Genomic DNA, 54507 nt, shown 5'->3' on the forward strand with positions numbered 1-54507 from the left:
TGTAACAACCAGGCCCAGGAGTACTTCGGCAACCTCTTCCAGGGCCTGACGATGAAGGACCTGCACCTGCCGACGATCATCCCCGCCTTCCAGCTCGACAACCAGGCCCAGTTGGAAGCCAACCGGGCCTGGCGTCCGGTGCTGCTGCACAACCTGGAGTCCATCCCGTCCGCGACGCCGGATCTGCTGGTGGTGGATGCCTACCTGCGGACCACGGCGGTGCCCATCATGATGCCGCCCTACCAGGGCTTCATCGACGGCGGCTACTTCGCGGACAACCCCGCCATGGCGGCGCTGGCCCTGGTCGTCGAACAGGCGAGGCGCGCCACCGGCAGGTCCCGGCGCAACGCCATGGGGGACGTGATGATCCTCTCGGTGGGAACGGGGCGAAACCCCCTCTACCTGGAGACGACGAAGGAGAGCGAGCCCTGGGGCTACCTCAAGTGGCTCCTGGATCCCGCCAACCCGTTCGCCGCGCTGACGGCGGTCTTCGACGGCTCGCAGGAGTTCGTCGACTACCTGTGTGAGTCCCTCCTCGAACCCGAGGCCTACTTCCGGCTCGACCCCCCGCTGTCCATCCAGATCCCGAGCCGTGACGCCCTGGCCCTGGAGAACCACCAGCACCGCTCGCTGCTCGACAAGCTGGAGGACATCGCCATGGCGGTCCCGCTCGGGCCGGTGCTCGCGTGGCTGGACCAGGCCCAATGGTGCCGCACTTAAGCGACCTGTAGCGCGTGCCAGGGCCCCGCACAGGGGCCCGGGCCCGGCCCCCACGGCCGGAGGGCAGGTGCGCCGCACCGCGTGGAGCAGGTGGTCCCTGGCGCCCCCGGACGGCCCGAAACGGGTCGGGGCGGGTGGGGAAGTCCCTCGATTCCTCCACTGCTGGACGGCCGGGGCCTCCGTGGGCGTCGCATCCGGCGGGGCCCTGTTATAAAGCGCCCCCCATGCTTGAGACCGTCACCAAGGGCTTCCGGGCCGCCAAGAACCGCCTCGCCGGCAAGAGCGAACTCACCCCCGACCTGGTGGACGAGTCGCTGCGAGACATCCGCGTTTCCCTGTTGGAGGCCGACGTCGCCTTCGACGTGGTGAAGAAGTTCGTCGCCCGCGTTCGTGAGAAGGCCGTGGGCGAGGTGGTGCAGACCACCGTCACGGACGCCGGGGGCCATAAGCGCCGCGTGAGCGCGATGGACCACTTCATCAAGATCTGCCACGACGAACTGGAAGCCTTGATGGGGCCGGTGGACACGAGCCTCCACCTGAAGCCCAAGGGCCAGTTGTCGGGCATCATGATGGTGGGCCTCCAGGGCTCCGGTAAGACGACGACGACGGGCAAGCTCGCCAGCCGGCTCCTCCAGGAAGGGCGCAAGCCGCTGCTGGTCGCGGCGGACATCTACCGGCCGGCCGCCGTGGATCAGCTCAAGGTGCTGGGCGAGCGGCTGAAGGTCCCCGTCTACCACGAGCCCGGCTTGCAGCCGCCGGAGCTGGCGAAGCGGGGCTACGCGGCCGCGCGCGAGCAGAAGTGCGACGTGGTGCTCATCGACACGGCGGGTCGGCTCGCCATCGACGAGACGCTGATGGCGGAGCTGGAGGCCATCAAGTCCAACGTGCAGCCGGACACCATCCTGCTGGTGTGCGACGCGATGATTGGCCAGGACTCGGTGCGCACGGCGACCGAGTTCGACCGGCGCCTCACGCTGGACGGCTTCATCCTGACGAAGCTGGACGGTGACGCGCGTGGTGGCGCGGCGTTGTCCATCAAGGAGGTGACGGGCAAGCCCATCAAGTTCCTCGGCATGGGCGAGGGGATGGACAAGCTGGAGGAGTTCCGTCCGGAGGGCCTCGCGGGCCGCATCCTGGGCTTCGGCGACATCGTCGGCCTGATGAAGGACTTCGAGAAGGTCGTCGACGAGAAGAAGGCCGAGGACGACGCGCGCAAGCTGTTGTCCGGCCAGTTCTCGATGAAGGACTTCGTCGAGCAGATCCGCATGGTCCGCAAGATGGGGCCGCTCAAGGACCTGCTGGAGAAGTTCCCGCTCTTCGGCGACCTCACGGAGCACCTGAACCCGGACGAGAAGGAGCTCACGAAGATCGAGGCGATGTACGACTCGATGACGCAGAAGGAGCGCCTGCGTCCGGACCTCATCAACACCAGCCGCATCAACCGCATCTCGAAGGGCAGCGGGCGCAAGCCGGAAGAGGTGAAGGAGCTGCTGCAGAAGTTCGGGATGATGCAGCAGGTGATGGGCACCATCGGCCAGAACCCGGGCCTGCTGGGCCGCATCCCCGGCTTCAAGCAGTTGGGGCAGTTGGGCCAGATGAAGAACATGGACCTGGGCAGCATGTTCGGGAAGGACCCGAAGGCGCTGGAGAAGGCCATGGCGGGGCTGGGTGGGATGGGTGGGATGGGCGGAATGGGCGGAATGCCCATGCAGTTGCCCCAGATTGCCCCGGGCTACACGCCCCCCATGGGCCAGGCCGCGATGGCCAAGGCCCGCCTGATGGGCTACGCGCCGCCTGCGGTGGGCAAGACGGAGGATCGCGACGCGCTCAAGGAGCGCCGCAAGAAGGAGAAGGAGAACAAGAAGAAGAACCGCAAGAAGAAGTAGTCCGCTTCAGCGGTGTCCGATGTTCCCCTGCCCGCCCGTCCCCACCGAATCCCGGGGGCCGGCGGGCAGACGCATTTCCAGGGACGGAGCGACCGGCCATCTCGCCGGTTGGATGGATATCCCCCGCCCCGGATGCCCATGGCAATGTGCCGGGCTGGGACCGACCGGAACATCCCTTGCACAAAGCGCCCCCCATGCCCCGTCTGAAACTCCTGATGTTGTTGAGCTGCGTAGGGTTCGCCCCTGCCTGCATCGAAATTCCGCCCATTGAAGAGCCGGTGGGCGACTCCCAGCCGGATCCCAACGCCGACTTCACGCTCTCCGTGGTTTCCGCCCAGGAACAGGTCCTTCCAGGGGGAACGTTGGGCTGTGAGGTCCAGTTGCTCTGGACTGGGGAGAAGGGAGGAGACGTCACGTTGAGCCTCCCCAACCCTCCCGCCGGAATCCAGCTCCAGCCGGCCACCCTGTCCTCGGGGGAGACGCGCGCGCAGCTGAGCATTGGCATCGGGACGTCCACGGCGGCGGGGACCTATTCGCTGACGATCCAGGGCAGGAGCGGTGCGGTCACGAAGCAGGCCACGCTCGGTGTGACGGTCGGGAAGGCTGGCGATCTGGTCGTGAACTGGGTCGTACCGACGCCCGGCAAGGCCTACACCCGTGGGCCGCTGCTGCTCCAGTTCGCGGTGGAGGGAGGCTCGGCGGAGGCCGTGGAAATCCTGAAGGACTCCAGTGTGCTGGCGAAGCCGACTGGAGCGCCCTTCTCCTTCACCTGGGACACGACCCAGGAGGCGGAGGGCACCTACCAGCTGTCAGTCCGCGCGACCCGTGGCGGTGCCACGTTCATCAGTGCTCCGCGCACGGTGGTGGTCGACCGGACGGCTCCGACGGTGAGTTCCTTCCTGCCCGCCAGGAATGCGGCAGCGGTGGGGGTGAACGAGTCCATCCAGGTCACGTTCAGCGAGCCCATGAATCCGCGCACGCTGACGGAGGAGTCGGTGCAGCTCACGGCGAGCGACAGTGCCCCCATCTCCAAGTCCATCAGCCTCTCCGCAGACGGCAAGACGGTGAGCGTCACGCCCCTCGAGCCACTGGTGGCCCCCAACACCATCCACGTGGAGTTCACGAACCTCGTGGGCACCGTCATCACGGACCTCGCAGGCAACGAAGTGGTCGAAATGCCGGCTTGGTCGTTCTCGGTGCCGACGTGGGTTCCCCTGGGAGGGGCCGTCAGTGCGGTCCCGGGCAAGACTTCGGCGGAAGGCGTTGTCTTGAAAATGGACCTTAACGGCCAGCCTGTCATTGCCTGGGCCGAGTCGGATGGAACGGTGAAGAACATCTACGTCGCGCGTTGGACGGGTTCCAACTGGCTCATGCTGGGAGCGCCCTTGAGCGGTCTGGTCGCGGCGGGAACTGACGCGGCGAACCCGAGTCTGGCCATCGACTCCGCGAACCAACCGATTGTCGTGTGGGACGAAGCCACGGGTGAGGGGATGGGACGCCGCTTGTTCGTCAGGAAGTGGGCGGGAAACACATGGAACGCGCTTCCATCCATTCCCATCGTAAGCAGTTCAGAGCAGCTCGCGAAGTCAGCCCAGCTGCTCATCGACGCCAATGACAACCTGATTGTCCATGCGATCGAACAGAATCCGAACAACGGAATTGTCATGGGCTTCAAGCTCCCCACTGGAGGCATCGACTGGATCGATCTGCATCCAGCACAGCCGGCCAATCACTTCCAGGCAGGGAGTCTCTCCGTAGCGGCAGCAGGCTCAAATGTCTTCACGGCCTACACAGCCTATGACGATGCGACCTCACGCAGAGCAGTCGTTGTCCTCCCAAACGATGCGCCCCCCCTGGGTGGGATTGCCATTGGACAGTCCACCTACACACCCACCATCGCCGTCGACATGAATGCGCGCCCATGGCTCGCGTGGGTCCAATCGAACTCTTCGGATGCCTTGTCGGACGGGTCGATCTCCTGGGCCCTCTGGGAAGGCACCCAGTGGAGCACCCCTGCCGTCGTCAGCTCCGCATCCACGGGCAACGCTCACCCCAGCATCGCACTCGGGGTGGGGAGTCCCCACGTCCTTGCATGGAGCGGAGTCCTGGGATCCGAACGGAGCATCCTCGTCCGCCAATGGGTGGACGACACCTGGAAACCTCTCGGTGGGCCCTTGAGCGCGCTGACGACCGCGGGAACGCCCGCCTTCGCGCCGTCCGTGGCGATGGACAGGAGCGCTCGGCCCGTCATCGCCTGGACTGAATCCGACGCCACCGCCGCGAGTGTCTACGTCTATCAAACCAATCATTGAGCCCGGCTCCGCGCGGGGCTGAATGACAGCGTACTCAGCCCTGACGCTTCGGTACGACCAGGCCTCTGCTCAAGCGGTTGAGGACGCGCCGCTTCTGTCGGCGCTTGTAACTTTCGTGGGCATTGTCCCCGACCTCATTGCGACGGGCCGTTTCCTCATCCGCGATCTGGAACTCGACCAAGGCAAAAGTGACGCGACCTTTGCGAGGGCGGGTATCCTCGTCAGGGAGAGGAAGATACGGGTCCATTCGCAGGGGGAGATCCACGACGAAGTTGAGGACCTGATAGGAACTGCCCGAGAAAGCATTCCCAGTACGGTCTTCGCGATCCTCGAAGTCCCGATCGAGATGCATCTGAGGGATGAACTGCTCGAAATGGGGATTCTCTGCGAGGAGCCCCTTGAACGGCAGAAGCGTATTCTCCGTCTGCCCAGGGACGACGAAGTTGAATGGGAACAAGCGCTGCGTGAGGAAGTAAAGCACCGGCAGGACGTCCGCACGTGTGCGAGTGATGACTCGAAACCGCGTGCGGTCATAGACCTGCGCCGCCACGGTCTCCTTCTTCGCAATCAGCTTGGTGACCAGTGACTCGCGCGTCTTGATGGAGTGGGCGAACTCCACGATAGGGAGCCCCCGTTCCATCATCTCACGTGCGACGCCCAGCACCTTCTCCGTGACCATCTCCGCCAGTTCGGCCTCTGAAGCAGCCAAGCGAAAGAGCAGGTCTCGTCCCTCAATGTGCTGGATGACGTGCATCACCTTCAGGACAATGCAGGCGATCCGCCGATATCGCGCGAGTCCCTTTGCCCCCGAGGCAAAGAGGAAAAGATCGTGGAGTTCCTGGGGCTGGGCAACTGCGTCCGCCACCCTGTAGTCGAAGGTCTTACGAAGGTACTCCACTGCATCCGCAAGCACCGTGCGGGCCCACGCGTCGTCAAAGGGGCGCGAAACGTCGAGCTGGCAGAGACGGAGGAAGCGATCCACTTCATCACGTGACTGGAAGTGCATGCGTCGCCAGTCGATGACGGATCCACCTCGCAAGATGAGGCGGATGCGCTCAAGCTCGCGCAATCCCATCTGCGACACCGTGCAGATAGGAATAGAGGACAGAACTGGAGCAAGCGAAGGGGCCTTCACACCTACGTTCCTACCCGGACCGAAGGCCGAGGGAAAGCCCTTCGACGGCTTCCTCTGGAGAGCAGGAAGCCGTCTTCACCAGGGAGCTACTTCGCCGAAACGGGCTGTCCGTTCTCGAAACGCTGAGCGCTCACAAGCTGGCCATTCCGGTATTCGGACTCGGCAACCTTCTGCCCATCCTCAGCGAAGGCAACTGCGACACCATTCTGCATGCCCTTGGCCCAGCGATCCTCGGACTGCTTCTTGCCGGTGGCGAAGAAGTGCGTCCGGCGCCCATCGTAGTTCCCGTTGGAGAATTCAATCTCTTCCGTCTTCACTCCATTCGCATCGAAGAAGGTCCAGAGGCCCGACTGACCGCCGTCCGAGTGCTGTCCAACGGCCTTCTTCTGCCCATTCGGATGGTAGCTGACGTAGGGGCCGTGCGCGATAGGCAGGCTCGCCTCGGTCTTGTTCTTCACGCAGAACACACCGCGGTCAGTCATGGTCGCACGACCACCAAACTGCTTCGTCCCCGCCGGGCAGGCCAGCTTGACATCGTCAGTCTTGTCGGCAGCCATCGCAGGGCCACCCACAGCCAGGCACAGGGCAAGAACGCGGAACGTGACTTTGGACATGGTCTCTTTCTTTCCAGAAGTTGGGAAATGTCTCGAACTTCCACTCAAGAAAACGCGGGACACCCGAATAAATTCAAGTCGCTCCCGAGCCTCTGGATGAAGCCCTCAATGAACGAGGCCCTGCTCCCGCGAGAACCGGGAACAGGGCCTGCTGGACCCGCTCAGAGGCCCAGTTGCTCGCTGGACATGCCTACTTCGTCAGCGTCGCGCAGTAGCCGTTACCGCCGGTGAAGTAGAAGCCGAGGACAACCTGATTGAAGTCCTTGTCGACGCAAAGGTTCACCGACAGGGAGGCGCTTCGAGAATCAGTCGACCGCTGGTAGCCATTGCTGAGCGGCACGCCGTTCTGCTCACCACCAGTAGTCCGAACGTAGAAGAAGCCATTCAGCCCTTCCTTGGTCGCAGGGAGGTCAGCGTTCTTGGAGTAGAAGGACACACGGGCCTTCACGGTCTGAGCCGTCGTATCCGTACCGCAAGCCGTGCCGAAGATTTCCTTCGTCACACTGTAGATGATGTTGCCAGTGCCCGTGGCCGGATCAAAGCTGGCGGCCGGCTTGCCCTGAAGATTGGAGCAGGTCGGAGCAGGAACCGCCGCGCAGGTGGTTCCGCCGCAGGAGCTGCCGTACGCGCAGGTCGACTGGCCCTCGCCGGAGCAGGCCGTCGGCCCGACGGGGGGGATGCACGCGCCGGTGCTCGTGTTGCAGGTCTCGCCCGTGGCGCACTCGCTGTCCTTGGTGCAGCCGGTGCTGGTGCCGGGCTCTTCGCAGCGCTTGGACACGGTGCCACAGACCTGGCCCGTGGTGCCGTTCTGCGAGTTGCAGAGTTCAGAGGTCGCGCACTGGCAGACCTTCGCCGTGTTGGTCGAACCAGAGAGAGGGGCGCAGTTCTTCTCGGCGTCCGGGCAGTCCGAGCCGCTCTCGCAGGTGTCCATGCACACGCGGGCAGCCGTGTTGCAGAAGCCGGAGGCGCAGTCGGTGTCGGACGAACACGACTCGGTCGCCGTCGTCTCATCACCACAGGCGGTCAGCGCAAAGCTCATCGTGCTCACCGCGGCGAGCATCACCATCATCTTGCGAAGCTGCATTCGGAACTTCCTCCTGGATTGGTACGTCGCCCGGTGCCTCCGGCCACAACTGCAGGCACCGGGTATTGAAGTCGAGCGGGCTTTAGTCCCCTCGCTCCAGACGTGTCAACGAGTGTCGACCGACCTTCCAACGACACCGCCCAGTGGAAATTCACTGTTCACGAAAGCGCACAATCCCGCCGCACGTCACAGCGACATCGCCGTCAGATATGACGGCGATGTCGGTGTTTCGTTTCAGAACGTGAACGGGAAGTCGATGGGGTCGCCCTGCTTCTGGTGCTTCGGGAAGGACCACCCCTTGATGAGGCCGGTGATGCAGGTCGCCATGTAGCTCTTGCTGAACTCATCCGTGCGGCACGACACGCTGCTCGTCTTGCCACTCGTCTGCACCGTCCAGCGCATCACCAGCTTGCCGCTGAGGGACGGATCCTTCGCCTTCTGCTCGTTCACGCACTTCACGATGGAAGGCTTGTTGTTCAGCACGACCTGCATGATGTCCGACTGCTGGAGGCGCTCCAGCGTGCCGCCGCCAGGCTCAGGCGGGATGTAGGCCGTGGCCGTCGTCTTGCCCGTGGGCTTCGTGGTGGCCGGCGTCTTCTTCGTGCCGAACAGCTCATCGAAGTCGTCGTCCCCACCCCCGGAATTCGACGAGGACGCCGCCGAGGGCTTCGACACGGTGATGGCCTCCTCGTCATCCTCACGCTGGTTGTTGCGGCTGCCACTGTTGCTGGAGCCCGTACGACGCGTGTTGCGCGGCTCCACCTTCGCCACCGCCGTCGCCATGTTGGGCGCCGTCGCCGGAGGAGGCGTCACCACGGCGGGAGGCGGCGTCACCGCCGCCACGGCGGGCGGGGTCCCCGCGGGAGTTCCCGCCGCCACGGGAGCGACTGCGGCAGGGGTCCCCGCAGGAGCACTGTCCGTCGGTGGGGTGGCGGGCGCGGTCGCCGCGACAGCCGCAGGCGCAGGCTGCACCACCGCGGGAGGCGGCGGCATGGGCGGAAGCTCCGCCGGGCGCGTCTGGGCCACCGCGACCTGGGCCGGTGGGTCCACGGGGCGGTCGGACGAATTGCCACGCGCGACGTAGACGACCGCGGCGCCCGCGATCACGAGCACCCCCGCCGTCACCGCGACCATCATCCCCGTGCGGCCCTTGCCGCTCGTGGGCGGCGCCGCGGGCGGCGGATAGGCCGCGGGATAGCCCGGAGGCGGATAGCCCTGCGGCTGCTGCCCGTAGGGCATCTGCGCCTGCTGCTGCGGATAGGCCTGGGGCTGCGGTGCGTACTGCTGCACCGGCTGCTGCGGCGCATAGCCCTGCTGCGGATAGGCCTGGGGCGCGGCCATCCCCGGAGCGGCGCCCATCATGGCCACGGGCATCGCGGGAGACGACTTCGGCTCCGGCGGCGGCATGGGAACATCCAGGAGCCGTGACTGCGACAGCGGCTCGCGATCCAGCGAGGGCGCCGGACGCGGAGGCGGCTTGGTGAGGGCGTCGTTCTCCTCCTTCACCAGCGAGGCCAGCACGCTCGCGGCCGAGGGCTTCCAGCCCACCGGCTCATCCGGCGCGCTGGAGCCACCGCCCACACCCGGACGGTTGCTGCCCGCGCTGAAGGCGGACTCCACCGGCCCCGCGGCGATCGTCGGCGACGACGTGGACACCGGCGCGGGAGCGACGATGACCGGCTTGGCCGGACGCGGCGCCAGCACGGAGGCCAGCTCCGCCGTCTCCGACAGGGGAATCCAGTCGCTGAAGCCCGAACGCCAGCAGAGGTTGTCGGGGCCCACCTCGCCCCGGTCCCAGGCGTCCTTCACCTTCTCCACCGACCAGGGACCCACCTGCTTCTCGTCGATGGCGACGTACCACTCGTGCAACGTCGCGGCCTTCGCGTCGTCTGGCGAGGGCTCGGCGGCCTCGGCCTCGGCGAGCTTGCGCACCGTCTCGGCCTTCGCGGCCTTCACGGCTTCGGCTTCCGCGTCGCGGGCCTGCGCCTTCTGCGAACCGGTGCTCAGCACCTGGTCGAAGACGGCGCCAATCTCATCCTCTTCGACGTCGGTGAAGAGGCCGCCTTCGGGCGGCGTGCCCAGCGTGGCGGGCAGCCCCGTGCCGGACTGCTCCACGATGCGTGGCGCATTGGAGTCCGCGGCGCCGCTCTTGGCTTCCGTGGATGCGGGGGTGTCCGCCCCTCCCTCCTTCCCCGCCGATGCTCCGGCGGGCCTCACCAGGATGGTGTGACCACACTTCTTGCAACGAAGCTTGACCCCCTTCGGGCCAATCTTGTCGTCGCTGATCATGTACTGCGCGCGGCAGCTGTCGCAGACGAAACGCATCGTTCCCGTAAGCCTCAGAAATGACGGGCGAAATCCCGTCGGAATCGTAGAAGTGGCCACCGGGTGAGATCAAGGACACCCGCCTTGAACGCCCGCCTGCTTTCAACGCGTGAACCCTCGCGCCGGTCTGAGGCCACTATTTTCGAGCCTGCACTTCCACGTGTGTGCCAACAGCCACACGCAGCTCCTGCAGGTCCTCGGACGTCGCAAACACCAGCAACTCCCGCAGTTTGGTGCGGGGCGGGACACGGAACGACGACCCCGTCTCCCCCTGTACCATGCGGCGAACGGGCTCCAACTCGCCCGCGGCGAAGAGGCCCGCGCGCGACGCGGTGAGCTCCGCCCCCTCCAACCATGTGCGCACATCCTGCGGCGTCGCCGTGGGCAGGTAGGCCCGCGCGACCTTCGCCAGGGCGGCCCGGTCCGGCTCGCTCATGCTCTTGTGGAGCAGCTGCCGCTCCACGTCCACCAGTCGCGGATCCACCGTGAAGCGCACGTTGCCCACCACCAGGCTGAGCGCGGCCTGCACCACCGCCTCCAGTCGCTCGGGCGCGACGCGCTGGCTGAACGCCAGCTCCGGACGGGCCAGGGCCAGCGTCCTGCCCAGGAGGTAGTACACCTCCTTCTGACCCTGCTCCGCGAAGTACTTGCCGCCCACACGCACGCACGCGGGATGCGTCTGGAGCAGATCCACGTTCACGAGCGGCTCGGGGGCCGGTTCGTTGGAGCGCTTCGCCAGGCGCTCGCGCGTGGCCACGAGGAACGGTGAGTACAGCTCCACCGCCTCCATGTTGAAGAGCCGCGCGACGTAGCGGTAGTGGTTGACGTGGTACTCCTGCGCCGTCGCCACGTCGATGCGGTGGCGCTTCGGAACGAGCTGGTACTGCGGGAAGGGCACCGCGTACAGGTGTCCCGCCTTCTCGAAGAGCAGTCCCAGGAGCTCCGACAGCGGCCCGCGCACCTTCGGGTGGAAGAGCGCCGTCTGCCACAGCCGATCCGTCAGCGGACGCTGCGCCAGCTCCTTCTTCTTCGCGTAGGGCCCCAGCTTGGTGAGGATCTCCTGCTCGTCCTCCCCGGCTTCTCCCAGGAGCCCCGACACGGCCTGCGCCGCGAGCCACGCGGCGTCGTAGTCCTTGCGCACCGCGGACAGCCGCACCAGGTGGCCCACCACCTTGCGCGGGTTCTCCGTGTTCGGCAGCGCGCGGCGCAGCGCCACGATGGCCTCTTCCTCGCGGCCCGGCATCTGACCGGCGACCTCCGCGAACGCCTCCTGCATGGCAGCGTCGTCCGGCAGACCCTTCGCCGCGACGCCGTAGGCGGCCACCGCGCCCTCGGGGTGCTTGAGCACCTGGAGGTACAGGTCGCCCAGCGCGCGCCACAGCGTCATGCGCGCCGGGTGCGTGTCCGGCGTCTTGGGCAGACGCGAGAGCATGCGCGTGTAGTTCTCCTCCAGGACCTTCCACTGGCGCGCGCTACCGAGCAGCGCCTCCAGCGCGCTGAAGGCCTCCACGAAGCGGTGGTCCAGGTCGAGCGCGGCGTTGAAGGCCTGCGTCGCGCCCTCCACGTCCTTCAGCTCGTCGCGGCGGATCTCTCCGAGCGCGAACCACACGCGCTTGGCCTTGTGCGGCTCGGACGCGAGTTCGGGCAGCGACAGCATGCGCCCCAGCACGTCCGCGGCCTTCTGGCCCTGACGCGTCTCGCGCAGCAGGCGGTAGAGCGCGTCCATCACCTCCGGCGCTTCCGGATGTGTCTTGAGGGCGCCGCTGAACGCGTCGATGGCCATGTACGGGTCGTGCAGCTCGTCGCGCGCGATGCGGCCCAGCTCCAGGTAGACCTTGACCTTCGCCTCGCCCTCCAGGCTGTTGACGAGGTCCTGGCGCAGCTCCGCGGACTTCTCGTAGCGGCCCGCCTTGTCCATCAACGTCACCAGCGCACGCAGCGTCGGCTCGTGCTGCGGGTCGATGGCGAGCGCCTTCTCGAAGTGGTTCTGCGCGCGGTCCGCCTGGCCCAGCGCGGCGTGCACGTCACCCAACTGCCAGTAGACCTCCACCACCTCCAGGTCCGTCAGCTCCTCGCGATGGTGGATGAGGATGGTCTGGAAGACCTTGAGCGCGTCCTCGTACCGCTTCGCCTGCACCAGCAGGTTGCCGTAGCCCTCCAGCGCGGGCAGGTACGTGGCGTCCAGGCCGTAGGCCTTCTCGTACGAGCTGAGCGCCTTGTCGCGCCGGCCCAGCTTCTCCGTCACGTAGCCCAGCCGGTACAACTGACGGCAGAGATCCTGCGCGACGGCGGCGTCCTTTTCCGCCATGGCCTTCTCCGCCATCTTGCGCGTGACGATGTCGAGCATCCGCTCCGCCGACGACCAGTCCTCACGCGCGATGTAGACGTCCGCCAGCGGGCGCGCCGCCTCCAGGCTGTCCGGGATGTTCTTGAGGGCCTCTTCCCAGTAGTGGGTGGCCGTCTCGCGGTCCTCGCGCGTCTCCGCGTGGTAGCGCGCGACATCCAGCAGGGCGCGGCCCTTGGCGGCCGGATCATCCGTCTGCTGCGCTTCCTGCAGCAGCGTCTGCTCGTAGCCGCCCCAGTCCTTCTCCTGCTCCTGGATGCCCTTGAGGGCGCGGATGGTGGGCAGGTGGCCCGGGTCGATGGCGAGCGCCTGCTGGTACGCGTTCCGGGCGCTGGACATGTCCGACAGCATGTCCTCGTTGATCTTCCCCAGGCGGTGCCACAGCTCCACCGCCACCGGGTTGTTACCCACGACCTGCGCTTCCTTCTGCAACATCTCCAGCGCGAAGGGCCAGTTGCCGCTGCGCTCGTAGAGGTTGCCCAGCGCGTGCAGGGCCTGACGGGACTCGGGGTCCGTGGCGAGCGCCGCGTGGTAGCTGTTCACCGCGCGGTTCACCACCTTGAGCTGCTGGTACTGGACGTTGCCGATCTCCACGTACAGCTCCGCCTGCTCCTGCGGACTGGTGGCGAGCGCGAGCTGACGCTCGTACGCGGCGATGAGGTCCTCCCACCGGGCCTGCGCGCGGCGCAGCCGGATGAGGGACTTGATGGCCGGCACGTTCTGCGGGTCGATGGAGAGCACGCCCTCCACGCACGCATCGGCGTTCGCCGGGTTCTGGTACGTGTCCTCCCAGATGGTCGCGCTGCGGAAGAGGACGCGGACCTTCTCGCGGTAGTCCTGGCTCAGCTCCAACATCCGCTCGTAGATGGCGAGCAGGTCCGCCGGCTGATCCAACCGGATGTGCAGCCGCTCCAGCGACTCCAGCGCCTCGCGGTTGACGGGGTCGAACTCCAACGCCATCCGGAACGCGGAGACCGCGGACTCGTCGTCCTTCAGGTCGCGCTCGTAGACGATCGCCACCTCCACCTGGATGCGCGCACGCTCTTCAGCGGACGACGCGAGGTCGCGCGCCCGCAGCAGCGTGGTGGCCACGTCGCGGTGGGCCCCTCCGCGCCGGTAGAGCTTCGTGAGGACGCCGAGCGTCTCCTGATCCGGCTCCAGCTCCAGCGCGCGCAACAGGGCGCTGGCCGCTTCGATGGGGTCCTCCAGCGTCTCATCCCAGACGCGCGCGATCTCCTTGAGGATGCCCTTGCGCGCCTCGATGGAGCCCGCCGCCTCCAGCTTCTGCTCCAGCGCGACGACGTACTCGCGGTCGCGGCCTCGCCGCTGGAACACCGCCGCCAGCCCGTCCAGCGCGGTGGCGTTGGTCGGGTCGAACTCGAGGATCTTCCGGAACGCCGCTTCGGCGGCCTGCGGATCATCCAGGCGCGTGTCGTGGATGCGCGCCAACGTGGCGTACAGCCGCTCCGCGAGCGGGCCGCGGGGCAGCTCGTCCGCGACCTCTTCGTAGACGGCCGCCAGTTCCTCGTGGCTGCCCGTCTCGTCCGCGAGGCGTTCGACCTCCTCGCGCAGGCCGTCCTCCGTCGCGTCCAGTTGCAGCGCGCGGCACAGCGCCAGGAAGGCCACGTCCTTCTGGCCCAGGCGCTCTTCCTGCACGCGGGCGATTTCCCGCAGGGCCGCCAGCTTCTCCTCGTCGGTGACGAGGTGGGGCATGTAGCGGTCCATCACCGTCGCGTACGCACGCCAGTCGTTGTGCGTGCGGTACAGCGTGCACACGCGCTCGTAGGCGGTGCGGTTGGCCGGATCCAGCTCCAGCACCTTCTCCAGCGCGCCCGCGGAGAGCTCGGGCTTGCCGCCCTGCCCTTCCCACAGCTCCGCGACGGTGAAGTACGCGGCGATGGCCGGGTCACGCTCCTCGGTCTGCAGGTGCACCTGGACCTTGAGCTCCAGGGCGCGCACCGCGTCGTTCCACGCGCGCAGCGACACGGACAGCGCGTACACGCGCTCCAGGTCGGGGACCACGTGCGGTTCGACCTCCAACGCGCGCCGGGCCGCGTCCAGCGATTCCTCACGCCGGCCCATCCCGGCGAGCACTTCCGCCAGGCGCAGGCGCAGCGCCTTCACGCCCTCGCTGTTCTCCTGCAGCGGGACAAGGCGGCGCAGCACGCCCACCAGTTCGTCGCGCTGGCCCGTCTCGTCGTACAGCTCGCGCAGCGTGTCCAGCACGCCCCGGTGACGCGCGTCGCGGTCCAGCGCCGCCTTGAAGTACGGCACAGCGGCTTCCGGCTGCTTGAGCAGGCGGTACACCACGCGGCCCAGCCGCTCGTTGAGGCGCACCACCTCACGCGGATCCAACGTGATGGCCAGGCGGCTTTCGAGCAGCTCGCGCAGCTCCTGCGGACGGTCCGCGCGCTCGTACAGCGACTCCAGCGCGGAGAAGACCTGCTCGTTGCGCGGGTTCTTCGACAGGAGTTCGCGGTACAGCTCGATGGAGCGGCCCAGGTCCGACAGCCCCTCGGCCGACACCTGCGCCATCTTGCCGAGCACGCGGTCGCGCTCGCTGCCGACGACCTTGTCCGCCTGGAGCTTCAGGATGCCGTAGAGCTTCTCGGACGCCCCCGCGCCCTCGTAGATGCCTTCCAGCAGCCGCGCCGAGGCGAGGTGTCCCGGTTCCAGCGCGAGGATGGCCTCGTAGGCGCTCGCCGCGCGGTCCGGGCTGTCCAGCCGCTCCTGGTAGAGCTGCCCCAGTCGGAAGAGGAAGCCCAGTTTGTCCGCCGGGGTGGTCGCGCCGGTCGCCAGCGCTTCCAGCACGCCGGCCAGCTCCGGCCACGCCTCCAGGTGGAGATAGAGGCGGTCCAACGCGACGAGCGACCGCTCCTGCACCGAAGCATGCAACGTGCGCGCGCGCTCGAAGTAGGACACCGCGCGGTCCGGATCGCGCAGGCGCGTCTCCAGTACCTGGCCCAGCTTGAGGCACACCTGGGCCGCGTCGGCGGCCTCGGCGATGCGCGGCAGGGCCTCCTCGTAGAGCACCACCAGCTCGTCATAGCTGCCCGCGACGTCGGTGGCGTTCTCCAGCCGGCGGCGCACCTCGCCGTCGTTCGGGTCCTCCTTGAAGCCACGGTAGAGCGCGAGGAAAGCCAGCTCGCTCTCGCCCTGCGTCTCGCGCAGCGTGGCCAGTTCGCCAAGAAGCTGCTTGCGCTCGACCGCATCCGGGGACACGCCAACGCGCGTTTCAATCAACTGCGCCAGCCGCGCGACGTCGCCGCTCGCGCGGAAGGCGCGCAGCAGCGTCTCCACCGCCAGCAGGTTCTGGGGCTCGCGCGCCACCAGCGCTTCCATCCGGCCCACCGCGCCCGGATGGTTGGGCTGCACCGACAGCACCTCGCCGTACAGCGCCAGTGCGCCCACCTTGTCGAGCAGCTTGGACTCGCGCACCGTCGCGAGGCGGAACTTCAGCTCCAGTCCCTCCTCCGTCGGCATCAGTGCGATGCGCCGCGCGAGGACGTCCGCGAGCTCCGGCCAACGCTCCTGCTTCTGGCAGAGTTCTTCCATCCGCGCGAGCGCGGCGGCGTCATCCGGCTTGAGCTCCAGCAGGCGCCGGAACGTGGCCAGCGCGCCCAGCGTGTCCTTGAGTTGCTCCTCCTGCAACGCGCCAATCTGGAAGAGCACCGTGGCGCGACGCGCCGGCTCCTCCGACAGCGCGAGCTGACGGCGCAGCACTTCCAGCAGCTCCGACGGACGGCCCTGCGACGCCACCAGCCGCGCGGTGCCATCCAGCGCTTCGTTGTCCGTGGGCTTGAGCTCCAGCACGCGCTTCCACGACGCCAGCGCTTCGGCCGGCTCGCCCAGGTCAACCTGGAGCCTCGCCAGCGCGCGGTACAGCTCCGCTCGGGCGGCGTCGCCCGCCTTGGGCGCGACCTCCATCAGCACCGCGCACAGCTCCTCCGGCGCCTCCGCCTTGTCCACCAGCGAGACGCACAGCTCCAGCGAGCGCGGATCCTCCGGCAGCTCACGCAGCGCGCGCGTGGCCGACAGGAACGCCATCTCCGCGTTCTCCAGCGCGGTGGAGTAGATCTCCGAGATGCGGCGCAGCAGCGCGGCCCGCTCCTGCGGCACGGCCTCAGCGGAGGCACGCGACTCCAGCATCTCCACCTGCTTCAGGTGGTTGCCCACCGACGCGAAGACAGGCTCCAGGGCACTGGCCGCCGCGCCTCGCAGCGGGCTCTCCGAGCGCGCCAGCTCCTCCAGCGCGCCCACCGCACCCGGGTGGCCCGCGCGTCGCGCGAGGACGGCCTGGTACAGCTCCAGGGCGCCTCGCGGATCATCCAGGCGCGAGACCTTCAGACGGCCCAGGCGCACCCGCAGGTCGGACGCCTCTTCCTGCGCATCGCGCGCATCCGCCATCTGGATTTCACGCTCGACGTGCTGTGCGAGCTCCGCCCAGCGCTCCATGTCCGCGAGCACGCGGCCCAACAGCTTCAGCGCGTTGGCGTTCTCCGGCCGGCGCTCCAGCACCTCGCGGTACGTCTGCGCCGCGAGCGACTTGTCCGCCAGCGTCTCCTCGGCCAGATGCGCCAGCTCGAAGAGCAGGTTCACCTGCGAGGCGGGGTTGCCCTCGGCGGCCACCTGCCGGCGCATGACGAGCGCCAGCTCCCGGTGCGCGGCCGTGCGCCGGTGCACGCGGGCGATGGCCTCCAGCACCGTCTTGTTCATCGGGTCGCGCCGGCTCACCTGCTCCCACGCGCGCACCGCCAGGTCGTAGCGCTTCAGGCGGTTGTCGTAGATGGCCGCCAGCCGCCGCCACAGGTCGCCCGCGAGGGGCTCCGCGGGGTCGCGCTCCAGCTGATCCTCGTAGGCCGCCGCCACCTCCTCGAAGGAACCCGAGTCCGCCGCGAGCCGCTCCAGTTCGTCGCGCACGGTGGCTTCCGTCGGCTGCTCGTTGAACGCACGCAGTCGCGCGACGAACGCGAGCGACGTCTGGCCCAGGCCCTCGCGCAGGATGGCGATCTCCTGCAGGCGCTCCAGCCGCTTCTCTGGCGGCACTCCGGGCAGGAGCACCTCCAGCACGTCCACCAGCTTCCGCGTGTCGTTGAGGCCCCGGTAGACGGGCTCCAGGAGACGCGCCGCTTCCAGCCTGGGGGCGTCGTGCGCGAGCAGTCGCTCCAGGCCGGCCACCACCTGACCGTCGCCCGGCGACAGCTCCAGCAGGCGCCGGTACACGGGGAGCGCCTCGGAGGGGCCGACCTCCTTCTCCAGCAACTGCGCACGGCGCAGCAGGTACGCGCGCCGTCCCGGTTCGTCCGCCGCGAGTTCGGCGAGCTGATCCAACACGTCCGCCTGCTCCACGAAGCGGCGCGTCTTGGCGTACAGCTTGTCGAGCGCGAGCAGTCCTTCCGGCACCTTGCTCAGAGCCAGCGCGGAGCGGAGGACCTCGATGGCCTTCGCGTCCTCGCCCGAGCTCGCGTAGGCCTCGCCGGCCTTGAGCAGCAGGCCCAGCCGCGTCTCCGGATCCGTGGCGAGCTGCGCCTGACGGGCGTAGACCTCCGACAGGCTCTTGGCGTTCTGGCCCTTCTCGTACAGCCGGGACAACGCCTCCAGCGCCTGCCGGTCCTGCGGCGCATCCGACAGCAGGTTCTTCCAGAGGCGCGTGGCCTCCTCGGGCTGATCCAGGCTCTCGCGCAGCTCCGCCGCCCGGCGCAGCATGTCCAGGGCCACCGGGTCGCCGGAGGTCAGGTCCACCGCGGCGCTCTCGTAGATCTCCGCCAGCACCTCGTGGCTGCCCGTCTCGCGCGCCAGCCGCTCCAGGTCCGGCCGCACGCCGTCGCGGTCGAGCCCGTTGGCGAACGCCTTCACCGACGCCATGAACGCGAGCGACGGCTGCTGCATGTCGCGCTCGTAGATGCGGCGGATCTCCCCCGCGAGGATGATCTTCTCCACCGTGAGCGCGGATTCCATCCGCGTCTCGCGCAGCGCCACCCGGCGGGCATGGTCACCCACCTGCAGGAGCACCTTGTCCAACACCTCCAGCGCCGCCCCGCTCGTGGGCACCGCCGCCTTCACCCAGGCCTCCAGCGCGGCGCGCGCGCCCGGGTGGCCGGGGTCCTCGGTCAGGATGCGCTTGTAGAGGCCCAGCGCCGCGTTGGCGTCGTCCAGCTCCGTGCGCAGCAGTTCCGCCAGGCGGAACGACACCTCACGGCCCTGCGGGCTCTGCCCCTCCTGGTTGCGCCGCAGCGCGAGCGTCCACGCCAGGTCCTTGGAGCGGTTGAGGTCCGTGTAGAGGCGGTCCAACGCGGTGGCGGCCTCGCGCTGCGCGGGGTCACGCTCCGCGATGGCGCGCCACGCGGCGGCGGCGCTCTCCTTGTCGGTGAGCTTCGTCTCATGCAGCAGCGCGGCCTCGCGCAGGCACACGAGCTGATCCGCGGGCTCCTGCGTGGCCACCGCCAGCTTCTCCAGCACCTCCGCCAGCGCCGCCCACTCCTCGCCCGCGCGGTGCAACCGCTGCAGGGAGCGCAGGCTGTCGAGGTTGCCCGGCTCCAGCACCAGCAGCGCGCGCAGGGCCTTCACCGCCCCGGGCCGGTCGTCGAGCTTCTTCTCCTGCACTTCCGCCAGCTCGCGCAGCAGCGCCGCGCGGGCAGGACCGACATCGCCCTCTTCCGTCAGCTCGCTGATGATCTCCGCGAAGCTGTCGAGCGAGTCCGCGTCCTCCGCGGCCTGACGCGCGGCGGCCCGCAGGCCCGCGTCCGCCGGGGCCATGCGCAGCGCCCGAGCCAGCGACGCGAAGGCCAGCTCCGGCTGCCGCAGGTGCGCCAGGTGCACCTGGGCCGCGGAGCGCAGTGCCTGCACGCGGCCCGCGTCGTCACGCGCCACTTCGGCGAGCACGTCCAGCGTCGCCACCAGCTTGCGGTGCTCCTTGGTGCGCTCGTACGCGGGGATCAGCGCGCGCGCCGCCGCCTCGCGCGACGGGCCGGAGGCCAGCATCGCCTCCAGCGCCGCGAGCGCGTCCGGATCCGACGGGCGCTGCCGCAGCAGGTCCCCGTAGCTCTGCACCGCCTCCGCGCTGCCGTCCTGCGAACCCTGCAGCAGCTGCGCGCGACGCAGCTTGAGCCGCGACACGTGGTCCGCGTCACCGGCCGTCTCCGCGAGGCCAATCATCCGCGCCAGGGTGTCCCCCAGCTCGCGGTCCATGCCCGCCTTCTCATAGAGCTCGGCGAGGCGCGGCAGGTGCCGGCCCTCCTCCGCGCCATGGGTGATGGCGGACTGGAGCGCCTCCGCGGCCTGCAGCGGACGGCCCAGCTCCACGTTGAGGTCCACGAGGCGCAGCAACAACTCCAAACGCTCCGGCCCGCGCGTGGCGTGGATGCGCTTGCGCAGCAGCGTCTCCGCGTCCGCCGAGCGGCCCGCGCGTCCGTACAACCTGACAAGGCGCTGAAGCACCTGCGGGGCCTCGGGCGCACGCGACAGCGCGGCCTCCAGCGCGGTGATGGCCTCCGCCGCCATCCCGCCCTCCTCCGCCAGCACCGACGCCTCGGAGAGCAACTGCACGGCCAGGGTCGGCTCCTCGGCCTCGGTGGCGAGCGTGCGCAGCACGCGCCCCAGCTCCGCGTGGGCGGACAGGTCGCGCGCCAGTCGCGCCGTCTCCGCGCGCCCTGCTTCGTCCTTCGGCTCCTCGCGCACCATGCGCAGCCGCGTGTCGAAGGCTGCCCGGCTGTCCGCGAGCTGCTTCTCGTGGATGCTGGCCAGCACCGTCAGCAGCCGCTTGCGCGTCGCCGCGTCCGTCGTGGAGTCCAGTTGCTGCTGGAGCGCCGCCACCTGACGCTGATGGTCGCCCGTGCGCCCGTAGTGGTTCGCCAGCGCCTCGGTCAGCGCGACCGTGCGCACGCCACCGGCCGCCAGTCGCTCCAGGCCGCCCACCACCACGCCGGTGGAGACGTTCTCCGCGAGCAGCGACAGGAACAGGTCCGCCGCGTCCTCCTGACGATTCAGCCGCTCCGCGTACAACTTCGCCTGCCGCGCGGTCCACTCGTTGCGCTCGAGCTGCGACTCGGCCAGCGTCGCGAGCTTCGCCGCCAGGGACGCGGCCTCCTCGAACTTCGACAGCGCCACGCACAGGGCCTGGAGCCGCTGCACCGCCTGGACATCCTCGGGCGCAAGCTGCACCCACTGACGCACCAGCGCTTCCAGTTCCTCCGGGGGCGCGCCCGCCGCCTCGCGCCGCGCGATGTCCGTCTCCAGCCGCGTCTTCGGATCATCCGCCAGCGCCGCGACCGCCTGCAGCGACTTCACGGCCTCGCTCGCCGCCGAATCCCCCGGCACGCGCGAGAGCACCTCGCGCCACGCGGCCTCCGCGCGCACGGGCTCCGCCAACGGCCCCTGGAGCAGCTGCGCCAGGTGCCGCCACAGCGCCACCGCGACCGCCGGAGGCGCCGCCGCCTGCGCGGCCCGCAGGAGCGCGTGCGCCAGCGCCGGCTGCGCGTTGGCCTTCTCCGCGTGCTCCACCACCGTGTTGAGCAGCAGCGGCCGTCCCGGCTCCAGCTCCAGCGCGCGCGCAAGCACCTCGAACGCGCCGCGCTCGTTCTCCTGCTCCTCGAACATCAGCGCCAGCGCTTCGCAGAACGCCACGCGCTCGGCGCGCGGACGCGGCGCGAGCATGGCCAGCTCCAGGAGCGGCAGCACTTCATCCAGCTTCTCGTCTTCCGCCAGCAGGCGCGACAGCTGGAAGGCCGCGAGCGCGTTGGTGGGCTCCAGCTTCAGGGCCGCTTCCAGGTGCTCGCGCGCCGCTTCCGAGTCCTTCAACTGCTGCATGCACAGGTCCGCCAGCCGCAGCCGCAGACTCGCCTGCTGCGCGCGGTCCTTCACCGTGCCCAGGTAGCGCTCCAGCGTGGCCACCGCCTCCAGGTAGCGCTCCTGGCCCAGCATCAGCTCCGCGGCGAGGCTGGCCGCGTCCGCGCGCGACGGATCCGCCGCCACGGCCTTCTCGAAGGCGGCCAGCGCTCCGGCCGCGTCGTTCATCCGCCCCAGCTTGAGCGTGCCCACGCGCAGCCACAGGTCCACCTGCGCCGTGCGGTCGCGCGCCTCGCCCGCCATCGCCTCCAGTTGCACGATGGCCGGACCATGGTCGCCCGCTCGCGCCGCCATCCGCTCGATGAGCGTGAGCGCTTCGGGCATGCCCGGCCACAGCAGGAAGCAGCGGTCCAACGCTTCCTTCACCTTGCCGGTGGCGGTCGGCTCGTACCAGGCGAACAGCTTCGCCACGAGCAACGACAGTCGCGCCGCGCTCTTGCGATCGCGCTCTTCCAGCGACATGCCTCGCAGCATGCGCACCTTGTCGCGCCACACCTGCTCGAAGCGCTGCATCGCGCGGGTGGCCTTCTCCGCGCGCGCGTTCTGCGGATCCAGCTCCCGCGCCACGTCCAGCACCTGCTGCGCCAGCGCGTGCTCGGTGGGATCGTCCACCAACCGCTCCGCGAGCCCGGCGTACTCCTCCGCCATGCCCGCGTCGCCCAGCGCCGCGCGCTCCCGCTGCAGCGCCTCGAAGGCCGGCTGGAAGCGCTCCTCGCTGAGCAGCAACTGCCGCACGCGCCGGAACGTCGCGCGGTCCGGCTTCACCCGGGCTGCGCGCTGCAGGCACAGCACCGCGCGGTCGCGCCGGAAGAGCTTCTGCTCGTACAAGTCCGCGGCCTTCAGGTAATGGCCCGCGCTCTCCTCACCCTGGGTGGCGGCGCCCAACCGCTCCAGCACGTCCACCAGCGCCGCCGAGTCCTGGCGGATCTCATGCAGCCGCTTGAGCCCGCGCAGCGCGGGCATTGGATCCTTCGCGACCAGCAACGCGCGCTTGAGCAGATCCTCCGCGCGCGGGGCATTGCGCTGCCGCTCGTGCGCGAGCTCCGCCGCGCGGCACAGCAGTCGCGCCGCCTCTTCCGTAGGCACATCCCGCGAGCGTCCCTCGTACAGGCGGATCAGCTCCTCGACCCGGCCTGATTTCTCCAGGGCCGCTTCGGTCTCGACGAAGGAGCGGTCATCGGTCACACGCAGCGTGGGACGCGCAGGGGTGGAAGGCAGTTCCATGATGCTCGGGGGCCAGGGGGGTGAATGAAACGAGGGCGCCAGCGGCCGGAGTGTACCGGCCGCGGGCGCCCCCGGGCAATCGCGCAAAACCCGTCAACCGATGGGATTTATTGGCTTTCTTGCTCGCCAGCCGAGGAAGCATTTTCCGTCGATGCCGCCGCGCCATCCGCGCCATCCGCGTCGTCACCGGCGTCCGACTTGTCCGCCGCGGGGGGCGTCGCCGGGGCGTCGGGGAGGGCCTTCGCCCGCTCCAACCCCGCGCTGTCGTTGAGCTGCGTGTACAGCGCGACAGCCTTGTCCTTCAGCTGCAGCTCTTCGGCGATCTGCGCGGCGCGGGGCAGGTCGCCCAGCTTCTCGTACAGGGGCAGCGCCTTGTCCTTGCGGCCCGCCTGCGTCCACGTCTCCGCGGCGGCGGCCGTGTCACCCAGGAGCTCCAGCCACCGGGCACGGCCGGCGGGCTTCTGCTCCTGTTCGGCGCGCGCCAGCTCACGCTGCGCCAGCTCCTTGGCCTCGTCCTCGAGGGTGAGCCGCTGCATGAAATGGAACGCCTTGGGAGGAGGCAGGGGGCTCAGCACCTCCACCGCCTCGCGCCGCTGGCCCACGGCCACCAGCAGGGTCGCCGCGCCCAGCCGGTCGCCACGCTCCACCAGGGCCTTCACCTCCAGGCCCCGGATGCGGTTGGCGCTCGGCAGATCCCGCGCACGCTCGTACGCCTTGCGCGCCAGGGTCAGCTTGTTGGCGCGCTCGTACGCGAGCGCCGCCTGGTCGAACTGGCGCGCGCGCTCGTACAGGCCGGCGACCTTCTCGAAGTCGGCCTTGGCGACGTAGTGCTCCATGAGGAGCTCGTACGCACCCGCCTTCTCCAGCGTGGGGCCAATCTGATCCGGAGGCAGCGTGCCCACGAGGCGGCGGGCCGCGTCGTTGTCCTGCCCGGCCAGCGCCGTGCGCAGCGCGCTCTTCAGGTCCCCGCCCGCCTCGAACAGGCGGGTGGCGTCCGCGAAGCCGTTGTTGCGCTCGTGCAGTCGCGCCGCGTCGCGCGTGCGGCCCAGGCCTTCCAGTTGGGTCGCCTGCTCCTTCCAGTCGCCCGTCAGCTCCGGCATCGGCGCGCGCTCGGGGCGCTCACCACGGGCCGGACGCTCGCCACGCTCCGGACGCTCAGCCCGGGGCGGACGCTCACGACGCTCGCCGGCACCGGCGGCGCCACGCTCCGGACGGTCCCCACGGGGAGGACGCTCGGAACGCTCCCGGCGCTCGCCAGGACCGCCACGCTCCGGACGCTCGGACCGCTCACGCGGCGCCTCGCTCCGGGCAGGAGCCTCGGGCTCCGGCGTCGGCTCGCGACCGCTCAGCGTGAAGGCCGCCTGCGAACGCTCGCGGTCACCCGCGGCGCGCCAGACGCGGCCCACCAGGGTCATCACGTCCAGCCAGGCCCCGTGCTTCTCCTTCGCGGGATCCACGGCCGGAGCCGCGGGAGCCGCTTCGGCGGGAGCGGCACCTTCGCCAGCGCCTTCGGCGGCCGGAGCCTCCGAGGATGCTTCGGCCGGAGCCGCCGCCTCGGTGCCTTCCGTCGTCGCCGCCGCTTCCGGAGCCGCGGACTCAGCGCCCGCTTCCGGCAGGACCGGCTTGGACTGACGCTGCACGCGCAGCATCGTCGTGATGAGGCGACCGCGCGTGTTGAGGTCCAGGTCATCCAGCGACTTGAGGTTCATGGGCCGCAGCGAGCGGACGATGGCCTCCAGCGGACCCTTCTCCGCGCCAAAATCGTTCTTGGAGAGGGCCTTCTCCAGCACGCTCAGCTCGGCGATGACGCGCTGGCCCGGACCCACCGGACCCGCATCACGGTCGCGGCCACGGCCTTCGCCACGCCCGCGCCCTTCACCACGGCCACCACCGCCAGGACCACCACCACGACCGCCGAAACCACCCGGCCCGTCACGGCGAGGCCCCTGACCCGGCGCGCCCCCGTCAGGACCGCGTCCACCCGGACGCGCTCCACCGCTTCCATTCTCCTGAGCCACGTGAATCTCCCGCTAGAACGCGTAGCGAATGTTGGGCGCCACCGCGAACCCGAAAGCGCCCTTGGAGGCGAGGTAGTTCCCCGTGACCTCCAGCCCCACCGAGAAGTGGCGCAGCCGCGTGTAGTACTCCACTCCGGGCCCGGCAAACACAAGAATGTCGGAATCCGGGAGGAGCTTCTTGGGAGAGAACATCGCGTACCCCGCGCCGGCGCGCGCGTAGATCCACGTGCGCTTGACCTCCTGGCTGTCGGCGAAGCCCACCAGTTTGGCGCGCAGGACGGCGCCGGGCACCAGCATGGTGAAGTCACCGGAGGCCGCGCCCTGCGAGTAGCCAATGTAGTCGGAGCCTGCCCTGTTCGCGGAGCCCATGAAGAAGACGCCCAGCGACAGGCGCTCCCCCAGGTCGATTCCCAGCTCCACCTGGGCCATCTGGCCGGACGAGAAGGGCCGGGGCCCCTGCGACGCGGGCGGGTTGGCGATCCACGACGGGCCGCCATACACGGCGAAGTACACACCGCGCTCGACCTCGTCGAAGGTCACCGCGGGCCGATCCCCCGCGGCGGAACCGGCGCCGGGGGTCTCCTGAGCGACCGACACCCCGGGAAGGAGGAAGGCGGCGCACAGGGCGAGAGGAGCAAGGACTTTCTGCATGGAAGGCAGCCTGGGGGGGCAGGACTCCCGCGGGGAACGGGAGGAGGAAGTGAAGAAGCGGGCAGCCCTGTCGCCAGGGCCGCCCGCGCGGCACACGGATGAAGTTCGAGTCTAGGCTAGTCGCCGGCCTGCTTGAAGATGAACGGGTACGTCACGATCACGGAGCCGCCACCCTTGGGCTCCGGGAACTTCCAGGTGCGCACGCGGCCCGCGACGCAGGTCTCCAGGTCCGAGTTGCCCGCCGTGGACTGCGCGACGTTGGACGTGGCCACCGAGCCCGTGGCGCTGATGATGAACTTCACGGAGACCTTGCCGCCCAGCTTCGGGAAGCGGTTGAGCAGGCTCTCGTAGCAGTAGCGGATCTGCCCGCGGTTGCGCTGGATGACCTGGCGGATGAGCTCCTTGTCCAACGAGCCCATGACCTCCGGGTCCGAGGACGTGATGCCCACGTCCACGCTCTGCTTGCCGCCGAGCGTGCCCACACCGGTGCCGTAGCTGCCGCTGCCGCCGCCACGGCCCTTGGTGCCGATACCGCCGATGCCGATGCTGTCACCGGTGCCACCGCCACCGCCGCCGCTGCCGCGCAGGCCCATGCCGCCGAAGCCGCCCGCGTCGCCAGCCTTGGCGCCGAACATGTTGCCCATGGCGCTCTTGAGCTCGCCGCCCAGGCCCGCCTTGCCGAAGATGGTGGAGATGCCACCCTTGCCACCGCCGAAGATCTTCGCGGTGAGGGCGCGCGCCTCGTCCTTCTTGTTCGGGTCGCCCTTGGGCGCGGTGCGGTTGGCGGCCTTGGGCTCGTTCTTCTTGCCCATCTGGCCTTCGTCCGCGCGGGCCTTCTGGGCCATCTCGCCCGACTTCTTCTCCTTCTGCTGGTTCAGCTTCTCCAGGAACTTGTTCTTCTGGGTCTCGGGCGCCTTGATGATGAGCTTGGCGATGCGCGCGTCGTTGCCCGCGAGCTCGTCCGCGTACTCATCCCCTTCCCCGCTGCTGTTCATCGAATGGATGACGAACGCGGTGGCGATGAAGAACATCACCAGGAAGATGTTGAGCGCCGTGTAGTCCAGGTTCTCGCCCAACGGCACGACGACGCGCTTGGGCACCGACTGCAACTGCGCCTCCAGCGTGAGGCCGCCCAGGTCCACCCAGAGGAAGTCGTCGCCCTCCAGCGTCAGCGAGTACGCGTCGCCGTCGCTGCTGGCCTTGCCCGACTCCATCACTGCTTCCAGGTCGAGCGTTTCGCCCTTGCGGGTCAGCTCGCCCTTCATCTTGCGCGCGAAGCGCACGGAGAAGGTCTGCCCGTCGGTGCGCAGCACTTCGAAGGAGGGGCCGCCCAGCTTGGCGTCGCCCATCACGAAGTCCACGCCCTTGGCGCTGCCCACCGTGAAGCTCTTCTTCACGCCCGGGGCCAGGAAGAACTCACCCACGCGCTGATCGCCCCAGAGCAGGCGCACCGACGCGCCCAGCGGGCCGTTGGACTTGGTGCGGCGCACGGTGCGCACGCGCGGCGCCTCCGCGTCCTCCTCCGAAGGGGCCTCCGGAGCGGGGGCGGCGGGCGCGACGATCTTGTTCTTCTGCGTGGGCGCGACCGACGCATCCAGCGCCGCGGCGGCGGGCGGCGGAGGCGCGGCGACCGGAGCCGCCACGGGGGCGGCCACGGCCTGCGCGATGGCGGCGGCGGAAGCGCCGGCCACGGGGGCCACGGTGGTGTTCTTGTCGGTGGGCGCGTCCGCCTGCGCGACGGCGGCGGCCAGGTTCACCGCGGCGACGGCGGCCGGGTTCTCCAGGCGGATGGTGGTGCCACCCACGCGGACCTCGTCACCGAAGGAGACCTGCCCCTTGTTGACGCGCTTGCCGTTGACGTAGGTGCCTTCGACGCTGCCCATGTCGATGATGGACATGGAGCCGTCGCCGGCCACTTCGATGACGGAGTGGATGCGACTGACCTTGTCGTCCTCCAGGCACAGGTGCGCGGAGGAGAGACGACCAATCTTGATGATGTCGCGCTCGTAGTCCTTGGAGGCGACCAGCGTGTCGCCCTTGAAGACCTTGAGTGTCAGGGGTACGGCCATGAAGGGGGGCTCCTGGTTCGCGTTCGCGCTTGTTGGACAACGGCTCTGGCGGAAGGTTCCGCCGGCAATTCGTGGGGAATTACAGCTCGCCCACGGACTGCATGACCTTGTCCTCGAAGTCCTCGCGGATGCGGATGAGGTTCGAGTGCTTCACGGACTTGCGAGCCTCGACGTACTCACCATCCGGCTTCGTGAGGTCGCCTTCGATGGTGTCGTCCTCGAAGTCGACCGTGGACGTCTTCTGCATCTTGGCGCCACCACCGCCCTTGTCCCCGCCCTCATCCTGGGCAAAGGCCGGAGCCACCGACAGCGTCACGCACAGCATCAGCCACTTCCGCATCCTGCCTCCACGAGGAGCCCCTTCCCGGGCCCACTTGTTCCGCACGGCAACCCCCGCGAATTCCCGGGGGCTCACAAGGTTCGCATCATCCGGAGTCGCGCCGCCAGCGTGAAGCCACTGGCGGGCTTCTCCCACATCACAGCAGGTCGTCGGTGGGCTCGTCGGAGTCCGCCGGGGCTGCATTCTTCTGGGCAGGCGCTGCCGGAGTGCCTCCTGCCGGCGTGGCGGCGGCCGGTTGGTTGCCGTTGCCGGCGGCCGGGGTGGCCTTGGGCGCGGTGCCGTCACCCGACGCGGGCGTCACGGCGTTGGGCGCGGGCTGGCCCTTCTGCTTGGCCTCCTCCGCCTTCATCGCGGCCTGCTGCTGGGCCTGGAGCGCCTCCATCTGCTTGGCCTGCTCCTCCGCGGCCTTCGCCTCGCGCTTGGCCTGCACGATGCTCTCCGCCTCGCGCATCAGACCGAAGACGGGAGCCTCGCCATTGAGCGCGACCTCGCCGCCCGCCAGCGCGACGTACTTGCGGTACAGCTCCACCGCGCGCTCCGGGGCGTCCTTCACCTTGTGCAGGATGATGCCGCGGTTGAGGTACGTGGCGCCCAGCTCCGGGTTGAGCTTCTCCGCCTCGTCGTACTCCTGCATGGCCTTGTCGTACTGGCCCTGGCCCTTGAGCGCGATGCCCAGGTCCACGTGCGCGGCGGCGTTCTTGCCATCCGCCTGCAGGATGCGGCGCAGGTGCTCCTCCGCGCCGGGGAAGTCCTCCGCGTCCAGCGCCAGCTGCGCCAGCGCCACGTGCGACGGCACGTAGTCCGCCTTGGCCTCCAGCGCGCTCTTGAACTGCACGCGCGCGCCCTCGTTGTCCCCTTCCTTCTGGAGGATGAGGCCCACGGCGTGGTGCAGCTCCGGATCCGCGCCGTCCAGCTTCACCGCGCGCAGCGCGACGAGCTTGGCCATGGCCAGCTGCTTGCGCTCCAGGTAGCTGCGGATCATCACCTTCAGGGCGTTGGTGTTCGCCGGGTCGCGCATGAGCGCGGCGCGCGACAGCTCCATCGCCTTGTCGTGGTCGTTGTTCTGCCGGTAGATCTCCGCCAGCCGGGCGCGCGAACCGGCGTCGTCCGGGTAGCGGGTGAGCACGTCCTGGTAGAGCGCCACCGCGCCGGCCACGTCGCCGGAGTTCTGGCGCATGATGGCCAGGTTGTCCGACGCCTGCCGCAGCGACGGCTTCTTGGTGAGCGCCGCCTGGTAACGGGCCTTCGCCTCATCGGGCTTGCCCATGCGCTCGGCGATGACGCCCAGGTTGTACTCGGCCTCCGCCAGGTTCTTGTCCGCTTCGGCCGCGGCCTTGAACTTGCGCTCCAGCGATGGGTAGTCGAACGCCTTGGCCTTCTTCTGCGCGTCGAAGGACTTCACCGCGTCATCGAACAGCAGCATGGCGCGGTTGGAGATGGACACCGGCCCGGTGGGCGCGGCGACGGGCTTGTCCACCACCGGCTTGACGGCCGGCTGGGACGACGTGCAGCCCACGGCGGTGAGGGCCAGCGAGGCCAGGAGGAGGGCGGGACGGAACGGGTGCGTGCGATTCATTAGAGGAAGTCCTCCGGCTCCTGATCATCAACGGTCTTCTTGGGCGCGCTGCCGTCCTTGGAGGCGGCGGGCTTGGCGATTTCGGACTCGGTCTGCTGACGCAGCTGGTTGGTCAGCGTCGACAGGTCCTCGTTGAGCGCCTCGCTCTTGGCCAGCTTCTCCTGTTCGGGCTTCGCCGTCGGGGGCGGGATGTCCTGCACCGCGGCGAGCATGTCGCCCGCGAGCACGAACTCCTTGTTCTTCAGCGCCAGCTTCTCCTCCAGTACCTCCGGATACTTGTCCGGAGCGTAGGTGGTGCGGAGGATCTTCAGGCTCGCCGCGGCGCACTCGTTGAACACGCCCAGCTCGCGGCTCTTCGCGACCGCGCCGGAGAAGGCCTCCGTGGCCTTGTCCTTGAGCGGCTGCGCCTGGTTGGAGAACTCGTCGCGCAGGGCCTGCTGCGACTCCTCGTCCAGACCGCGCGGCATGGGCGCGTTCACCACGATCTCCGCCATGTGGTCATACGCCATGCCAATGCGCTGCAGCGCGCAGATGGCGGGCTCCGGGGCGCCCAGGGCCACCGTCTGCACGTACTTCTTCTGGACGACCTCCAGCGCGCGGCCCTTGTCGGCCAGCGAGCCCTTGAAGCGCTCCGGCGACGCGGGCACGCCCCAGTACAGCTTCAGGCGCTTGTACTCCACCCAGTCCGGCTCGATGGCGAGCAGGTTCGCCTGCGCGGCGGCGGCCAGCGCGGGCTTCTCCAGCGAGGCCTTCTGGTTGCGGCCCAGCTGGTCGAAGTAGTCGAAGATGCGCTTGTTCATGCGCGACACGTCGCGCGGCTTCTTCATCTTCTCGTAGATGGCGACGATGCGGCCTTCCGCGTTGAGGAACTTGCTGGACGAACGCATGTTGTCCCGCTCGTACTCCTCCAACAGCTTGATGGCCTTCATGTATGCCCCCTGCTTCACGTGGAGGTCCACGATGGAGAGGAACACGCCTTCGGCGTCCTTCGACTTGGGCCACAGCTCCAGGTAGTGCTCGCGGTTCTTCAGCGCGGCCTTCAGCTGGCCCAGGCCTTCACGGTAGGTGGAGGCGTTGAACAGGGCGATCTGCGCCTTGGACTCGTCCCACTTCTGCACCACCGCGGGCTTCGCGGGGCCGTCGTCGTTGGAGGCCTGCTTGGCCTTCGCCTTGGCCTTGGCCTTCGCCTTGGCCTTCGCGGCCGGGGCGCCGCCCTTCTCGCTCAGGTTGCGCTCATAGCCGCGCACGTAGAGCTCGTAGGTGGACGCCGCGTCCTCGAAGTCACCGATGGCCTCCAGCGCCTCCGCGTTCGCGTAGATGGAGTCCGGCACGTACTTGGACCGCGGGTACTCCGCGAACAGGCGTTTGCGGACCTCGATGGCCTTGTCCAGGCTCTTCGCCTTGTAATAGTCGACGGACGCATTGTAGAGCGCCAGGTCCGCGATCTCCGTCTGCGGGAAGTCGTGGACGAAGTTCAGGTACGCCTCGGCCGCCTTGGAGAACTCCTTCTTCTCCTCCAGTTGGCTGACGAGCTTGAACGACGACTGCTCGATGAGCTTCGCCAGGTCGTCGCGGAACTTGCCGACCGCCAGCTTGTCGTTCGCGTAGAAGCGACGCGCCCACTCGTTCACCTTCGCGAAGTCCTGCAGCAGGTTGTACGAGTCCAGGATGAGGTTCGCGGCGATCTCACCCGCGCGCTGGCCGTCCTCGAACTTGTATTCGGGGTAGCCGAGCGCGATCTCGCTGAAGCGCAGCACGGCTTCATCGAAGTGGTTGTGGCGGTAGTAGATGTTCGCCGCCTTGAAGGCGATCTCCACGCGCTTGTCGCCCTTGGGGACGTACTTGAGGTAGCGCTCGCACGCGTCGAGCAGCGACTTCTTCAGCGTGGGGATGGTGATCTTCTTGGTGATGTCGGTGCCGGCGGACTCGCTCTTCGCCTCGCCGCGCGCCTCGGCCGACTTGACGACCTCGTCGTACGCGAGCACGGCGTTGTAGGAGGCGTTGCTCAGCCACTTGCCCGGCTTGCCCGGCTTGGCCTTGCCCTTGTCGTCCTTGGCCTCCAGCACCTTGGCGTCCTGGAGGACGACGAGGGTGTAGTTGGCGGCGGCCTTGTCGAAGTTCTGCAGGTTGTCGTTGAGGAGCTCCGCCCAGAAGAAGCGCAGGTCGTACGCCTTGGGGTTCTCCGGGAAGAGCGTGAGGTAGTCGCTGTACACGGCGTCCGCGTACTTGAAGGTCTCCTCGTTGCGCGTCTTCTTGCCCTCGTTGTGCCAGGTGACGGCGAGGTTGGAGAGCGTGCGCTCGGACAGCTCCTTCGCCTCCGCGAGCGCCTTCTTGTCCTTGTCGTCCTTGATGACGCCGGAGGACTCCACGTCCTTCATGATCTTCACGAGCCGGCGCACCTGGGCCACGGTGCGCTCCTTGTTGCCCATGCGAAGGATGCAGTCGACGATCTTGCCCTGGAAGCCGGGAGACTCCGGCGACAGCGGCTTCTCCTTGATCAGCGCGTTGTACGTGATGGCCGCTTCGCGGTCCTTGCCATCGCCGTAGTACAGGTTCGCGAGCTGCTTCATCATCGCGAAGCGGTCTTCCGGATTGGTGGCGACCTTGCCGAAGTCCGCGCGGGCCTGCGTCACGTCACCCTCGCGGGCGAAGGAGCGCACGTAGTCGGCGCGCGCTTCACGCACGAGCGACCCCTTGGCCTTGGCCTTGCCGTCCTTCTCCACCGCGGCGGCACCCGCCAGCTCGCCGTAGAGGACCACGGTCTTGTACTTGTCCTTCGCGGACTCGTACTCGCCCATGTTGAAGTAGCACCAGCCCTGCTTGTAGAGGGCGAACGCGTAGACCTGGTTCTCCGGGAACTCAGCGGCCTTCTTGTAGGCGACGAGCGCCTTCTCCAGCTCCGGGCGCTTTCCCTTGGAGTTGTTGAAGTAGTACTCGCCGAAGGCGAAGTACGCGTCCGGGATGTACTTGGACGTGGGGTGCTTCTCGATGAGGCGCTTGAACGCGACGAGCGCCTTCTTGTCCTGGCCGTCCTCCATCAGGTACTGGCCGAGGAAGAAGAGCACTTCGTCCGTGCGCTCGAACTTCGGGTGCTCCTGGACGATCTTCGTGTACTGCTCGACGGCGTACTTGCCGTTCTCCTTCACCTTCGCCATCAACTCCGCCTTCTCCGCCTTGGCCTTCTGCTGGCCCGCGGCGTCGTTGCGGTTCATGGCGACGATGAGCTCGTCGTCCTTCCGGTTGGCTTCGAAGAAGAAGAACTTCGACTCCTCCCAGTAGAGCTCGCCCAGGCGGAACAACAGGCTGGGGGCCTCCTTCTGATCAGGAGACAGGGAGATGATCTTCCGCAGCGATTCGATCTGTTCGCGGCGCTTGGAGGCCACCTGCACCTCAACGCCCAACCGGAACTGATCATATTGCAGCGTGGGAGCGGCCTGCTGGGCTTCCTTCGGGCGCGTGATGTCGCCAGCGAGGGACTTGTCCACGGTGGTCGTGGACTTCTTGCCCAGGTCAGCGTCGCGCAGTGCTTTCTTCTCCTGGGCCGAAGCCATGGAAGTCAGGAGAACGAGGCAAACGAGTAACGAGCGGCGCATGGTCTTCCTAGGAGCGAGGGACCGGCGTTCCCGATGGCCTGCCTGCTTGGCAAGTGTCCGGGAATCTTCGGGAATTTCCATGAGGGGACTCGCACTATGCGCGGTTTCCGCAAGGCGGGTCAACTTGGACGGACGGACGTCAGGTCCGTTGGATAGCAGGCGAGAAAACTTCAATTTCGTTGTGCTCGGAGGGCGGTCAGCCAGGAGTTGAACAGTGGCCGGAAGGTTGCGATGAGGGACCCCGGGAGTATCTGAAGCGGGCGGTCGGAAGACTGACCGCCCTGCCTGGAGCCGTTCGCGGATCATGAGCCTTCTGCCGGAGAGCGCCAGCTTTGAAGAGCTGGTGCAGGACTACTACCTCGCGGTGCGTGGCGCGGGGCTGATGTTGTCCGCGTTGGATACCCAACTCGTCACGGCGTGGGCACAGGAGGGGGTTCCCTTCGAGGTCGTCGCGCGCGGCATCTCCCGTTCCGCCGAAAAGGCGCTGTGGGACGCGCGGCCCGGGGAGCCGGTGCTGCGCTCGCTCCGGGCGTGCCGGCGCCAGGTGGAGACGGAGATCCGCAAGTACCGCGATCTGTCCGCGGGCCAGGGCGAGGAGGCCGCCCCGGAGGTGAAGAAGAAGCCATCCCGCTCCTGGGAAGAGGTGCGCCATGCGCGGCTGTGCACGGCGCTCCGGGCCCTGACGGAGCGGGAGTCCACCCTGGCGCCCCGGGTGCACCGGCTGCTGGACACGGTGCTCGCGAGCGTGCCCCGGGAGCCCGCGGCCATGGATCAGCAGGAGGCCTGGACGCTGCTGGTGCTGCTGCGTGCCCTGCCCTTCACGGAGCGGCGCACGGTGTGGCGCGAGGCCCGGACGGGCGAGCAGCAGCTCATGACGGCCCGTGCGCGGCGGGTGTCGCGCAGGTTCCGGTTGCAGGCGGCGGTGCGCCGGCGGCTGGACATGAAGGAGACCTGAGGCGTTGGGTCACTTCCGAACGCCTGAACGGAAAATCAGCGTACTGACGGGCACGGCCGACGGTGTTATGGCTGGACCCCAGATGGCGGCCAAGGCGAACGGCGAGGCGTGCGGGGAGTGCGGCGGGCGGACGTACCTCATCGAGCGGCGCGGGGATCTCGCGTCGGCGAGGGTGTGTACGTGCTCGGAAGCGTGCCCGGTGTGTGGCGGGCGCGGGCACATCCTGGTGGAGAAGGAAGGCACCTTCAGCAAGAAGGTGGGCGCGCGCACCTACGAAGTGCTCCAGCCGTGCATGTGCACGCTGCGGCGCAAGCGGGTGGCGCTCTTCAACGACGTGCAGATGCCCGGCGTCATGGCGCACGCGTCGTTCGACAACTACCGCGCCTTCAACGAGGCCCAGGACCGGGGCCGGGGCGTGGCGATGCACTTCGCCCACCAGTACGTGAAGGGCGATACGGCGAAGCACAAGGGCTACGTGATCAGCGGGCCGGTGGGCACGGGCAAGACGCACCTGCTGGCGGCGACGCTCGGGCACCTGGTGCTGGAGATGGGCGTGCGCTCGCGGTACGTGGAGATCTCCCTCCTGTACGCGACCATCCGGCGCGGGTTCCAGGACGGCAAGAGCGGCGGGGAGATCATCGGGCCGCTGTCGGAGGTCGAGGTCCTCGCCATCGACGAGCTGGGCAAGGGGCGCGGCAGTCCCTTCGAGATGGAGACGCTCGATGAGCTGATCGCCCGGCGCTACAACGCGGGGCGCACCACGCTCTTCGCGACGAACTATTCGCTGGAGCCGGAGCGCAAGGGCGCGCGCAGCACCGCGCCGACGGGCTACCGCACCACCGAGGACACGCGCACGGCGATGAAGGACGCGGAGCTGCTGCGCGAGCGCGTGGGCGAGCGCATCTACAGCCGGCTGTGCGAGATGTGCAGCTTCGTGGAGCTGCCGCGCGACACCCCGGACCGGCGGCGCACGCGGCAGGAGATGGATGCGCCTCCGCCCCTGGGTGGAATGCGCAACCCCGGACGCTGATCAGCGCTCCCTCCGCCCCTCAAGGCGTGATGGCGCGCACCAGCGAATTGCCCGCGTCCGCCACGTACAGGGTGCCGTCCGGGCCCACCGCGAGCCCCGCCGGCAGCACCAGCTGGGCCTCCTTGCCCGAACCATCCGCGTGGCCGTAGCGGCCACTGCCCGCGAGCGTGGTCAGCTTCTCCGGCTCCCCCGCCGCGTTGAACACGAGCCGGCGCACGCGGTAGTTGCCAGGGTCGGACACCGCCAGCGAACCATCCGGCAGCAGCGCCAGGCCCAGGTACGGCAGCAGCTGCCCGCCTGACGGCTCCCCATCCCGGAAGCCGGGCGTCGAACCGGCCACCACGGAGGTCACGCCATTGCGCACGCGAAGCACGCGGGCCATGCCGCTCTCCACCACGTAGGTGGTGCCGTCGGCCGTCTGGACCGCCGCGGAGGGCCGGTAGATCCAATCGCCCTGCAACGTCGTCACCGGGTTGCCCGGCAGCACCAGGTCGATGCGGCGGATGACACCGTTGTTCAGGTCGGCGACGAGCAGCCCCGTTCTATCCGGCGTGAAGGACAGGCCCGCCGGCTGGTTGAAGGCCGACGCCAGGGCGAGGCCGTCCTGGTAGCCGGGCCCGGTGCCCGCGAACACCTCCGCCTTGCCCTCCACGGGGATGCGGCGGATGAGTGCGTTCTCCGTGTCCGCCACGTAGATGTTCCCCAGCGCGTCTGCGGCGATGCCCATGGGGCCATTGAGGCCGGTGAGCACCGTGCGGATCTTCCCGTCCGCCGACACGCGCTTGACGCTGTTGCCCAGCGAATCCGCCACCACCCAGCCACCATCCGGCATCACCGCGACCGCCAGCGGCGCGCCCAGCTCATTCGACGCCACCTTGCCGTCCGAGTGGCAGCGCTTGCCGGGCTCGCCCGCCACCGTGTGCACGGCCTGCGCGAACGGGCCCATGGCCTGGGGCACCGCTGGCGGCTGGAACTTCACCAGGTCGTCCGGCACCTTCCGGCCCAGCGCCTTGTAGAGCACGTTGGCCACGATGCGGCCCGCGCGCGGATCCGCCACGCGGTCCCCCACCCCGGCCAGCTTCTGCACGAAGTCGATGCCGCCGGAGGAGAACACGTACGCGTCGCCCTGCTTGCGCACCACCATGTGCGCGAAGCCGAAGCCGCCCTGGAGCGACAGCGAGGGGGACTCGGCGAGCACTTCCACGCCGGCCGGCTGGCGGCCGTTGTCCACCAGCTGGTCCACTTCGTAGCCGTTGGCCATCCACAGCGTGTCGCCCGCCTTGAGGCCGGTGCCGGCGAAGGCCCAGTGCTCCGGCGCGGTGATGACCGTCGGGAAGGGCCACTGGTGCCAGCGCGCCTGGAACTGCACGCCCAAGAGCGCGTTCTCCGGCCGGGGCGCGGGCAGGTCGCGGAACTTCACCGTCCTGCGCTGATCCTTGTACGGATCCGCCGCGTGGCCCTTGTAGCAGGTGACGATACGGCGCTCGCGGCCGTCCGCCGCGGGCTCGAAGCGCACCTGCCAGTAGGCGTTGTTCGCGCCCAGGTTCAACAGCGACCGGCCGTCCGCCAGCGAGCGGTCCGCGAAGTCCCGCTGCTTCGAGGACCAGTACTCATCATGCCCGGACATCACGAACACCTTCGCGCCACGAAGGAAGTCGTAGCTCGAGTCCATGTCCTCGTCGGTGAAGTAGCCCACGTCCAGGTCCTGCGACTCCAGCCACATCACGAGGCTCAGGTCGTCCAGCATCAGGTGCCCGGAGCCCTGGCCCCGGTAGTAGGGCCGGTCGTACGAGGACTGGAACGCGCGGGCGACGCCATGCGCCTTCATCACGCCCTTCTGGTCGTCGTAGAGGCTGGTACCTCCCCAGGTGTTGTACGCCGCCCAGTTCGAGGTGGGGATGAGCACCGCCACCTCGGAGCGCGGGTTGGCGTCACGCACGAAGAAGGGCACGTAACGCGACGGCTGGTCCTCGCGCACGAGCTTCACCACGTACACGCCCCGCACCCAGTCCTTCTGGACGGGGATGGCCAGCGTGGGAGACCACGCGCATGCGATGACGCCCGTCGTTGGATCCGCCGGGCAGTCCGCCTGACGCGTGCCCTTCACGGGGCCACCCCGCGCCAGCTCTCGCGCGCCCACGCCGCCGTAGTAGCCCAGGCGGTAGACGAACCACGTGAAGTTCTTCGCTTCGGACAGGGACACCGCCACGCGCAGGGACTCGCCCTGCGTCACGGTGGCCTGGAGGGGATAGCCCTCGATTTCGCGCTGGTTGGCGTTCTTGGTGATGCGCCAGTTGGACGTGCCCTTCTTCTGGTTCTCCCGGTGCACCGCGTCCGCGTCGCGCGGGGGCAGTGAGGAGCCTCCATCCGGCAGGGTGCCAGCGTCTGGCTCGTCGTCCGGAATGCCCGCGTCGTATTCGGGCACGACGACGCCACCGTCCGCGGAAGCCGTCACGCCCGCGTCGTCGGTGTTGAGGGGCGGCTCGTCGTGGCGATCACCGGGGGGCGGCGTGCCCGGTGCAGGCCCCGTGTCCTTGCACCCCGAGGCGCCCGTCACCAGGAGCGCCAACACCACTCCCAGCCCCATCCAGCGATGCCCCTGCCCCATGCCCTACCCTCCACCCAGGGTGTTCAAGAGCGGAGGGTAGGCATCGACTCCCGGGAGGGAAGCGCCCTACCCCGGATGGGAACTAAAGTTCGACATTCCGCCCGTGTCGGCTCCAAGGGGAATCGTGCAAGTCACCGGATCAACGCAGATCCGCTTTCGAAACCCTGTCAGCCACCGAGCAGTTCCCGATGCAGGCGGGCCGTCAGCGGCTTGAGGTGGGCCTTGTCCACCAACAGCGTCACCTGGAGCGGTGACGTGCTCACGGCATGCACACGGGCGGACAAGCCCTCGGCCGCCGACAAGGCCTTCCGGAGTGGAACCCAGTCCGCGTTGAGCCCCACGCCCACGCACGTCACGGTGCCCCACCCGTCCCGCCACTCCACCGCCGTCCCGAAGCGAGTGGTCAGCTCTCGCTGGAGCGCTTCCGGGCCATGCACGTCCGCGAGCGGAACGGCCAGGAACGTGCGCCCCGGGGCCCCCGGCAGCCCGTCGTGCGCGAGCGTGCGGCCGCGCACGGCGCGAGCGTCCAGGAACTCCAGCAGCTCCTGCAGAGGCACGCTCGCGTTGGCGACGAGCACGGCCATCTCCGCGTCGGCCGTCACGCCCTTGACGCGGCTGTCGGTGGGTACGGCCAGCTCCTGCACGGCGGTGCCGGTGCCCTGGCCGTGCGCGGTGCGCGCGAGGATGGTGATGCCGCGCGCCTTGGCCCACTCCACCGCCTGGGCGTTGAGCACCTTGGCGCCGGCGCTCGCCAGCTCCTGCATCTCGTCGTAGCTCAGGGACTCCAGCTTGTGGGCGTCCGACACCACGCGCGGATCCGCGCTGAAGACGCCGTCCACGTCCGAGTAGATTTCACACGCCTCCGCCTCCAGCGCCGCCGCCAGCGCGACCGCGGTGGTGTCCGAGCCGCCGCGCCCCAGCGTCGTGACCTCCTTCTTGTAGGAGACACCCTGGTAGCCCGCGACGATGACGACCTTGCCGTTCGCCAGCTCATCCTGGATGCGGTAGGGCCGCACCTCCACGATGCGCGCCTGCGCGTGCGCGTCGTTGGTGATGATGCCGCTCTGGCTGCCGGTGAAGCTGATGGCCGGCACGCCCTGCTCCTGGAGCGCCATGGACAACAGCGCCATGGAGATGCGCTCACCACAGGTGAGGAGCATGTCCAGCTCTCGCCGGGGCGGGTCCGCCGACACGCCCTTGGCGAGCGCCAGCAGATCGTCCGTGGTGTCGCCCATGGCGCTGACCACCACGACGACCTGATACCCCGCGTCCCGCTTCTCCTTCACGCGACGGGCGACCTTGCCGAGCTTCTCCGCGTCGGCGACCGATGAGCCGCCGTACTTCTGAACCACGATTGGCATCCACGCCTCGCTTCCCGAGCAGTGTAAAGTCCGCCCCCGCGCATGCCAATCACCGAGAATCCCATCATCGAGGTGCGCAACCTCACCCGGCGCTACCGCGATCGCGTGGCCATCCAGGACCTGTCCTTCACCGTGGGTGAGGGGGAGATCCTCGGCTTCCTCGGGCCCAATGGCGCGGGCAAGTCCACCACGATGAAGATCCTCACCGGCTTCCTGCCCCCTTCCGAGGGCAGCGCGAAGGTGGCCGGCTTCGACGTGTCCACGCACCCCATGGAGGTCAAACGGCGCATCGGGTACCTGCCGGAGACGCCGCCGCTGTACCCGGAGCTGACGGTGCACGGCTACCTGGCGTTCGTCGCGGCGCTCAAGCAGTTGCCCGGCCGCGCCGTGCGTGTGGAAGTGGAGCGCGTGGCGGGCCTCACCGGCGTAAGCGACGTGCTGGGCCGCGTGCTCCAGAACCTGTCCAAGGGCTTCCAGCAGCGCGTGGGCATCGCGCAGGCGCTGCTCGGCTCGCCGCCGGTGCTCATCCTGGACGAACCCACCGAAGGCCTGGACCCGGCCCAGCGCGCCGAGCTGCGTGCGTTGATTCGCAGCCTCGCGGGCAAGCACACGGTGCTCCTGTCCACGCACATCCTCCCGGAGGTCACCGTGACGTGCCAGACGGTGCTCATCCTCCACCAGGGCCGCGTGGTGGCCCATGACGCCATCGACACGCTCGCGAAGTCCCATGGCCAGGCGGAGCACGCCTCGCTGGAAGAAGTCTTCATCAAGCTGACCGCCGCCTGAAGCGCGCGGCTCCCCTTCCCCCCTTCGAGGACCTCCCGCGCATGCGCACCGCCCTGGCCATCGCCCGCAAGGAGCTGGCCGTCGCCTTCACCACCCCGTGGGCCTACGCCGTGTTCACCGCGATGGCGGCGCTCACGTCGTTCTTCTTCGTCAGCCTGCTGGAGCAGTTCCAGCAGGTGCAGTCGCTGGCCCGTGAGCACGGGTGGAGCCGGCTGCCGCCCGACTCGGTCGTCTACCGCAACCTCACCGACGGCGTGGTGGTGCAGTTGTGGGGCGTGGTGCTGATCATCACGCTCTTCGTCGCGCCCTTCCTGTCCATGCGGCTGTTCGCGGAGGAGAAGCGCCAGAAGACGTTCGCGCTGCTGCTGACGACGCCGGTGCGGCCGGTGGACATCGTGCTGGGCAAGTACCTGGGCGGCCTGGCCCTCATCTTCGTCACGCTGGGGCTGACGCTGGTGTTCCCGGTGCTGCTGTCGGTGGTGGGCTCGGGCGCGAAGGGGCCCGCGCTGGAGTGGCCCACGGTGCTGCTGGGCTACGGGGCGGTGCTCCTGTGGGGCGCGACCTGCATGGCGGTGGGCCTGTTCATCTCCGCGCTGACGGAGAGCCAGATGCTGGCGGCCTTCCTCACCTTCACCGTGCTGCTGCCGTGGATGCTGCTGCGCGGGGTGGCCCTGTCCACGGCGGAGCCGCTGCGCTCCTTCCTGAACTACCTGTCCTTCGACACCCAGTTGCAGGGGATGATCCAGGGCGTCCTGGAAGTGCAGGCGCTGGTGTTCTTCGCGTCCGTCATCCTGTTCTCGCTGCTGCTCACCCACCGCGCGGTGGAAGCGCAGCGCTACGCGTGACCATGAGAGCGACCCACGTCACCCGGGTGCTGGGGGCCTTTGGCCTGCTGCTCCTCTTGTCCAGTCCCTTCACGCTGTTCCTCTCCTCCGGCAGCGTGGGGCTCGCCCTGGGCAAGGCGGTGCTGGGCACGGCGATGATCGCGGCCTACGTCGCCGCGCACCGCCAGGAGCTGGGACGGGCGGGCTCGCGCCGCACGGGGCGGTTCCTCGCGTCCACCGTGCTCACCACGCTGGCCGTGCTGGGCGTGTTGGTGGCGCTCAACGTCCTCGCGTTCCGGAAGAACCAGCGCTGGGACCTGACGCGGGAGCGCATCTTCTCGCTCGCGCCGCAGACGCTCGAAACGCTCGCGGGCCTCAAGGAGCGGGTGCACGTCCTGGCGCTCATTCCGCCCACGCACCCGGCCTATGGCGACCTGGAAGAGCTGTTCCGGCGCTACCACGAGGCCGCACCCCAGGTGTTCGACTCCGCCTTCGTGGATCCGCGCCGGGAGCCCACCCTGGCCGCGAAGTATCAGCTCAAGGACGGCCAGACGCTCGTGGTCGTGACACGCGGCGAGGGCGAGAACGCGCCCCACACCCTGCTACCGGTTCCCGCCGAGTTGGAGCTGACCAACGCCCTGCTCCAGTTGGGCGCGGCGGGCGCGCAGAAGGTGTACTTCCTCGAAGGGCATGGGGAGTGGCCGCTGGAGACGCCGCAGGGGCCCCAGGGCCCTGGCGACGGGCTGGCGGAGTTCCGACGTCAGTTGATCCGCGAGGGCTACCGCCCCGAACCCCTCAACCTGCTGGGCAAGCAGGAGGTGCCTCGCGACGCGGGGCTGTTGATCATCGCGGGTGCCAAGGAAGACTACACGGCTCCGGAAGTGGCCGCCCTGCGCACCTATCTGGGTGAGGGCGGACGGCTCTTGTACTTCACCGACGTGGGCACGTCGGACGGGCTGGGGCTGTTCCTCGCGGATTATGGCGTGCAGGTGGATGAGGGCGTGGCCGCCGACTCGCAGTTCAACGCGGGCAACCCGTTCGTCCTGGTGTCGAACTTCTTCGGCAAGCACGTCATCACCCGCCCCCTCCAGGAGCGGGCCTTCAACGTGCAGCTTCCCACCACGCGCAGCCTCACGCTGTTCCGCGAGGGCTTCCTTCCCGGCGTCACGGTGGAGCCCGTGCTGCTGAGCTCGCCCTATGCCTGGGTGGAGACGCGGCCCCAGGAGGACGCCACCCCGTCGGATGGGGAGAAGATGGGGCAGCTCACGCTCGTCGCCGCCGCGTCCCGGGACACGCGTGGCGCGGAGCACAAGCGCTTCGATGAGGCACGGCTGGTGGTCATGGGGGATTCGGAGCTGCTGCTGGATCCGAACTGGGGCCATGAGGCCAACCGCAACCTGGCGATGAATGCCCTGGGCTGGGCGTCGCATCAGGTGGAGAAGGTCACCTGGCGCCCCGCGGACCGGGAGACCTCCACGCTGGAATTGAGCGCCGGACAGATGCAGACCCTGCGCTTCGTCTCCACGGACCTGCTCCCGCTGTCGCTCCTGGGCGTGGGGCTGGCCGTCTGGCTGTCGAGGAGGAACCGATGAGGCCTTCGGCGTTCGTGATGCTCGGGCTCGCGGCGATGGGGTCGTGGGTGTGTTCGCGTGAAGAGAAGCCACCGGCGCCTCCCAAACTCTTCGCCACGGAAACAGCGGAGCCGAAGCACGGAGCCCCGGCCCCAGCGGCCCCCGTCTTCACCCACCTGACGGTGAAGGCTCGGGGCGCCACCACGGAGCTGGAGCGGACGCCCGAAGGCTGGCGGATCACCTCGCCCGTGGAGGCGAAGGCGGACCCCTATGCCGTCGAAGCGATGGTGCAGCAGCTCACCACGGCGAAGTTCAAGTCCACGGTGAACGCGGCGCCGTCGGACGCGGACCTGAAGAAGTTCGGCCTCACGTCCCCCCACTTCACCGTGACGGCGCGCGCCTATGTCCCGGATGTGAATGGCGGCGGCGCGGAGGATCCGTCCCGCCAGCGCACGGTGACGCTGTCGGGTGGAGAGGAGAACCCCTTCGACGGCTCCGTGTACGTGCGCCGCGACGGGGACGCGACCGTCTACGCGGCCGAGGGTGTCGTGCGGTGGTCACTCGACAAGGGCCCCTTTGAATTGCGCGCCAAGGAGTTCCTGGGGCCGCTGGACGCGGCGACGCTCCAGTCCATCGAGGTGACCGCGAAGGACCACGCGTACCTGCTGTCGCGCGACACCGACGGCAAGACGTGGCGGATGGTGAAGCCGGAGCCGACGCGCGCGAACGCCAGCCGCGTGACGGACCTGCTCACCGCGTTCGCGGGACAGCAGGCCCTGTCCTTCCCCGCGGACACCCCCGCCGCCCGGAAGGCCCTGGGCCTGGACTCACCCGTCGTGGACGCGCGCTTCGTCCCCGCCTCGGGCGACCCCATCCGCGTGCGGCTGTCCCAGGTGACACGCGACGGTGCTCCCTTGGTCCATGCCCTGCGTGAGCAGGGGACACGCGCCACGCTCGCGGAGGTGGATGCGCGGGCACTGACGACGCTGGATGTGGGCGTGCCGGAGCTGAAGGATCGCCGCGTGCTCGCGTTCCCGCGCGAAGCCGTGCGGCGGCTGGAGTTCCATCCCGGAGGCAAGGCCGCTCCCGTGGTGGTAGCGCGCGGCGCATCCCTGGATGGTGGCTCCGACGCGTGGCGCATCGAAGGTCCCGACGGAGGACTCGCGCGGCACTTCCGCGTGGTGAAGCTGCTGGGCTCGCTGGAGTCGTTGAAGGCCGCCGCGTTCGGCGAGGCGAACGTGAAGCGCTGGGAGCGCTACGGCATTGGCGAGGCCTCCCGGAGCGTCGTGCTGCGCGACGCGGACGGGCGCGAGCTGACGCGGCTGTGGTTGGGCAACGCCGTGCCGGAGCAGGACGAGCGGCTCTACGCGCGCGGCTCGGGCCCGGACCTCGTGGAGGTCTCCGCGGGCGCCGTGGCGGATTGGCCCACGAGCGCCGCGGGCCTGAAGGACCCGCCGCCTGGAGATCCGGACGGCGGAGCACCTTGAGCGCTACACCTCCATCAAGGCGAAGCGCTGCTCGGGCGTGAACTTGGTGAGCAGTGGCATGGCCACGTTGAACACCGGGATGCCGCTCTTCGTCTTGCCCTCGCGCGCGCCATGGTGCGCGTGCCCGTGGAAGACGTAGGCCGCGCCGTAGTGGTCAATGGGCATCGACAGGCGGCTGGTCCCGAGGAAGGGGCGGATCTCGATGTTCTCCCCCTCCAACGTCTCCGGGATGGGGGCGTAGTGCATGATCACGACCTTCTTCGGCGTGTCCAGGTGGCTGAGCGCCGCCTCCAGCTTGAGTGACTCGGTGACGGCCTCCTGCACGAAGGCCTTCGTCTGCCCCTCGCCGAAGGCCTGCAACGTCGCGTTGCCGAAGCCTCCGCCGAAGCCCTTCACGCCCGCCACGCCCAGCACCTTCTCGAAGATGAAGTGGTCTCCGTCGAGGATGTGCACGCCCACCTTCGACAGCTCCGAGCAGATGTCCTTCACCTGCCCGTGCTCGTAGTCGTGGTTGCCCAGCACCGCGGCGCAGGGAACGCGCAGGGCCGACAGCTCCTCGGCCAGCACCTTCCCCTCTTCCAGCATGCCGCGATCCGTCAGGTCGCCACACAACAGCAGCAGGTCCGCTGAAGCATTCACCTGCTTGACGAGCTGGCGGAAGCGACCGTGCTGGTCGTCCCGACAGTGGAGGTCACCGACTGCCGCCAGCCGTATTTTCGAGTTCGGATCTCGCGCCACGCACGTCCCCCTCGGGTCGTTCTTGTTCGTCCCAGGCCCTGCCGTCCCCAAAGCCCCAGTGGTGGATGTCCACGTGGTAGTTCACCTTGGACACCAGGTTGCCGCGACACAGGCGCTCATCCCAACTGCCGTCGCGCACGGTCTGGAGCGTGCGGCTCATCAGCTCCGTCATGACGTAGTTGGGCACGATGTCGCGCTCGCTGGGATAGGCGAAGCGGAACATCATCAGGTGGCTGAGCAGCACCTCCCAATAGCGATCAAAGCGCCGGAGGATGCGGTCCCAGTCCATCTCCCGCCCCGCCTTGAGGATGAGGTGGTTGATGTCCGCGCCGTCATAGCGTTCGCGCTCGGTGACGAAGGCCTTGGACCAGATCATCTCCTCGGCGGGCGCGATGAGACACTCGTAGCCAAAGATGTTGGCCTTCTTGGCGTGGGTGAACCACTCGTCGTCCACCGTCGCCACGCCGTTGCCGGAGGAGAAGATGAAGTCGACGAAGTAGTCGCCCTTGTACGCCTTGTAGATCCACACCTCGTCGTGGTGCTCGGTGCGCCACCCGTCCTTCTCCAGCACCTCCAGGGCACGGACGGCGTCCGCCTTGCGCGGGAACAGGTCCAGGTCCTTGGTGTCCCGGTAGATGCCGGTATAGGTCGCGTAGGCATAGGCCCCGCCCACCACGAAGGGCACCCCGGCCTCATGAAGCAGGCCGACGGCTCTGGCGCGGGCGTTGATTTCGTCCGGCGCGCGCTCACGCTCAGCCAGCGAGGCGTCCGTACCCATGTCCCCGGGATGGTTCGGGTGTCGTTTTTCCATGGGCGAAATCTAGGGATGGCCCATTTCGACGGTCGGGCAGGCGGGCGCGGGCGGCCGGAGGGCAGGCAGGCAGGTTCCAAACAGCCGGTTTCATTGAAACTTTTTGCTTCAAGCGAGCGCCTTTTCTGTTTTTCGGCCGGCCTGTGTCCATAGGAGCGAATTCCCTGCCGCACGGCCCGCACGACGGGCCTTGAAAGGACACCCGACCATGCTGCGCAAGAGCCTGCTGTGTGCCGCCTCCCTGCTGTTCGCCGCCGGTTGCAACGACGCCGAGTCCAACGAGGACACGTTCCGCGACGGCCTTCCCTCCAAGGAGATGATGCAGGTGAAGGCGCCGAAGGAGAGCGGCCAGGGCCTGACGGCGAGCGGCCCCTCCGCGATGTACGGCCAGGGCCAGAAGGCCGAGTACTACCAGGCGACGGTTGACGCCACGGTGTCCATCAACGGCGGCACGCTGTGGGTGCTCAACCTCATCGAGGAGATCGCCAAGTATCCGCCGACGACGCTGGAGGAGAACAAGGCGGTGTGGGGTCCGCACACGGACGCGCTCAGTCCCACGACGTGGCGGCTGACGGTGACGAAGTCGGGGGACGCGTCGTTCTCCTGGGTGCTGGAGGGCAAGGCGAAGGCGGACACGGACAGCGGCTTCAAGGCGGTGCTGTCCGGCACGCAGACGGTGGCGGTGGACGCGAACGGCGAGCGCCTGAAGGGCTTCGGCTCCGGCGAGCTGTTCATCGACTGGGACGCGTCGCACAGCCTGCCGGACGGCGATGAGAACGTGGGCACGGTGGAGATCCGCTACGCGCGTCCGAGCGCCACGGCGGAGGCCACGGTGGACGCGGACTTCCACCAGGTGCGCGACGAGCAGCACCCGGAGCAGCGCGTGGACGCGAAATACCACTACAAGGCGTCCGCGACGGCGGGCGGCGAGTTCGACTTCGCGTCGGCCAAGGACATCGACAACGGGGACCCGCTGCGCGCGAAGCTGGAGAAGCTGAGCATCAAGAGCCGCTGGACGGCGACGGGGGCGGGCCGCTCGGACATCAAGGTGACGGGCGGCGACCTGAAGGGCGAGGCCACGCTGAGCGAATGCTGGGACACGAACTTCTTGAGCACCTACTTCCTCGTCAGCCTGGACCCGCGCCTGGGGTACGGCGAGGTGGCAGCGGCCTGCGGCGGGTTCACCGCGGCGGTGTACTCGTCGCTCTGAGCCTCCTCGCGGTAGGCTCAAGCCGCGCGTGACTGGACCGACCCCGCTGGCCCTGAAGGTGGTAGCTCCCCGTCCCCCCGAGGACCGGCGGGCCGTCCTGCGCGACCTGTATGTGAAGTACGGCGGCAGCGTGAGGGAGCGCTGCCGCTACCTGCTGAAGGATGCGAGCCGGGCCGAGGACGCGATGCAGGACGTCTTCGCCCGCGCGCTCGTGCACGGGGAGTCGTTCCGCGCGGAGGCCTCCCCGCTCACGTGGTTGATGAAGATCGCCACGCACCACTGCCTCAACCAGCTCCGGTCGGAAGGGGCGGCGTGGCGGCGGTGGTTCGCGCGGGACGAGGCGGCCCGTTCAGAGGGCCACGGCGGGGCGGAGGCGATGGAGACGCGGGACCTGGTGCGCAAGCTGCTGGCCCGGGTGGACGCGGAGACGCAGGCGGCGGCCATCCACTACCACGTGGACGGGATGACGCTGGAAGAGGTGGCCGCGGTGCTGGGGCGCTCGGTGCCCACGGTGCGCAAGCGGCTGGAACAGTTCGCACAGCTGGGTGGAGAGGAGCTGAACGTCCGATGAGCGCGCACGAGTCGAACTGGACATTGCGCCGTCTGCACGTCGGCGACCTGCCCGCTCCGGAGGCCCTGCGCGCCCGTGAGCATGCCGAGGCGTGCGAGGCGTGTGGCGCGGTGCTCCGCTCCTTGTCGGAGCAGCAGTCGGCGTTCGAGGCGGAGGTGCCCTTCGAGCGCTTCGAGGCGGGCGTGGAGCGGGCCCTGGCCCGTCAGTCCAAGGCTTCGGCGGAGCCCGCGACGCGCGCCACGTGGGCCAGGCCGTTGATGCTGGTGGCGGCCTCCGTGTTCGTGCTGGTGCTGGTGCGTCCGCTGCTGGAGAACGATGGGGCGTCCGGCACGGTGACGCGGCCCGTGGCGGGCAACCGGCTCAAGGGCGGCGTGGGCGCGGAGCTTCGCATCGGTGGCGGGGTGGAGCCGCAGCGGGTGGCGAGCGTGGACGCACCGGAAGCCCTGCGGCCCGGGGATCGCGTGCGGCTGGGCTACACGCCGGAAGCGCACCGCTATGTGGCCGCGCTGTCGGTGGATGCCCAGGGCGAAGTGACGCCGCTGTATCCGGAGTCGGGGGACAGCCTCGCGGTAGAGCCGGGCGCGGGACAGCACTGGTTGCCGGAGAGCGTGGAGTTCACCGGAGCGGGGACGGAGCGCGTGGTGCTGGTGCTGACGGATGCGCCCGTGTCGATGGACGTCCTGAGCGACGCGGCGCGGAAGTCCTTCGCGGCGGCGGGGCGGGATGTCACGCGCATGGCGCCGCTGGATGTCGCGGGCGAGCAGACGCAGTGGATCCTGCTGAAGCCATGAGCACCCTGCCCGTGAAGCGTGTCGCTCCGGAACGGGCACTGCTCGCGGGGCTCCGCGTTCTGGCACGGATGCGCACCGTCATGGCCCCGCACCGCGCGTGGGCACCGGGACTTGCGCTCGCAGTCGCACTGCTCTCCACCGCCGCGCACGCGGACACGCTGCGCCGCTTCGCGCTCATCGCCGGCAACGACACGGGGGGCAGTGACACGCGGCCCCTGAGCTACGCGCGTGACGATGCGCGCAAGATGCACGACCTGCTGACCCGACTGGGCGGCGTGGCCCCGTCCGACGCGAAGCTCCTCCTCGACGATGACGCGAAGGACTTCCTCACGGCCCTGTCGGAGTTGGAGCAGCGGGCACGCGCGGCCCAGGCTCGCGGGGAGCGCACCGCGCTGTTCGTCTATTACTCCGGTCACGCGAAGGACGGAGCCTTGCGACTAGGTGACTCGCGGCTGGCCTTCGACGCTCTCAAGCGCCGGCTGGCGGAGGCACCCGTCGACATCCGCATCGCCATCCTGGACTCGTGCCGCTCCGGCGCGCTCACGCGGACCAAGGGGGCTCGCAAGGCTCCAGCCTTCGACGTGGAATCCGGCGCCGCGCGCGATGCCCGGGGCGTCGTCATCCTCACCTCCAGCGCTGCGGACGAGGACTCGCAGGAGTCGGATGCCCTGGGCGGCAGCTACTTCTCCCACCACCTGACGAGCGGCCTGCTCGGCGACGCGGACCGCAGCGGCGACGGACGCGTGACGCTCTTCGAAGCGTATTCACACGCCTACGCGCGCACCGTCGCGGACACGGCCGACAGCAGCGCGGGCCCGCAGCACCCCACGTTCAGCTACGACCTCGCGGGCAACGGAGACCTGGTCCTCACTGACTTGCGCGCGAACGCCGAGGGACTCGTGGTGCCCGGCGGCGCGCCCGCGGGTGCGTACTACTTCGTGGATCCAGGCGGCCTCGTGGTCGCGGAGCTGGACAAGAGCGCGGACACGGAGCGCCGCGTGGCCCTGGCCCCTGGCACCTACCGCGTGAAGCGACGGCTCAGTGACCGGTTGCGCATCGGGGACGTGGAGATTGCTCGCGGCCGGACCACCGTGCTGGAAGAGCCGCGCCTCAAGGACGCCCCCTTCTCCGACGACCCCGTGAAGGGCGCGGGCCGGGGCCGGGATTCGTGGTGGGCTTTCGGCCTCACGGGCGGTTACCAGTCCTTCTTCGACGCGGCCACGCGCCAGTCGCTCTTCCTCTCCGTTCCGCTGTTCGGCGCGGAGGCCGAGCTGCACGACTACTTCCGACGCGACTGGGTCTGGGGCTTCGATGCCTCCGTGGGCGGCACCCGGGGCGTGCTCGCGCTGCCCACGCTCGCGGGACCGTCGTACCGGTACTCGGTGGTGAACCTGGGAACGAGCCTCACCACCGAGTGGCCCCTGGGCCGCGTCTCCCCGTTCGTGGGCGCGCGGCTGGCGTACCTCATCCTGGGCCGCAAGTTCGAGGACGCGGCGTTCCCGGATCAGCGCTTCGCCATGGTGTCACCGGGACTGGTGGCCGGCGCGCGCTTCCAGCTCACGCGCCGCCTCCACCTCACCGCGCGAGGCCGGGCGCAGTACCTCCAATACACCGTCGATGCGCAGCGGTCCCTGGGCTACTGGGAACTGGCGGCGCTCCTCACGTACGAGCCATGAGAGCGCACGCGATGCGAAACCTGATCCCGGCCCTGCTCTGCCTCCTCGCGGTCGCGTGCGGTGGCGACTTCTCCAACGACGACCTGGAGTTCCAGAACGCCCTGCCCCAACGCGAGGACCTGGCCGCGATGCTGCCGGACTCCGCCAGACGCTCCGGCCAGGGCACCGGCACCCGCGAGGACCGGCTGGGCCTCCAGGTGCTGGGCGGCACCTCGGAACTCGCGCTCCAGACCTACCAGGTGGGCACGCAGTTCAACGCCAGCGTGGACGCGCTGCTCACCCTGCTGGAGCTGTTCCGCGGCGTCGCGCCCACTACGCGCGAAACCGACCGCCGCATCTGGGGCCCCTTCCCCGCCGACGACCATCCAGGCCACGAGCTGCGCTTCGTGATGGAGCGCCAGGATGCTGACTACACCTACCGCCTCCAGTTCCGTCCCCGGGGCACGGACGAGGCCGCGTGGTGGACCTACCTGCCCGGCACCTTCAAGGCGGATGGCGGCATCCGCAAGGGCACCGGCACGCTCGCGCTGGACTTCAAGGAGGCCCGCGCGCACGGCTTCGACGCGAGCGACGCGAACGGAGTGGACCGGCTGGACATCCGCTACCAGACGAAGGCGCTGCCCACGAGCGTGGAGCTGCTCTTCACGGGCACGGGGGCCACGCTGCCCCTGACGCGCTATGCGTCGCGCCAGGTGCCGGAGGGGCTGGGGGAGATGACGTTCCGGCTGCCAGGGCAGGACCTGGTGCCCGGCGGGCTCCTGGAGACGCTGGACATCGTGTCGCGCTGGACGCCGGATGGGCGGGGCAAGCTGGTGCTGACCATCCTGGAAGGCGACGCGAAGGGCCTGAAGTACACCGAGTGCTGGGACGCCCAGACGCGGATCACCTTCCTGCAGCGCAACTGGGATTTCCTCAATCCCACCGAGGGAAACGCCTCCTCCTGCCCGGACGTGTCCGCGCTGGGGCCGTAGCGGAAGCCGCCCGGGCTGGTGCCCGGACAGCAGCCGGGCGGACATTCCCTGGTCGTTGGCAGGTGACGTGCGGGGCGGATTCTCTATGCTGGCGGCTGTTCTCCCGCGCCCTCCATGCCCAACTCCTCGCTTCTCACCGTCTTGAAGAGCCGGCGCATCTGGCTCCTGATGGCCGTCGGCTTCGCGTCCGGCCTCCCCCTGTGGCTGACCGGCGTCACGCTGTCCGCGTGGATGAAGAACGAGGGGGTGAACCTCAAGACCATCGGCATCTTCAGCCTCGTGGCGCTGCCCTACACCTTCAAGGTGCTGTGGGCGCCGCTGATGGACCGCTACACCCTGCCCTTCCTGGGCCGGCGGCGCGGCTGGATGCTGCTCACGCAGGTGCTGCTCATGGGCGCCATCGCAGCCATGGGGCTCGTCAACCCGAAGGACACCCCCATCGCGATGGCGTGCATGGCGGTGGTGGTGACGTTCCTGTCCGCCAGCCAGGACATCGTCGCGGACGCGTGGCGCACGGACATCCTCACCCTGGAGGAGCGCGGGCTGGGCAACTCCATGTACGTCACCGGCTACCGGCTGGGCATGCTCGTCGCAGGTGGACTCGCGTTCATCCTGTCGGATCAGCTCGGCTGGTCGAGGACGTACTACGTGATGGGCCTGCTCATGGGCGTGGGCGTGGTGGCCACCCTGATCGCGCCGGAGCCCCAGAGCGTGCGGCCTCCGCGCAACCTGCTGGACGCGGTGGTGAAGCCCTTCGTCGACTACTTCCGGCGCGAGTATGCGCTGGGCGTGCTCGCGTTCCTGGTGCTCTACAAGCTGGGGGACGCCATCGCCGCGAGCATGGTGACGCCGTTCTACATCGAGCTCGGGTTCTCCAACACGGAGATTGGCGCGCTCAGCAAGACGCTGGGCATGCTCGCCACCATTGGCGGCGGCCTGCTGGGCGGCGTGCTGATGGTGAAGCTCAGCATGCGCCGCGCGCTCTTCATCTTCGGCGCCGCGCAGGGCCTCACCAACCTGGCCTTCCTGGCGCTGTCGCTTACGGGCAAGAACGACCTGATGCTCGCTGCCGCCATCGCCGTGGACAACGTGTGCACGGGCCTGGGCGTGACGGCGTTCGCGGCCTTCGTGATGTCGCTGTGCCACAAGAGCTTCAGCGCCACGCAGTACGCGCTGCTGTCCACGATGGGCACCCTCGCCAACCGGCTCATCGGCTCCGTGTCCGGCTACCTGGCCACGTGGATGGGCTGGCCCACGTTCTTCGCCTTCACCGCGGCGGCTGCCATCCCCGGGCTGGTGCTGCTGATGTTCCTGCCCGAAAACGCGGCCCAGCCCGTGGACGACGAGCCCCCCGCGCCAGAAGCCATGCCGCCCACGGCGCCCACGTCCTCCGTCGCCGTGGCGCGCTGACGGCTTCCGGACAACTGGCACCGCCCCGCGGATGCGCGCTCCCGCCCGCTTCTGGACGGAGCGCGTCAGGTCCGGAGCAGGGATGGACAGGGGGGCGTGACTTCGCCTCCCCATCCCAGGGCGCGCGCGGCTAGTGTGGCCGGGTCATGGCCCATCCTTCCGCTGGCAAGCCCCTTTCGCGCGATCTGCTGATCAACCCCGAGAAGCTGCGCAGGCAGTACGCCTCCGACGTACCGGACGCGTCCATCGCCGAGCAGCGCGTCGCCTTTGGCACCTCCGGTCACCGGGGGAGCGCCGCGCGCCGGAGCTTCAACGAAGCGCACATCCTCGCGGTGGCGCAGGCCCTGTGCGAGTACCGCAAGCAGCAGGGCTACGACGGCCCGCTGTTCCTGGGCAAGGACACCCACGCCCTCTCCGAGCCTGCCCAGCGCACCACGCTGGAGGTGCTGGCCGCCCACGGCGTCGAGGTGCGCTTCACCGACGGCGCCACGCCCACGCCGGTCATCTCCCACGCCATCCTCATGTACAACCGGGGCCGCACGAGCGGGCTTGCGGACGGCATCGTCATCACCCCGTCCCACAACCCGCCGGAGGATGGCGGCATCAAGTACAACCCGCCCAACGGCGGCCCCGCCGACACCCACGTCACGTCCCTGGTGGAGCGCCGCGCCAATGAGTTGATGGCCGCCGGCAACAAGGACGTCCGCCGCGTCACCTACGAGAAGGCGCGCGGAAGCAGCACGGTGAAGGAGCACGACTTCATCACCCCGTACGTCAAGGACCTGGAGAACGTGGTGGACGTGGAGGTCATCCGGAACGCGAAGCTGAAGCTGGGCGCGGATCCGCTGGGTGGCTCCAACCTGGACTATTGGGACCCCATCGCGGATCGCTACAAGCTGTCGATCTCCGTGGTGAACCGCAAGGTGGACCCCACCTTCGGCTTCATGCCCGCGGACCATGACGGGAAGATCCGCATGGACTGCTCGTCGCCGTACGCGATGGCGAACCTGGTGCAACTCAAGGACAAGTACGCGCTCGCCTTTGGCAACGACACGGACTCCGACCGCCACGGCATCGTCACCCGCAGCCAGGGGCTGATGAACCCCAACCACTACCTGGCCGTCTGCATCGGGTACCTGTTCCGCTACCGCCCGGGCTGGAAGCAGGACGCGGCGGTGGGCAAGACGCTGGTGAGCAGCAGCCTCATCGACCGCGTGGCGAAGGGCCTGGGCCGCCGCGTGGTGGAGGTGCCGGTGGGCTTCAAGTGGTTCGTGGACGGCCTCCTGGACGGCTCGCTGGGCTTCGGGGGCGAGGAGAGCGCGGGCGCGTCCTTCCTGCGCACCGACGGCACCGTGTGGACCACCGACAAGGACGGCATCATCATGGACCTGCTCGCGGCGGAGATCCTCGCGCGCACCGGCAAGGACCCCGGCGAGCACTACCTGGAGCAGGCGCAGAAGTTCGGCGCGCCGCTGTACACGCGCATCGATGCGCCGGCCACGCCCGAGCAGAAGGCCGTGCTCAAGAAGCTGTCCCCCGAAGCGGTGAAGGCCACGTCACTGGCGGGTGAGCCCATCCAGCAGCGCCTCACGCGCGCGCCGGGCAACAACGCGGAGCTGGGCGGCCTCAAGGTGACGACGGAGAACGGCTGGTTCGCCGCGCGCCCCTCCGGCACCGAGGACGTCTACAAAATCTACGCGGAGAGCTTCCGCGACCAGGCGCACCTGGACACCATCGTCCAGGAGGCGCGCACCATCGTCGGGGAGGCCTTCGCCGGAAAGTAGCCATGGACGGGGGCTCCAGGGCGGGCTTCGATGCCGCCGCAAGGAGCCCCACCCGCCATGTCCGTGAAGCTCATCCTCCAGTTCGTGCTCGCGCTGTTCATGGTCGTCGCGGGGGTGACCCACTTTCGCAAGCCGCGCATGTTCATGAGCATCATGCCGCCCTACCTCCCGTACCCCCGGGAGCTGGTGCTCCTGAGCGGCGTGGCGGAGGTGCTGCTCGGCGTGCTGCTGGTGGTGCCGCAGACGACGCGGCTTGGGGCCTGGGGGCTCGTCGCGCTGTTCGTGGCGGTGTTCCCCGCGAACGTGCACATGGCCTGGCACCCGGAGAAGTTCCGGAAGATTCCCAAGCCCCTGCTCTGGCTGCGGCTGCCGCTGCAGGGCGTCCTCATCCTCTGGGCGCTCTGGTACACCTGAGACGCGTCAGCGCCACAGCGGCGCGTGGTCCTCGATGTACTGGCGCACCGTGCGCGTGGGGCGCCCGAGCAGGTTGGTGAGCGTGGGGTCCACCTGCTCCGCGTGGCCGAAGCGCAGCCCCACGTGCATCAGCGTCTGCATGCCCAGCTGGCCCCAGGACAGCCGCCGCTGGTGCAGGTGGCGCACGTAGCCGGGCACCGACGCGGGCACGTAGCGGATGGGCCGGCCCAGCACCTCCGACAGCACGGAGGCCACCTCCTCGAACGTCACCGCCTCCAGGCCGGTGAGCGTGAACGCGCGGTCGCGCAGGGACGTGTCCAGCATCGCCCGCGCCGCCACCTCGCCCACGTCGCGCACGTCCACGAAGGCCACCTTGCCGAGCCCCGCGGGCATGTAGAGCCGGCCGTCCTGGCGGATGTCCTCGCGGTACGTGTCCCCCAGGTTCTGCGCGAAGAAGGCCGGGCGCAGCAGCGTCCACCCCAGCGACGAGCGCTTCAGGTGCTCCTCCACCGCGTGGTGCGGCGCCCACGTGCTGCGCTCCGCGCCCGCCATGGACAGGAACACCACCTGCTTCACGCCCTGCGCGACGGCCGCGTCCACGAAGGCGTTGAGCGTGCCCTCCGCGTTGGCCAGGGCCGGCGGCCGCATCAGGAACACGCCCCGTACGCCCTCCAGCGCGGGCAGGAACGTCTCCGGGCGCAGGAAGTCCAGCGGCACCGGCGTCACGTCCCCATCCATCTCCTTGAGGAGCGCCACGGTGTGCTCCGGCGACTT

General features: G+C 69.0%; 34 protein-coding genes (1 of these 34 only partly in view). 17 read left to right on the forward strand and 17 right to left on the reverse strand.

What is annotated here, in order from left to right; all coding sequences use genetic code 11:
* From OV208_RS09000 to OV208_RS09010, 3 genes are all read left to right on the forward strand, one after another.
* Window positions 1–720 carry the 3' portion of a patatin-like phospholipase family protein gene (locus OV208_RS09000; protein ID WP_267573405.1) on the forward strand. The gene continues 297 nt to the left of window position 1, outside the view, so the window shows 720 of its 1017 coding nt (coding positions 298–1017); its start codon lies off the left edge, out of view; the stop codon is at window positions 718–720.
* Window positions 721–944: 224 nt separating this feature from the next.
* Complete coding sequence (gene ffh / locus OV208_RS09005) at window positions 945–2606, forward strand: signal recognition particle protein (protein ID WP_267573406.1); 1662 nt, start codon at window positions 945–947, stop codon at window positions 2604–2606.
* A gap of 416 nt (window positions 2607–3022) precedes the next feature.
* Window positions 3023–4918, forward strand: coding sequence for an Ig-like domain-containing protein (locus OV208_RS09010; RefSeq protein WP_267573407.1), 1896 nt, complete (start codon window positions 3023–3025; stop codon window positions 4916–4918).
* Between the two features lie 34 nt (window positions 4919–4952).
* On the opposite strand, the gene OV208_RS09015 is transcribed toward OV208_RS09010, so the two are convergent.
* The 12 genes from OV208_RS09015 to OV208_RS09070 all read right to left on the reverse strand — a co-directional run bounded on the left by OV208_RS09015 (window position 4953) and on the right by OV208_RS09070 (window position 32735).
* A complete protein-coding gene (locus OV208_RS09015; RefSeq protein WP_267573408.1) occupies window positions 4953–6053 on the reverse strand; it encodes a TIGR04552 family protein in 1101 nt (366 codons plus the stop codon).
* Window positions 6054–6139: 86 nt separating this feature from the next.
* Window positions 6140–6667, reverse strand: coding sequence for a toxin-antitoxin system YwqK family antitoxin (locus OV208_RS09020; RefSeq protein WP_267573409.1), 528 nt, complete (start codon window positions 6665–6667; stop codon window positions 6140–6142).
* 190 nt (window positions 6668–6857) lie between these two features.
* Window positions 6858–7751 (reverse strand): hypothetical protein, encoded by an 894-nt coding sequence (locus OV208_RS09025; protein ID WP_267573410.1) that lies wholly within the window; start codon window positions 7749–7751, stop codon window positions 6858–6860.
* Window positions 7752–7985: 234 nt separating this feature from the next.
* Window positions 7986–10076: an adventurous gliding motility protein GltJ gene (gene gltJ, locus OV208_RS09030; RefSeq protein ID WP_267573411.1), complete on the reverse strand. Its 2091-nt coding sequence runs from the start codon at window positions 10074–10076 to the stop codon at window positions 7986–7988.
* A gap of 136 nt (window positions 10077–10212) precedes the next feature.
* Window positions 10213–22488 (reverse strand): tetratricopeptide repeat protein, encoded by a 12276-nt coding sequence (locus tag OV208_RS09035; protein WP_267573412.1) that lies wholly within the window; start codon window positions 22486–22488, stop codon window positions 10213–10215.
* Between the two features lie 107 nt (window positions 22489–22595).
* Window positions 22596–24314 (reverse strand): DEAD/DEAH box helicase, encoded by a 1719-nt coding sequence (locus OV208_RS09040; protein ID WP_267573413.1) that lies wholly within the window; start codon window positions 24312–24314, stop codon window positions 22596–22598.
* Window positions 24281–24484 carry a hypothetical protein gene (locus tag OV208_RS09045; protein WP_267573414.1) on the reverse strand — a complete coding sequence of 68 codons (204 nt, stop codon included), beginning with the start codon at window positions 24482–24484 and terminating at the stop codon, window positions 24281–24283. Before OV208_RS09045 ends, OV208_RS09040 begins: the two co-directional genes overlap by 34 nt.
* A gap of 34 nt (window positions 24485–24518) precedes the next feature.
* Window positions 24519–25157, reverse strand: a complete 639-nt coding sequence (gene cglE, locus OV208_RS09050; protein ID WP_267573415.1) for an adventurous gliding motility protein CglE — start codon at window positions 25155–25157, stop codon at window positions 24519–24521.
* A gap of 116 nt (window positions 25158–25273) precedes the next feature.
* Entirely contained in the window at window positions 25274–27226 is a 1953-nt protein-coding gene (gltG, locus tag OV208_RS09055) for an adventurous gliding motility protein GltG (protein WP_267573416.1), read from the reverse strand.
* Between the two features lie 79 nt (window positions 27227–27305).
* Window positions 27306–27566, reverse strand: coding sequence for an adventurous gliding motility protein CglF (gene cglF, locus OV208_RS09060; RefSeq protein ID WP_267573417.1), 261 nt, complete (start codon window positions 27564–27566; stop codon window positions 27306–27308).
* 136 nt (window positions 27567–27702) lie between these two features.
* Window positions 27703–29142: an adventurous gliding motility TPR repeat lipoprotein GltE gene (gltE, locus tag OV208_RS09065; protein ID WP_267573418.1), complete on the reverse strand. Its 1440-nt coding sequence runs from the start codon at window positions 29140–29142 to the stop codon at window positions 27703–27705.
* Window positions 29142–32735 carry a tetratricopeptide repeat protein gene (locus OV208_RS09070; protein WP_267573419.1) on the reverse strand — a complete coding sequence of 1198 codons (3594 nt, stop codon included), beginning with the start codon at window positions 32733–32735 and terminating at the stop codon, window positions 29142–29144. Before OV208_RS09070 ends, gltE begins: the two co-directional genes overlap by 1 nt.
* 304 nt (window positions 32736–33039) lie before the next feature.
* Between OV208_RS09070 and OV208_RS09075 the strand changes: the two genes are divergently transcribed.
* Both OV208_RS09075 and OV208_RS09080 read left to right on the forward strand, forming a co-directional pair.
* Window positions 33040–33690, forward strand: coding sequence for a hypothetical protein (locus OV208_RS09075; RefSeq protein WP_267573420.1), 651 nt, complete (start codon window positions 33040–33042; stop codon window positions 33688–33690).
* A 67-nt stretch (window positions 33691–33757) separates the two neighbouring features.
* A complete protein-coding gene (locus OV208_RS09080) occupies window positions 33758–34720 on the forward strand; it encodes an ATP-binding protein (RefSeq protein WP_267573421.1) in 963 nt (320 codons plus the stop codon).
* A 19-nt stretch (window positions 34721–34739) separates the two neighbouring features.
* On the opposite strand, the gene OV208_RS09085 is transcribed toward OV208_RS09080, so the two are convergent.
* A complete protein-coding gene (locus OV208_RS09085; RefSeq protein WP_267573422.1) occupies window positions 34740–37328 on the reverse strand; it encodes a N,N-dimethylformamidase beta subunit family domain-containing protein in 2589 nt (862 codons plus the stop codon).
* A gap of 167 nt (window positions 37329–37495) precedes the next feature.
* On the reverse strand, window positions 37496–38689 hold the full coding sequence (locus OV208_RS09090; RefSeq protein ID WP_267573423.1) for an aspartate kinase: 1194 nt from the start codon (window positions 38687–38689) through the stop codon (window positions 37496–37498).
* A gap of 42 nt (window positions 38690–38731) precedes the next feature.
* On the opposite strand from OV208_RS09090, the gene OV208_RS09095 reads away from it, so the two are divergent.
* From OV208_RS09095 to OV208_RS09110, 4 genes are read left to right on the forward strand one after another with little or no spacing between them, the layout of a single operon-like run.
* Complete coding sequence (locus OV208_RS09095; RefSeq protein WP_267573424.1) at window positions 38732–39475, forward strand: ABC transporter ATP-binding protein; 744 nt, start codon at window positions 38732–38734, stop codon at window positions 39473–39475.
* A 41-nt stretch (window positions 39476–39516) separates the two neighbouring features.
* Window positions 39517–40320 (forward strand): ABC transporter permease, encoded by an 804-nt coding sequence (locus OV208_RS09100; protein ID WP_267573425.1) that lies wholly within the window; start codon window positions 39517–39519, stop codon window positions 40318–40320.
* A 2-nt stretch (window positions 40321–40322) separates the two neighbouring features.
* Window positions 40323–41891 (forward strand): GldG family protein, encoded by a 1569-nt coding sequence (locus tag OV208_RS09105; RefSeq protein WP_267573426.1) that lies wholly within the window; start codon window positions 40323–40325, stop codon window positions 41889–41891.
* Window positions 41888–43357 carry a DUF4340 domain-containing protein gene (locus tag OV208_RS09110; RefSeq protein ID WP_267573427.1) on the forward strand — a complete coding sequence of 490 codons (1470 nt, stop codon included), beginning with the start codon at window positions 41888–41890 and terminating at the stop codon, window positions 43355–43357. The genes OV208_RS09105 and OV208_RS09110 overlap by 4 nt, the downstream gene beginning before the upstream one ends.
* Window positions 43358–43360: 3 nt before the next feature.
* Here the strand turns inward: OV208_RS09110 and OV208_RS09115 are convergent, their stop codons facing one another.
* A complete protein-coding gene (locus OV208_RS09115) occupies window positions 43361–44065 on the reverse strand; it encodes a metallophosphoesterase family protein (protein WP_267573445.1) in 705 nt (234 codons plus the stop codon).
* The gene (locus tag OV208_RS09120) at window positions 44049–44906 is read right to left on the reverse strand and encodes a nucleotidyltransferase (protein WP_420714995.1); all 858 of its coding nucleotides are present in this window, start codon (window positions 44904–44906) and stop codon (window positions 44049–44051) included. The genes OV208_RS09115 and OV208_RS09120 overlap by 17 nt, the downstream gene beginning before the upstream one ends.
* Window positions 44907–45114: 208 nt before the next feature.
* Between OV208_RS09120 and OV208_RS09125 the strand changes: the two genes are divergently transcribed.
* The 8 genes from OV208_RS09125 (at window position 45115) to OV208_RS09160 (ending at window position 53733) form a co-directional block, all read left to right on the forward strand.
* Window positions 45115–46116: a hypothetical protein gene (locus tag OV208_RS09125; protein ID WP_267573428.1), complete on the forward strand. Its 1002-nt coding sequence runs from the start codon at window positions 45115–45117 to the stop codon at window positions 46114–46116.
* A 28-nt stretch (window positions 46117–46144) separates the two neighbouring features.
* Window positions 46145–46687 carry an RNA polymerase sigma factor gene (locus OV208_RS09130; protein WP_267573429.1) on the forward strand — a complete coding sequence of 181 codons (543 nt, stop codon included), beginning with the start codon at window positions 46145–46147 and terminating at the stop codon, window positions 46685–46687.
* Entirely contained in the window at window positions 46684–47478 is a 795-nt protein-coding gene (locus tag OV208_RS09135; protein ID WP_267573430.1) for a DUF4384 domain-containing protein, read from the forward strand. The genes OV208_RS09130 and OV208_RS09135 overlap by 4 nt, the downstream gene beginning before the upstream one ends.
* A gap of 80 nt (window positions 47479–47558) precedes the next feature.
* Window positions 47559–49154: a caspase family protein gene (locus OV208_RS09140; protein WP_267573447.1), complete on the forward strand. Its 1596-nt coding sequence runs from the start codon at window positions 47559–47561 to the stop codon at window positions 49152–49154.
* A gap of 11 nt (window positions 49155–49165) precedes the next feature.
* Window positions 49166–50125, forward strand: a complete 960-nt coding sequence (locus OV208_RS09145) for a hypothetical protein (protein WP_267573431.1) — start codon at window positions 49166–49168, stop codon at window positions 50123–50125.
* Between the two features lie 114 nt (window positions 50126–50239).
* Window positions 50240–51535, forward strand: a complete 1296-nt coding sequence (locus OV208_RS09150) for an AmpG family muropeptide MFS transporter (RefSeq protein WP_267573432.1) — start codon at window positions 50240–50242, stop codon at window positions 51533–51535.
* A gap of 146 nt (window positions 51536–51681) precedes the next feature.
* Window positions 51682–53319 carry a phosphoglucomutase (alpha-D-glucose-1,6-bisphosphate-dependent) gene (pgm, locus tag OV208_RS09155; protein ID WP_267573433.1) on the forward strand — a complete coding sequence of 546 codons (1638 nt, stop codon included), beginning with the start codon at window positions 51682–51684 and terminating at the stop codon, window positions 53317–53319.
* Between the two features lie 57 nt (window positions 53320–53376).
* Window positions 53377–53733 carry a DoxX family protein gene (locus OV208_RS09160; protein WP_267573434.1) on the forward strand — a complete coding sequence of 119 codons (357 nt, stop codon included), beginning with the start codon at window positions 53377–53379 and terminating at the stop codon, window positions 53731–53733.
* Window positions 53734–53739: 6 nt separating this feature from the next.
* On the opposite strand, the gene OV208_RS09165 is transcribed toward OV208_RS09160, so the two are convergent.
* Window positions 53740–54507 (reverse strand): NmrA family NAD(P)-binding protein (locus tag OV208_RS09165; RefSeq protein WP_267573435.1); only part of this gene is annotated, 768 nt, incomplete at its 5' end.

This window comes from Corallococcus sp. bb12-1, from assembly GCF_026626765.1.
Classification (GTDB): domain Bacteria; phylum Myxococcota; class Myxococcia; order Myxococcales; family Myxococcaceae; genus Corallococcus; species Corallococcus terminator.

Excerpts from the sequence above, each read along its gene's own strand:
- ffh (WP_267573406.1), top strand. The coding sequence starts at position 945 with ATGCTTGAGACCGTCACCAAGGGCTTCCGGGCCGCCAAGAACCGCCTC.
- OV208_RS09020 (WP_267573409.1), bottom strand. The coding sequence starts at position 6,667 with ATGTCCAAAGTCACGTTCCGCGTTCTTGCCCTGTGCCTGGCTGTGGGT.
- OV208_RS09025 (WP_267573410.1), bottom strand. The coding sequence starts at position 7,751 with ATGCAGCTTCGCAAGATGATGGTGATGCTCGCCGCGGTGAGCACGATG.
- gltJ (WP_267573411.1), bottom strand. The coding sequence starts at position 10,076 with ATGCGTTTCGTCTGCGACAGCTGCCGCGCGCAGTACATGATCAGCGAC.
- OV208_RS09035 (WP_267573412.1), bottom strand. The coding sequence starts at position 22,488 with ATGGAACTGCCTTCCACCCCTGCGCGTCCCACGCTGCGTGTGACCGAT.
- cglE (WP_267573415.1), bottom strand. The coding sequence starts at position 25,157 with ATGCAGAAAGTCCTTGCTCCTCTCGCCCTGTGCGCCGCCTTCCTCCTT.
- gltG (WP_267573416.1), bottom strand. The coding sequence starts at position 27,226 with ATGGCCGTACCCCTGACACTCAAGGTCTTCAAGGGCGACACGCTGGTC.
- cglF (WP_267573417.1), bottom strand. The coding sequence starts at position 27,566 with ATGCGGAAGTGGCTGATGCTGTGCGTGACGCTGTCGGTGGCTCCGGCC.
- gltE (WP_267573418.1), bottom strand. The coding sequence starts at position 29,142 with ATGAATCGCACGCACCCGTTCCGTCCCGCCCTCCTCCTGGCCTCGCTG.
- OV208_RS09070 (WP_267573419.1), bottom strand. The coding sequence starts at position 32,735 with ATGCGCCGCTCGTTACTCGTTTGCCTCGTTCTCCTGACTTCCATGGCT.
- OV208_RS09075 (WP_267573420.1), top strand. The coding sequence starts at position 33,040 with ATGAGCCTTCTGCCGGAGAGCGCCAGCTTTGAAGAGCTGGTGCAGGAC.
- OV208_RS09080 (WP_267573421.1), top strand. The coding sequence starts at position 33,758 with ATGGCTGGACCCCAGATGGCGGCCAAGGCGAACGGCGAGGCGTGCGGG.
- OV208_RS09085 (WP_267573422.1), bottom strand. The coding sequence starts at position 37,328 with ATGGGGCAGGGGCATCGCTGGATGGGGCTGGGAGTGGTGTTGGCGCTC.
- OV208_RS09090 (WP_267573423.1), bottom strand. The coding sequence starts at position 38,689 with ATGCCAATCGTGGTTCAGAAGTACGGCGGCTCATCGGTCGCCGACGCG.
- OV208_RS09095 (WP_267573424.1), top strand. The coding sequence starts at position 38,732 with ATGCCAATCACCGAGAATCCCATCATCGAGGTGCGCAACCTCACCCGG.
- OV208_RS09100 (WP_267573425.1), top strand. The coding sequence starts at position 39,517 with ATGCGCACCGCCCTGGCCATCGCCCGCAAGGAGCTGGCCGTCGCCTTC.
- OV208_RS09105 (WP_267573426.1), top strand. The coding sequence starts at position 40,323 with ATGAGAGCGACCCACGTCACCCGGGTGCTGGGGGCCTTTGGCCTGCTG.
- OV208_RS09110 (WP_267573427.1), top strand. The coding sequence starts at position 41,888 with ATGAGGCCTTCGGCGTTCGTGATGCTCGGGCTCGCGGCGATGGGGTCG.
- OV208_RS09120 (WP_420714995.1), bottom strand. The coding sequence starts at position 44,906 with ATGGAAAAACGACACCCGAACCATCCCGGGGACATGGGTACGGACGCC.
- OV208_RS09125 (WP_267573428.1), top strand. The coding sequence starts at position 45,115 with ATGCTGCGCAAGAGCCTGCTGTGTGCCGCCTCCCTGCTGTTCGCCGCC.
- OV208_RS09135 (WP_267573430.1), top strand. The coding sequence starts at position 46,684 with ATGAGCGCGCACGAGTCGAACTGGACATTGCGCCGTCTGCACGTCGGC.
- OV208_RS09140 (WP_267573447.1), top strand. The coding sequence starts at position 47,559 with ATGGCCCCGCACCGCGCGTGGGCACCGGGACTTGCGCTCGCAGTCGCA.
- OV208_RS09145 (WP_267573431.1), top strand. The coding sequence starts at position 49,166 with ATGCGAAACCTGATCCCGGCCCTGCTCTGCCTCCTCGCGGTCGCGTGC.
- OV208_RS09150 (WP_267573432.1), top strand. The coding sequence starts at position 50,240 with ATGCCCAACTCCTCGCTTCTCACCGTCTTGAAGAGCCGGCGCATCTGG.
- pgm (WP_267573433.1), top strand. The coding sequence starts at position 51,682 with ATGGCCCATCCTTCCGCTGGCAAGCCCCTTTCGCGCGATCTGCTGATC.
- OV208_RS09160 (WP_267573434.1), top strand. The coding sequence starts at position 53,377 with ATGTCCGTGAAGCTCATCCTCCAGTTCGTGCTCGCGCTGTTCATGGTC.